The sequence below is a fragment of the Natronomonas sp. EA1 genome (assembly GCF_051195035.1).
Lineage (GTDB): Archaea > Halobacteriota > Halobacteria > Halobacteriales > Haloarculaceae > JBNTJV01.
In genome coordinates this window covers 215,529-270,046 of record NZ_JBNTJV010000001.1, presented here as the reverse complement: position 1 = coordinate 270,046, position 54,518 = coordinate 215,529, and the positions used below count along the sequence as shown (strand labels likewise).

Genomic DNA, 54,518 nt, shown 5'->3' with positions numbered 1-54,518 from the left:
CAGCCACTTGAATATATGTACAGGACAGCCTAGGAGAACTCAAATCAGGCCGCGGAACAGCCCACCTGCGGCCCCGTACGCCACGGCGATGGCGACACTCACGGCGATAATCGGCATCGAGCCGACCGCGGCGACGAGCGCACCGTCACCCCACAGCCCCGCGAGGAAGACACACCAGACGCCGAGGCCCGCGAGCGCGCCCGCACCCACGCCGCGGCGCGTCGTTCGCTGGGGGAGCCCCGCGACGGCCCCACCGACGAAGAGCCCGACCCAGTGGACCCCACCGAGGAGCGTGCCGACGACGATGCCGAGGAGGATACCCCCGAGTCGAACCCGGGCGTCCTTCCGGAGGGCAGCGCTCATTCGTCCGCACCCCCGAAGGTGTACCGCACGTCACCCACGAGCTCCAGCGAGAGGGGTTTGAACTCCCCCGCGGCCCACAGCCGGAGCTGGTCGTGGTAGTGGTCGGAGAGGAACACACCGTCGTTCCCCCCGGGGAGGACGCAGTCCCCTTCCGCACCTGCATCGACGACCATCCGCCAGCTACTCCCCGCGATGCTGCTGTTATCCGGGTCACCTCGCCGGTAGTTGTTCACCGTCGCGGGCGAACCGTCGGTGGGGTAGGCGGGGTAGTTGAGGAACGACTGGTCGAACGGGTGGGTGATGGCCCCGGTCGTGTTGTAGTCGCCGTAGGTCTCGTACCCCTGCTCCTCGATGGTCTCGACGGCGTCTTCGAGTGCGGCGACGAGCACCGCCTCGCGGTCACGCCCCGCGAACACCGGGTGGTCCTCGTCGAGCTGCTGGACGACCCACATCCGTGGGTACAGCGATTCGTCGTCAGGGTCGAGTCCCGCCGATTCGAGGACGGGCGAGGCCACTCGTTTTCGATACGCGTCCACGAAGAAGGCGAACGCCAGCGCGGCCTCGGCGTCCCGACTCATCCGCTGGTCCCAGTCGGCGAGTGCGTCCACCCAGTCGACGAGCTCCTCCCGGTCCGCGGCCGCAGCCACGAGGTCATCGAGGAGGCCGACCGCTCGGAGGTCGACGGTGTCGCGCTGGAGCCCCCGGGCGAACCCGCGGGTGAACGGCTCCCCCGAGCGCGCCCGGGCGTCCATCCGGTCGTAGATGCGAATCCCGCGATAGGGGTCGGAGTAGGCCTCCGCGAGGTAGTAGTCGGGGTCGTCGACCACCCGCTGATTGGCCGTCGCGACGTACGCCGGGTTGTCGAGGTGCGGTTTCTCCTCGAAGGGGACGAACCCTTCCCCTTCCCAGTCGGCCGACTCGAAGGGGACGAAGCCGGCCCACTCACCCTCGCCTGCGGAGCCGTCGAAGACCCGGTCGCCGCGCACCATCTCGCCGTCGGTGCGACGGACCGGAATCGCCCCCGTCGTGTAGTAGAGGAGGTTGCCGTCCTCGTCGCCGTAGACGAGGTTCTGCGTGGGCTCGTCGAACAGTCGGGTGGCCTCGCGCACGTCGTCGATGCCCTCGGAGGCGTTGTACGCGTAGATGGCGTCCGTCGTCCGCGTGGGGCCGTGGCCGGTCCACGCGACGGCGACCTCGTACCCCTCGCGTTCGAGCACGGGGCCGTGGACCGTCCGGCGACGGGTGATGGTCACGTCCTCGCCACCCGCGACGGGGATCGTCTCCTCCGTGGTCTCGTAGTCGCGCCACGCCCCGCGATACCGGTACTGCCCCTCCCGCGTCTCGTACCGATACACGTCCAGCACGTCCGCGCCGACGTTGGTGAACCCCCACGCGCCGTGGGTGTTGCCGCCGATGACGACGAACGGGACGCCCGGGAACGTCACTCCGCGCGCGTCGAAGTTCGGGCCGGCGAGGTGCAACTCGTACCAGACCGGCGGGGCCATCAGCGAGAGGTGCGGGTCGTTGGCGACGAGCGCGCGGCCCGTGTCGGTGTGGTCGCCGCGAACGCCCCAGGAGTTCGAGCCGACCCACGGCTCCGTCTCGAACTGCCCCACCCAGTCGGTGAGCGCGGCGGGCGGGGCATCCACGTCCTCGGCCCGGGATTCGGGCTCCGGGAGTCCACCGTCCCCGTCGCGAATGATGGAGGCGTCGTGGTCGAGTCGGCTCGGATACAGCGTCTCGTAGGTCTCGGCATCGAGCGCCTCCCGCAGCCGGGCGTGGCGCAGGGTCCGGAAGCTCCCCGTGAGGTTCCAGGAGATCTGTTTCTCCATCAGCACCGTGTCCACGGGCGTCCACTCCCGGGGCTCGTAGTCGAGCAGGGCAAATTCTGGAGGAAGGGGGCCGTCCTCGATGGAGGCGTTCACGCCCGCCGCGAAGGCGATAGCAGCCTCACGTGCGGGCCCATCCACCGCGTCCCAGGTCACCTCCGCGGCCTCGGTGAATCCCATCCGGCGGTTGAACTCGTCGGAGTCAATCGTGGCGTCTCCGACGACCTCCGAGAGCCGGCCGCGCATCACGCGTCGCTGGAGGTCGAGCTGGAAGAGGCGGTCGGCGGCCTGCGCGTAGCCCGTCGCGTAGAACAGCGCCCCCTCGTCGTCGGCCTCGATGTGCGGGACGCCCCACTCGTCGTACCGAACGGTGGCGGGGCCGTACGGGCTCTCGAGGTCCCGTCGGCCCGTGTCGGCCGCCCGCCAGACCTCCCCGGAGAGGGGCGCGAAATCCTGGAGGTACCCCCGGACGGGGGCGAGGGTGCCGGCCACGACGCTTCCGCCCGCGATGGCCGCGAGGAGGGCACGACGGGAGAGAGATGTGGTACCGATGTCCATACCGCATCCTCACCGCTCGGTGGCTTAAACGTGTGTCAACTCCGAAAGATATGCGAGCGGTTTACGCGTCGCTCACGGGGGGTGAAAAACGGAAGTGAATCCGGTTAGTGGTCCTCGTCTTCGTAGACCCAGGTGGCCGTCGTCTGTTCCCAGTCGACGAGCTCCTCGTCATCGAAGAAGAGGTCGATCTCGCGTTCGTTCGCGCCCTCGTCGGCGTGGTCCGAGCCGTGGATGACGTTGTGACCGAGGTCCAGGCCGTAGTCACCGCGGATGGTACCCGGAGCGGAGTCGGCGGGGTCGGTCTCGCCCATCATCTTGCGGACCTGACGGGTCGCGTCGGCACCCTCCCAGACCATCGCGAAGACGGGGCCGGAGGTGATGAACTCGACGAGCCCCTCGAAGAAGGGCTTCCCCTCGTGTTCACCGTAGTGCTCGTGCGCGAGCTCCTCGTCGATCTGCATGAACTTCGCGCCGACGAGTTTCAGACCGCGCTCCTCGAACCGGGAGACGATGTCCCCGATGAGGCCGCGCTGGACGCCGTCCGGCTTCACCATCACGAAGGTGCGCTCGTCGTGGTGGCTCATTCCTCGTCCTCCTCGTCGTCAGCGTCGGCCTCGACATCCTCGGCGTCCTCCGAGTCCTCGGAGTCGGCTTCCGCCTCCTCCTCGATGTCCTCGGATTCCGCGTCGGCCTCGTCGGCCTCGGCTTCCGCGTCTACTTCGGCCTCGGTCTCCTCGACCTCGGCGAGCTCCTCCTCGTCCTCGGGCTGGGCCTGCGCCCGGCCACCGACGGCCTGCCCCGCGGCAGTCCACTCGAGGGAACGCGCCTCGCGACCGAGGTCGGCGTTCTTCTCGCACTTGGATGCACAGAAGTGCATCGTCGCGCCGTCGTTGAAGACGAGCATCGTGCCCGTACCGGGCTCGATGTCGCTTCCACAGTAGTCACATTCTCGCGTGCGTGGCATTACTGACCTCCGATGGAGTCTGCTTCGCGGGCGGTCTCGCGGAGCTGCAAGATGTCACCGACGCGGACGGGACCGAGGACGTTGCGGGCGATGATACGGCCCTGGTTCGAGCCCTCCTGGATGCGGCATTTGACCTGCATGGCCTCGCCGTGCATCCCGGTCTTCCCGACGATCTCGATGACCTCGGCGGCCGTCGCGTCGTTGCCGCTGTCTTCAGCGCTCATGGGCCTAGCGGAGCTCCTCGACCTTCGAGGCGATGTCCTCGACCTGCGAGGCGGCCTCGCCGGCGTCGACGATGGCGGCCGCCGCGGAGCCGACGGAGAGACCCGAAGCGTGTCCGATGTCGTCCTGCGTCTCGATGAAGAGGAACGGGATCTCCTTCTCGTCGGCCAGCTCGGGGAGGTGCATCACGACCTCCTCCGGCTGGACGTCCTCCGCGATGAAGACGAGCTCGGCGTTGCCGCGCTCGATGGCCTTCGTCGTCTCGTTCGTCCCTTTCTTTACGGCTCCTGTGTCCCGGGCAACCTCCAGCGCCTCGAGGGCGTCGTCCTGCAGGTCGGCCGGCACGTCGAAATCAACGTACACTGGCATATGATGTTCACCTCCGACACGTGGGCTCGCACTCCCCCGCCTCCGAGCCGCAGTGCGGCTCTCACGCCACAGTTTCCCGGTGGCGCGCAAATCCTTGGCTAGGAGCATCACAACCCCGCGTCGGCTGTACCCTCCCATACAAAGTCGCCCCATAAAAGCCCTTTTGAACGCCGCTGCGACTGTCACAGCGACACATGCCCGGTCGGGTGACTCCGCTACAGCCAGTCCGGTCTCGGTCGGTTCTCCCACTCCTCGATGATGCGAATCTCCTCTGGACGGTCCATCCGCTGGTACACCTGATAGAGGATGGCGAGCCCGTCGTACATCCCGACCTGTTTGAGGAGTTCGATACCGTACTCGGAGACCGCGTAGTACGTCCGCGGGATACGGTTGGGGACCGTTTCGACCTCGGGTTCCAGCTTCTCGACGAGGTCACGGTCCGTCAGTGAGCGAAGGTGGTCACGGACGGTCGATTCGGTGATGTCGTTGTTACGGAACGCTACCTCCTTGGGACTGAGCGCCCCCGTTTCGGAGGCGAGCAACTGCTGGAGAATCCGGAGGGTCCGCGGTTCGAGCACCGCTCGGAGGGCCGCCAGCCGGTCCTCGTCGTACTGGGCCTCGAGTCCGCCATCGTCTCGTACAACGACCGCACCACCGTCCGTCTCGCCGACACGGCGTTTCTGCTCGGGGTGGGGGTTCTGGGCCATGAGTCCCCTAGAACCGTCCGGGTAGTAAGTGTTGCGACGCCGATCGCAACAAAGGCCTCGTGCGGTGATTTATATTTCCCCATCGAGAGGTGAATGATATGGCTGGTGAGCAGTTTCCCGCACATCTGGAGGGGCTTCCGACGCTCGATGACGCCGAGTTCCTCCTCGGAGGGCTGTCGAACGAGGAGTTGGCCCGGATTCCGGTGGCAGTCAACGACCTCCACGCGCAGTTCCAGAACGACGACCCGGCGGGGACCCGCTATCTCGTCCTCGGAAGCTACGACACGCCAAACGCCGAGCGAGAGGGGCCGAAAGACCGGCTGGAAGCCGCGAGAGCGCGGCTCGAAACGGGGAAACCGCAGGCGACCGCAGTCCTGCTGGAGGATATCGACCCGCGGAACGACAACTGGGAGAACTTCTACGTGAAGTTCCGGCTCACGATGGCGACGACCGATTTCAACGTCCTCATCGCGGAGCACAACGACGGGGGCCACGAGCTCGAACTGGGCGCGGCGACGCTCGAAGAGACGTACATCGCGAAACGGGACTACCGCCACGCCTCGCTCGACAAGGACCTGGAGTACGAGAAGTACGACGCGATGATGGCAACGCTGTTCGACCTGATGGACCGGCGCGGCCACCTGTTCGCGTGGCGGACACGCGAGGAGTTCGAGGACGCCATCCACTCCATCAGCACCGAAACGCACGGGAAGACGACGCGTTCGTAGTATCGGAACGACCGCCCGCTACAGCTTCGCGTACTCCGGGTCGGCGACCTTCACGACCTGCTTGCCGATGTTGACCCCCTCGAACAGCCCGAGGAACGCCTCGGGGGCGTTCTCGAACCCCTCGACGACGTGCTCGCGGTACTGGAGCTCACCCGACGCGACCCACTCGCCGAGTCGGGAGAGCGCCTCCCCCCACCGACCCTCGTAGTCCCGCACGAGGATGCCCTCCACTTTCGCTCGCGTCTGGATGAGCTGGGCGAGCTTCCGGGGGCCGGTCGGGACTTCGGTCGCGTTGTAGAGCGCGATCTGCCCGCAGACGACGACGCGCGCCCGGACGTTGAGCAGCGGCCACACCGCGTCCGTCACGGGGCCACCGACGTTGTCGAAGTAGACGTCCACGCCGTCGGGACACGCCGTCGCGAGCCCCTTCTTCACGTCCTCCGTCTTGTAGTTCACCGCCGCGTCGAAGCCGAGCTCCTCGGTGAGCCACTCGGTCTTCTCGTCGGCACCCGCGACGCCGACGACGCGACAGCCGGCCTGCTTGGCGATCTGCCCGACCACGGAGCCGACGGCCCCCGCGGCACCGGAGACGACGACCGTGTCGCCGGGCGTCGGCTCCCCCGCGTCGAGCAGCCCGAAATAGGCGGTGACACCGGGCATCCCGAGCACCCCGAGCGCGGTCGAGACCGGCGCAATCTCGGGGTTCACGGGGTTGAGTTCGGAGCCGTCCGCGACGGTGTACTCCGCCCACTCCAGTTCCCCCTGCACCACGTCACCCTGCTCGTAGCGCGGGTGCCGGGAGTCCACCACCTCGCCGACGACGCCGGCTTTCATCACGTCGCCCACGTCCCACGGCTCCGCGTACGACTCGGCGTCGCGCATCCGCCCGCGCATGTAGGGGTCCACGGACTGATAGAGCGTCCGCACCAGCACCTCGTCGGTGTCCGGGTCGGGGAGCTCCCCCTCTTCGAGTCGGAAGTTCTCCATCGTCGGTTCGCCCACGGGCCGCGACTCCAGAATCCACCGTCGGTTGGTCGGCATACCCGATGGGCGCAGGGCGGGCACAAAAAGCCGCGCGTCAGTGCAGTTCTCCCGGACGTGCGGCGCAATCACAACGTCCTGTTCAGATCTAATACCAATATTCATAGATAGAAAAATTTCTGATACTAACTTGCGGTTTGTTATTGAAGAGAATGGCAATTATTGCCGGATTATACCAAGTAATCGTACAAATATACGCGCATCTGCACATAGATTATAGATTATTTTGGCCATTTAGGGCGAAATATACAGAAATTATGAGGTATTTTGGAGCAGATATCGATAGTATCCAGAACCCATTTAAGGGCCCCATATATGGGCGTAATCGACAATCTGTTGCAGGTCTGGCCCGAAGCGCTCGCCACCAATAAATACCATAATACATATATTATATTGTTCTACTCGGATATCACATATTTTAGAGTCGAGGTTGTGGCACCCTTCGCAGTCTCTCAGACGGCCACCGATACACAGAATCCGTAGACAATGTGCACAAAAAACTTATACAATACTCTCTCGAAGGCCGAGTCGAGAGTTCCACATGTCCAGAGCGGTGTTCGACAGCAGCGAGTACCAACGACGCATCGACCGGACGAAAGAGAAGATGGCGGAGCGGGAGCTGGACGCGCTCTTCGTGAGCGACCCGGCGAACATGAACTACCTCACCGGCTACGACGGCTGGTCCTTCTACGTCCATCAGGGCGTCATCGTCACGCAGGACCGGGACGAGCCGGTGTGGGTGGGTCGGGAGATGGATGCCAACGGGGCGCGAGCGACGACCCGGCTCGACGAGGCGGATATCCGGCCGTACAGCGACGATCACGTGCAGTCGCCGGTCGACCTGCACCCGATGGACTTCGTCGCTGGCGTGCTGGAGGACCTCGGGGTGTCAGACGGCCGGATCGGCCTCGAGATGGACGCCTACTACTTCACGGCGAAGTCCTACACGCGGCTCCGAAAGAACCTCCCCGAAGCCGAGTTCGAGGACACCACCCTGCTGGTGAACTGGGTCCGCATCAAGAAGTCCGAGCAGGAGCTCGACTACATGCGACAGGCCGCCCGCATCTCTGAAAACGCGATGCAGGCCGGCCTCGATACCATCGAGGAGGGCGTCCCCGAGTACGAGGCCGCGGAGGCCATCTACTCCGCGCTCATCGACGGGACGGAGGAGTACGGTGGCGACTACCCGTCCATCGTGCCGCTCATGCCCTCGGGCGACCACACCGGGACGCCACACCTCACGTGGACCGACCGGCCGTTCCGTGACGGCGACCCGGTGATCATCGAACTCTCGGGCTGTCGCCACCGGTACCACTCCCCGCTCGCGCGGACGACGTTCGTCGGCGACCCACCCGAGGAGATCCGGGAGACGGCCGAGATCGTCATCGAGGGGATGGAGGCGGCGATGGACGCCGCGGAGCCGGGCGTCACCGCCGAGACCGTCGAGAAGGCGTGGCGCGACACCATCGCGAAGTACGACGTGGAGAAGGAGGACCGCATCGGCTACTCGATGGGGCTCGGCTACCCGCCGGACTGGGGGGAGCACACTGCGAGCCTCCGACCGGGCGACGAGACCGTCCTCGAGGAGAACATGACGTTCCACACCATCCCCGGTCTCTGGTTCGACGACTTCGGCGTCGAGCTCAGCGAGACGTTCCGGGTCACCTCGTCCGGTGCGGAACCGCTCGCCGACTTCCCGCGGAAACTGTTCACGACCTGATTCATGACACCGAGTAACCCCGTTGCCGAGGAAGCACCGACCGACGGCCAGGAGTCGAGCCCCGATGTCGCGGAGGCGGAGCGGACGACGAACCCGGAGTCCGCGCTCGCGACCGCGCGTCGGCAGTTGGAGCGGGCGGCCGCGCACACCGACGTGGACCCCGGCGTCGTCGAGCGGCTGAAACACCCGACGAAGCTCCAGCAGGTCTCCGTCCCGCTCCGTCGCGACGACGGATCGCTGGACGTGTTCACCGGGTATCGTGCACAGCACGACGACGTCCGCGGGCCGTACAAGGGTGGCCTGCGCTACCATCCGGAGGTGGACGGTACCGAGTGTATCGGCCTCTCGATGTGGATGACCTGGAAGTGCGCCGTGATGGACCTCCCCTTCGGTGGCGGGAAAGGTGGCATCGCGGTCGACCCGAAGGGGCTCTCCGAGGAGGAGACGGAACGGCTCACCCGCCGGTTCGCCGAGGAGCTCCGTGACGTCGTCGGCCCGAAGAAGGACGTGCCCGCACCCGACATGGGGACCGGGCCACAGGAGATGGCGTGGTTCATGGACGCCTACTCGATGCAGCAGGGGGAGACGACCCCCGGTGTCGTCACCGGGAAGCCCCCCGTCGTCGGCGGCTCGTACGGTCGTGAGGAGGCCCCGGGCCGGTCGGTCGCCATCATCACGCGCGAGGCCATCGACTACTACGACTGGGACGTCGAGGAGACGACGGTCGCGGTCCAGGGGTTCGGGAGCGTCGGCGCCAACGCCGCACGGCTCCTCGACGAGTGGGGCGCGACCATCGTCGCCGTCTCCGACGTCGACGGAGCCATCTACGACCCGGACGGCCTGGAGACCAACGACGTGCAGGACCACGACGAACGCCCGGGGATGGTCTCGGGGTACGACGCGCCGGAGACGCTGTCGAACGCGGAACTGCTCGAACTCGACGTCGACGTGCTCATCCCGGCGGCCGTCGGCGAGGTCATCACCGCGGAGAACGTCGACGACGTGCGCGCCGACATGGTCGTCGAGGGCGCGAACGGGCCGACGACGTTCGCGGCGGACGCCATCCTCGAAGAGCGCGGGGTGCCGGTCATCCCGGACATCCTCGCGAACGCGGGCGGCGTCACCGTCTCGTACTTCGAGTGGCTCCAGGACATCAACCGCCGGCAGTGGTCGCTCGAACGCGTCCACGAGGAACTGGAGCGGGAGATGCTGGACGCGTGGGAGGCCGTCCGCACCGAGGTCGACGACCAGGACCTGACGTGGCGTGACGCGGCGCTCGTCGTCGCACTCTCACGCATCGGCGGGGCGAAGGAGACGCGCGGGCTCTGGCCCTGACCGGCCTCGTTCTTCTCTCTTAGTCGTCGAGCGCAGCGGCCAGCTTCTCGACGGGATGCGGCGGTTCGGCAGTCTCCCCGTCCCGGTCGCCGATCTGGGTCCGGCAGGAGGCACCGGGCGCGACGACGGTATCCCCGTCGCTCTCGTCGATCTGGTCGAACAGGATCTCGGCGATGGCCCGGCTCAACGAGTAGTGTTCCGCTTCGTACCCGAAGCTCCCGGCCATCCCACAGCAGCCGGAGTCGAGCGGGTCGACCGCGTAGCCCGCCCGCCGAAGGACGCCGACCGCGTGGTGGTCCTTCCGGGTCGCCTTCTGGTGGCAGTGGCCGTGGTAGGTGAGCGTCTCGTCGGTGGCCGACCACGACAGGTCCGCGACGAGTCGGTGCGCATCGAGATACTCCATCACGCCGTAGGTGTTGGTCGCCACCGCCTCGACGGCCTCGGGAGATATCGAAGGGTCCTCCAGAGCGTTCTCCCCGAGGAGGTCACGGTAGTCCGACTGGAGCATCACCGCGTCGGAGGGCTCGACGAGGACGACGTCCCATCCCCCCGCGATGCGGGGTGCGAGCGCCGCCACGTTCGCCCGGGCGCGCTCGCGCGACCGATCGAGAAAGCCCTTCGAGTGGGCTGGGCGACCGGTCGAGGTGACGTCGTCCGGGATGGCGACGTGGACGCCGGCGGCTTCGAGGACGCGGACCGCGGCCTTCCCGGCCGCGGGGTGGTTGTAGTTCGTGTACGTGTCCGGGAACAGCAGGGCCCGCCGGTCGGCCTCCCGCTCGGGGACCCGAGCGCCGCCCCGGGCCTCGAACCAGTCCTCCAGCGACTCCCGGTGGAACGTCGGCAGCGACCGCTCGCCAGCGATACCGAGGACCCGCTCCGTGAGCATATCGGCCCCCGGAAGAGAGGCCACCCAGTTCGAGAGGGGAGCGAGGGCGGAGCCGACGGCGTTGAGCGTGTCCACCTCGGCGAACAGGCGGTCCCGGAGGCTCGCCCCCTCCTCCTGGTGGTGCGCGTGCTCGACTTCGGCTTTGAGCTTCGCCATGTCCACCTCGCTCGGACAGTCGCGCTTACAGCCCTTACAGCCGATACAGAGGTCCATCACCTCACGCATGAACTCCCCGTCGAGGGCATCGTCCTCGAGGTCACCACTCATCGCCTGCCGGAGCATGTTCGCCCGGCCCCGGGTGGAGAGGCTCTCCTCCTCCGCGGCGCGATACGTCGGACACATCACCCCGCCACGGGTGTCCTGTCCACCCCGACAGCCCCCACAGCCGTGGCAGAGCTCCGCCATCCCCTGCATCCCGTTCTCGGTGTCCCAGTCGAGGGTCGGCTCGAACCCGGCGTCGAACGCGTAGTCGGGGTCGAACCGGAGGTGCTCCGTCATCGAGACGTCCCCGCAGACCTGCCCCGGATTGAGGAGCCAGTCGGGGTCGAACGCCGTCTTCAGTTCTCTAAACGTCGTCCAGAGCCGGTCGCCGTACAGTTTCCGGTTCCACTGGGTCCGGGCGCGGCCGTCGCCGTGCTCGCCCGAGACGGAGCCACCGACGGAGACGACGAAGTCCGTGATCTGCTCGGCGATGGTCTCGAAGGAGTCCAGTCCCTCGGCGGTCTTCGTGTTCACGAGCGGGCGCACGTGGAGCACGCCCGGCCCCGCGTGCGCGTAGAAACTCGTCCGGGCGTCGTGTTCGTCGATGACCGCGCGGAACTCCTCGACGTACTCGGGGAGGTCCGCGGCGGGGACCGCACAGTCCTCGATGAAGGAGATGTGCTTCTCGTCGGTCGTCCGCGAGAGCAGGATGGGCGCGGCCGCCTTCCGCATCTTCCAGAGGCTGGCCCGCTCGTCGGGCGCGTGGGCGACCAGCACGTCGAACGCGGTGGCGTCCGCCGCGGCGTTCTCCTCGCTCCGCACGCGTTCGGCCACGAGGTCGGCCACCTGCTGGCGCCCGTGGTCGTCGGAGTCCGCGTAGAACTCGACGAGCAGCGCGCCGCGGGTCCCGTCGGGGAGCGAGGCGGCCACGTCGTGGAACTCCGCCGTGTCCAGCGCGAGGTCGATGAGCACGTCGTCGATGAGCTCGACCGCGGCAGGCCCGTGTTCGAGGATGGGCGCCACGTCCGCGGCGGCGTCGAGCACGTCCTCGTAGGTCAACAGCGCGACCGCCTTCGTCTCCGGGACGGGCTCTAACGAGACGGTCGCCTCGGTGACGACGGCGAGCGTTCCCTCAGAGCCCGCCAGCAAGCGGGCGAGGTTCACCGTCCCCGGTTCGCTCGCGGGGTCGATACCCGACCCATCGGCGGTGGGCGCCTCCCCGCGCGCCTCGTCGAGCAGGCGGTCGAGGTTGTAGCCGGAGACGTTGCGCTTCAGGTCGGGGTAGCGGGCGTCGATCTCGTCGGCCTCCTCGTCGAGGATGCGGACGACTTCAGCGTAGATTCGGGGGAGGAGGTCACTCGGTGGGCCGTCGGGTCCCCACGCGCCGGCGTCGGGGTCAGCCTTCTCCCGGAGCTCGTCGACCGCGATCTCGCCGAACCGGTGGACCGTGCCGTCGGCGAGCACGACCTCACACGACTCCACGTAGTGGTCCGTCTTCCCGTAGACGAGCGAGTGGGCCCCCGTCGAGTTGTTGCCGATGGCCCCGCCGATGACGCTGCGGTCGCCCGCGGCCGGGTCGGGGCCGAACGTGAGGCCGTGTTCCCCCGCGGCCGCGTTGATGTCGGCGAGCACGGTGCCGGCCTCGGCGGTCACCGTCCTCTTCTCCGGGTCGAGGGACTGGACCTCGTCCATGTATCTGGAGAAATCGAGGACGACGGCCTCGTTGACGGCCTGCCCGGCGAGGCTGGTTCCGCCCCCGCGGGGGAGGACCGGAATCTCCCGCTCCGCACAGTAGTCGACGACGGCGGCCACGTCCTCCGTGGTCTTCGGCATGACGACGCCGATGGGGAGCACCTCGTACGCCGAGGCGTCCGTCGCGTAGAGCTGTCTGGTGTACTCGTCGAAGCGCACGTCCCCCGCCACGAGTCCGTCGAGGTCGGCGACGAGCCCCTCCCGAGCTACCGTGCCGCCGGTGTAGCCGTAGTCAGCGCGAGGGTCGTCGGACGGTTCCGGTGTCGCCATCGGGTATCAGGAGGACTCCGGGGAGATGATCTCGTTTTCGAGCGTCTCGCCGCTGTCGAGCCGGTCGAGATTCGTGGCGACGATGTCCGCCAGTCGGTCCCAGTGTTTGGGGGTGTGGCCGCCCGTGTGGGGCGTGATGAGACAGTTCTCGAGGTCCCACAGCGGGTGGTCCGCGGGGAGTGGTTCGGGGTCGGTCACGTCCAGGGCGGCCCCACGGATCTTGTTCGAGCGCAGCGCGGCGACGAGCGCGTCGGTGTCGACGATCCCCCCGCGAGCGGTGTTGACGAGGACGGCGTCGTGCTGCATGGTGGCGAGCGCGTCCTCGTCGATGAGTCCCGCCGTGAGCTCGTTGAGCGGGCAGGCGAGCACCACGTAGTCGCTCCTGGAGAGCGCGTCGTGGATGGCGTCGTCGTCGAAGCCGACCACCTCGTCGGTCGGGCCACCCTTCGAGGGGGTGTAGCGGACGCCGATGGTCTCGACCTCGAACCCCTGCAGGCGCTGGACGAGCGCCTGCCCGATGGAGCCGAGGCCGACGACGGTGACCGTGCTCCCGGTGAACTCAGTCGACTGGAAGTGGCGCCACTCCGCGCGCTGCTTGCGACGCCAGCCCTCGTGGAGCCGGCGGGCGAAGGTGAGCATGTTGCCGATGGCCTGCTCGGCGATCCCCGGCGCGTGGATGCCACCGGCGTTCGTGACGCCGATACCGCGTTCCTCGAACGCCGCCAGCGGGACGTGATCCGTCCCGGCGAACGTGCAGGCGAACAGCTCGAGACGCTCGGCGCTCGCGAGCAGGTCCTCGTCCACGGTGATACCGGTCACGACCCGGGCCTGCGGGACGAGTTCGCGCTCCTGTTTCGGCGTGCGGGCCAGCGCGACCGTCCGGTCCGGGAGCCGGTCGCGCAGGGCCTCCGCGTACGATTCCATCGAGAGTCCTTCCGTCCCCTCGCGGAGGACGACGATGTCGGGCGTGTCTGACATGGGTGGATGCGACGCGAGCATCGAGAGCGACCTCGCTCTCGCTCGAATCGGCGTATCTCAGCCGACAGCAGGCAGCGTATTAGTCCTTTTGTGTAGCTGGTATCAACGGTAAGTGTTTACTCTTAAGTGCGTGGGGGTTGGTACGATTGCACATGCCGGAGACGATCAATCCACGGCTGCGTGAGCTACGCCGGGAGTTCCACGAGCATCCGGAGCCCGGCTGGTGTGAGTTCCAGACGACGGCACGGCTCGTCCGCGAGCTGGAACGCATCGGCGTCGACGAACTCGCCGTCGGCCCGGAGGCGTACGACCCGGCCGACCGGATGGCGGTTCCCGACGACGAGACCCTCGACGAGTGGCACGAACGGGCCCGCATCAACGGCGTGGACGCCGACCTCCTCGAGTTGATGGAGGGCGGGAACACGGGCGCTATCGCGGTGCTCGAACAGGGAGAGGGACCGACCGTCGGCCTGCGCGTGGACATCGACGGGCTGTACATCGAGGAATCGATCGAAGACGAGCACGAGCCCGCGGCCGAGGGGTTCCGCTCGAACATCGAGGGGACGATGCACGCCTGCGGCCACGACGCCCACATGACGTGGGGGCTCGCGGTCACCGAGGCGATACTGGAGAGCGATTTCTCGGGGCGGCTCGTCGTGTTCTTCCAGCCCGCGGAGGAGGTCTCCGGCGGCGGCGCCCCGATGGCGAAAAGCGAGTACGCCGCGGACCTCGACTACCTCTTTGCCGTCCACATCGGGCTCGACCACCCCACGGGAACGGTCGTCGCCGGCATCGAGAAACCCCTCGCGATGGCCCACGTCGACGTCGATATCCAGGGCACCTCCGCACACGCCGGGAAGGCCCCACAGGACGGCGACAACGCCATGCAGGCGCTCGGCGCGGCCATCCAGAACGTCTACGGCATCCCGCGCCACGCCGATGGGATGACCCGGGTCAACGTCGGCCGAGTGGAGGGGGGGACCGCGAGCAACGTCATCGCCGAGGACGTCCACGCCGTCGCCGAGGTCCGCGGTGAGACGACGGCGCTCATGGAGTACGTTCTGGACGAACTCACCCGGACGTTCGACGGAGCGGCCGCGATGCACGGCTGTGAGGCGACCGTCGACGTGGTGAGCAAGAGCCCGCGTGCGGACAGCGACCCCGAGTTGGTCGACGTGGTCGCGGAAGCCGCACGGGGCGTCACCGGGGTCGAGATGGTGACGCCCACGGCCGACTTCGGCGCGAGCGAGGACGCGACGTTCCTGATGGAGCGCGTCCAGGAGGAGGGCGGACTCGCCTGCTACTGCATCGTCGGCACGGACCACCCGACGAGCCACCACACGCCGACGTTCGACGTGGACGAGCGGAGCCTCCCCATCGGCGTGGATGTGCTCACGAACGCGATTCTCTCCGTCGACGGCACCGACCGATGAGCGGGGAGTCGGTCTCCCAGGGGGACGTCCCCGCCGCGGACGACGTGGTGACCATCGAGGACGTGCGGGCCGCGGCCGACCGCCTCGACGGGGTCGTCCACCGGACGCCACTCGACGGCTCGACGACGTTCGCCGACCGGAGCGGGGCCGAGACGGTGCATCTGAAACTGGAGAACATGCAGCGGACCGGCTCGTTCAAGCTCCGCGGGGCGTACAACGCGATGGCACAGCTCTCCCCCGCAGAGCGCGATCGGGGGGTCGTCGCGGCCAGCGCCGGCAACCACGCGCAGGGGGTCGCACTCGCGGGCGATATCCTGGGAATCGAGACGACCATCGTCGTCCCCGAGATCACGCCCGCGGCGAAGATCGAGGCGACGCGCGGCTACGGCGCGGAGGTCGTCGTCCACGGCGACGTCTACGAGGCGTCCGCCACCCACGCCCACGAGCTCGTCGAGGAGACGGGCCGGACGTTCATCCACCCGTTCGACGACGACCGCATCATCGCCGGCCAGGGGACGGTCGGGCTCGAACTCCGCGACGCGAATCCGGCGTTCGACACCGTCCTCGTCTCCATCGGCGGCGGGGGGCTGATCTCCGGTATCGCGACCGCGATGAACGCTGATTCGGGCGTTCGCGTCGTCGGCGTCCAGCCCGAGGGCGCGGCCCACGCGAAGCCCTCGTTGGAGATGGACGAGATACACCGCCTCTCGGAGATCGACACCGTCGCGGAGGGGATCGCGGACGCCCGACTCCTGGAACGAACGTTCGCCGTCATCCGGGAACGGGTCGACGACGTGGTCGCGGTGAGCGACACGGACCTCGCCGTCGCGACGACCCTGCTGGCCGAACGCGCGAAGACCGTCGTCGAGGCGGCCGGTGCGGCCCCGGTCGCCGCCCTGCTCTCCGGCGCGGTCGACGTCGAGGGGGAGCGGGTCGCCGCCGTCGTCTCCGGCGGGAACACCGACCTCACCGAACACGCGGAGCTGACGCGCGTCGGGCAGGAGGCGCTCGGGCGGTTCACGACCGTCCGGCTCGCGGTGGACGACTGGCCGACCGCGCTCGGTGCCGTGACGGAGACGGTCGAGCGAGAGGGTGGGGGGCTGGAGGGAGTCCAGCGCGTGCCCCGGTCCGCGTCCGGGGAGCCGAACCGGATTCCCGTCGAACTCGAGCTACGGGGAAGCGGGCCCGCGCATCTCGGGGAGCTGGTGGGCCAGCTGGACGCGCTCGACGGGGTCGCGGTCGTGGACCACGGCCTCGGGACGGCCGGAGAGTAGCTGCGAGAACTGACGACGGGGAGGGGACGGGGGCAGACGAACGGGGCAGACGAACGGGGCAGACGACGGGAGCGGTCCCCTCAGGCGAGTGCTTTTCCGGCGACCGCCTGCATCGCCTCACAGAACAGGCCGGTCCCCAGCTCGATCTCGCGTTCCGTCGAGTCGAGCGGTGGGAGCAGGCGGATGGTCTTCTTGCCACAGCCGAGCGTCAGGAGCCCCCGCTCCAGTGCGGCCTCGACGACGGCGTCGCGGCGCTCGGGGGTGTCGAACTCCACCGCGAGCATCAGCCCCTTGCCGCGCACGTCCTCGACGTGGTCGGGGGCGTCGTCACGGAGCAGTTCTCTCGCCTGCCGGCCGCGCTCGGTCGCGTTCGCCAGCAGGTCGTACTCCTCGATCGCCTCCAGGGTGAGCGCCCCCTGCATGGAGGCCAGCAGGTCGCCGCCGCCGAACGTGGAGCCGAGGCGGTTCTTCTCGTCGGGGAACAGCTCTTTTTTTCCCACGGTTGCGCCGACGCGGAGCCCCTTCGCGCTCGCGATGACGTCCGGTTCGATGGGGTAGTGGTCCGCGGCCCACATCTCGCCGGTGCGGCCGACGCCGGACTGGATCTCGTCGACGACCAGCGGGATGTCGTAGGTGTCACAGACGTCGCCGACCTCGGCCATGAACTCCTCGTTGGGGAAGCGGTAGCCGCCGACGCCCTGGATGGGTTCGAGGATGGCGAACGCCACCTCCTCGGGGTTGACGTGGCCGCCCTCCGGCGAGAGCGCGTTCCGGAGCCGCGAGCCGTCGCCGGGGAAGAACCCGCAGGTGCAGTCGGTCATCCCGGGACAGTCACAGAACGGCACCGTCTCCACACCCGCCATCTGGGGGTAATGGCGCGTGTACACTTCCTTCGACTTGGTGAGCGAGAGCGTCCCGACCGTCCGCCCGTGGAAGCTGTTCTCGAAGGCGTAGGCGTACTTCGCCGACTGTTTGTAGTCGTGACAGATCTTCAGGGCGTTCTCCACGGACTCGGCGCCGGAGTTCGAGAGGAACACCGTGTCCATTCCGTAGTGGGACGAGACGTCCGTGAGTTTGTCCATCAGGTGGCTCGCGCCGGGGAACTCCGCGTCCGCGGGGTCGGGGCCCGCACCGAAGTACATGTCCTGTCCCGCGATCTTCATCGGCTCGACGAGGTCGAACTCCCGGAGCTTCGAGAGCACCTTCTCGTTGTTGTAGCCGAGCGGGGCAGCACCGATGTGGCAGGTGAAATCCAAGAGGACGTTGCCGTCGACATCGGTAACGAACGGGCCGTCGGCCTCGGCGGTCACGTCCCAGACGAACTCGTGGGAGTACTCGCTCGGGGCGGCGTGCTCGGAATGGAACTCGATCCACCGCTGTGCGTTGGGGCCGGGATACCCTCCGATATCCGGCTCTGCGACATCCCTGTCCATACACAACAAATGTGTACACCGTCCATTAAAACTTGTTATCCGACAGGTGAATGGACGGGACGCTCCCGGTGTGTCGCGAGGCACCCGCAAAAAAAGAACCGCGCCGCAGTCCGTCAGTCGTCGTCCGTGGCGGCCACGTTGGCCCCCGACTTACCGGAGCTATCCGGGCGACCCCAGAGAGTCGTCTCATCGCGGAGGAGAACCGACCCGAAGTCCTTCTGGAACGTCCGGATCAGGCCGATCATCGTGACCAGACAGATGAGCGCGAACGGGGCGCCGGAGATGATGGCCGCGTACTGGAGCGCCTGCACGCCACCGACGACCATCAGGATGGACGCGACGGCACCCTGCAGGACGGCCCAGAAGACGCGGTTGACCGCCGACGGCTCCGCCTTCCCACCGCTGGTCATCATCGCGACGGCCAGCGTCGAGGAGTCGGCCGACGTGACGAAGAACGTCGTCACGAGCACCAGGAAGGCGAACAGGAGGATCGGCCCGACGATGGGGAGGTTCCCGAACAGCACGTAGCCGGAGACGGCCGTCCCGAACTCGGAGACCGGGCCGAGGATCTGTGCCGTCCCGCTGTGCTGCATGAGGACGCCCGCCCCACCGACGATGGCGAACCACGGGATGGTCGCCAGCGACGTCGCGCCGATACCGGCGAACGCGACCTCACGCACGCTGCGGCCACGCGAGATGCGGGCGATGAACAGCCCCGCGAACGGCGACCACGCGAGGGGCCACAGCCAGTAGAACACCGTCCAGATGTTGACCCACTTCTGGGTCGAACTCTGGGCCGCCTGCGAGTAGAGGCTCATCTCGAAGAAGTTGCCGATGTATCCCCCGAGCGCCTGCGTGCCGAGTTCGAGGATCCGGAACGTCGGCCCGAAGACCAGCGTCGCGACCATCAAAAGCAGGAACAGCACCATGTTGAAGTTCGACAGCCGGCGGATCCCCCGGTCGACACCGAGCACCAGCGAGATGGTGAAGATGACGACCATCCCGGTGATGATGAGAACCGTCCCGAGATCACCCAGCTGGATACCCCACTGGAAGTTCAGCCCGGTGATGAACTGACTGCCGATGAAGCCGAGCGAGGTCGCGACGCCACCGAGGGTCGCGAACACCGCGAGGATGTCGACGATCTTCCCGAGCGGCCCGTCGACGTTCTCCGCACCGAGCACCGGCGTCAGCACCGCCGACACCCGCAGCGGGGCGTCGTAGTTGTAGACGAAGTAGCCGATGCCGAGGCCCATCACCGTGAAACAGGACCACTGGGTGATACTCCAGTGGAAAAGCGAGTACTGGACGGCGATGGGCATCGCCGCGGCGGTCTTCGCCTCCACGCCACCGAACAGGGGTGGAACGGAAGCGTAGTGGAACATCGCCTCGGCGGGGCCCCAGAAGACGATCCCCGCTGCCAGGCCGGCCGAGTACATCATCGCGAAGTACGAGAGGAAGCTGTACTCGGGGTCCTCATCGCCCAGCGTGAGCCGTCCCCACGGCCCGAAGATGACGAACCCGAGGAACAGCACGAACCCGAGCATCACCAAGAGGAAGAACCAGTTGAACGTCGAGAGAATCCAGAGTCGGATCCCGTTGACGATCTCGAGTGACGCGTCCGGGCGAAGACTGAACGCGATGACGAAGATGAGCGTGATGGCCGCACCGAACCCGAAGATGGTCGGCTCGACCTCGTCGAGGAACTCCTGTATCGGACCGGACTCAGCGTTACTCATCCGTTCTCACCCCCGTGACCGCGTCGTGCGTGAGCGTCCGCGACGACCGGTTGCGAAACTGTGCGCCCTGTCCTACCGTGGTCTGTGGGTTCGCTATCGTGCATCATTGTCTCGATGCCAGCCGTGCCACCTTCTGGCATACAGCACGGCAATCTACCATAAAGACCATAAAGGTTACGATTACTGGGGATGTCGGATACGGAATGCGTTTACAGCCGGCCATCCGCCGGAGAGCCGCCACCTCCAGTGAGGAAACCACCTGCCCACAACGGGTCCTGATGCGGAGGTCGCGAACGGGGATCGGTTGCTCACCGAACTCCGGGAGAGTATACACAATCTGTATACCGAACCCTCACGAACCACCCGTTCAGGAGTGTGACCGTGGTATAGACGGGGTTGTCGAAAGGTTTAACGGGATTTGTACACAGTTACTGTATATGGAAGAAGACGACGCCGCCGAGGAGGAACGAACCGGCCTCGCGTACTCCGCGGACCGGGGGAGAGGCATCCTCACGCCGAGCGACCGGGAGTACCTGCTCGAGCGGAAGACCGACTACACGGACCACTCGAAGAAACAGAAGCGGAACCGCATCCGGCGACGGCTTCGCAACGCCATCCTCGATTTCACCATCCTCTTCGAGAGTCTGGAGGACCGCGACCGCGAGACGGTGTTCAACCCCGACGACGACGACCGGGACGCCTACACGCAGGGGATCACCGACATGCTCGCGTTCCTCCATCTGGGAACGATGGGTTACTACACGCCGTTCAAGGACATGCTCTCGGAGGGCGTGAACAAGGGAGAACAGAAGCTCGCCGGCTCCGACTACCGGATGGTGACCGTCGATTTCAACGTCGATCCGGTCGGCCAGATCGACGTCGACGAGGTGATCGACAAACTGGAGAGTGGCGACTTCGAGAAGATCACGGAGGACGAGCTCCAGGCGTTCGTCCGGCTGCTCGCCGAGTCCGACGAGTTCTCCGTCGCCGACCTGCGGACGGATATGAAAGCACAGATGACGGAGTTCATAGAGCACGTCGACGCGGCCAGAGAACAGCGGGACCAGCGCGTCGAAGAGCTCAACGACTGAGTCTATTCGAGATACGCGATCGCGTCCATCTCCACGTCGACCTCACCGGGGAGCTCCGAGACCTCCACGCAGACGCGCGCGGGGTACGGCTCCGAGAACCGCGCGTCGTACGCCTCGTTCACCCGGTCGTAGTCGTCGAGGTCGGTGAGGTAGACCGTCACCTTCGCCACGTCGTCCAGCCCGTCACCGCCGGCCTCGTCGACGACCGCCTCGATGTTGCTGAGCACGCGGTCCGTCTGGGCACCGATACCGCCCTCCACGTCCTCGCCGCTGTCGGGGTCGACGGGGCCGTACCCCGAGACGTACAGCGTGTGGCCGGCGCGGACCGCCTGCGAGTACGGGTTGTCGTTGCGCGGTGCCTCGTCCGTGATGACGCGTCGGAGAGTCATTCGTTCGGATCAGGCCGTCTGGCGTGTGGTCGTGACGGTCTCGATACCCTCGACGATGACGTCCAGTGCCGTCTCCGCGAGCTCGTGGGTGAGCACGAGCGGCGGGAGCAGCCGGAGGACGTTGCCGTGGCGCCCCGCCTTCCAGACGAGGACCCCGTGCTCGAAGCAGTAGTCCTGGAGCCGGTCGGCGGCCTCGTCGTCCGGGTTGCCCGCCTCGTCGACGAACTCCGCGCCGATGAACAGCCCCTTGCCGCGCACGTCGATGAGCCGCGGGTTCCCCTCGGCGGCCTCGCGGAGCCGCGTCCGGATGTACTCGCCGAGCTCGCGGGCGTGCGCCAGCAGGTCGTGTTCCTGGATGTACTCGATGGCACGGGTGCCGGCGCGCATCCCGACGACGTGCCCGCGGTACGTGCCGGCGTGGTCGCCCGACCCCCAGGTGTCGAGGTCCTCGTGGTAGATGGTCGCCGACAGCGGGAAGCCGGTGCCGCCGAGCGCCTTCGCCGAGGTCATCACGTCCGGGGTCACGTCGTACCACTCGCTGGCCCACCACTGCCCGGAGCGGCCGAGCCCGCTTTGAATCTCGTCGAAGACCAGCGGCACGTCGTTGTCGTCCGCGATGTCGCGGAGCCCCTTGAGGAACCCTTTCGGGGGAGTGACGACGCCGCCCTCGCCCTGGATCGGCTCGACGAAGATGCCCGCGGGGTTGGCGAGCCCGCCGTACGGGTCCTCGAAGATGGCCTGGACCTCCTCGAGCGCGTGGTCGACCGCCTCCTGGGGACCCTTCTCCATCTCGATGGGGTTCGGGTACGGCGCGTGGACCGTATCCGGGAGCAGCGGGGTGTACGCCTCCTTGAACTTCTTGTTGCCCGTGAGGCTCATCGCCCCGCTGGTCGCGCCGTGGTACGCGCCCCGGAACGCGACGAGGCCGCTCCCCTCGGTGTTGTACTTCGCGAGCTTGATCGAGGCCTCGATGGCGTCGCTCCCGGTCGGGCCGCCGAAGACGACCTTGTTGTTCCCCTGCAGACTGCCGGGGGCGATCTCGTCGAGCTTCTCGATGAGGTCGAGCCGGGCCTCCGTCGGGAAGTCGACGGTGTGGACGAACTTGTCCGTCTGTTCGTGGACCGCCTCGAGCACGTAGGGGTTCGCGTGCCCGACGTTCATCACGCCGATGCCGGCGAACATGTCGATGAACGTGTTGCCGTCGGCGTCGCGGACGGTCGCCCCCTTGCTGTCCTCGAAGGCGATGGGGATGTCCTCGGGATACGCGACGGCACTGCTGTCGATCTCCTGCTGCCGCTGGATGAGCTTGCGGGATTTCGGTCCCGGAACCGTGTCCACGTTCGGTGCGTCCTCGAAGTGTAACTCGTGAATCGGCGGCCCTGCGACCATACCCGATGTCATGTGGAACGATTATAAAAAATTTGTCCACGCTTCCTATGGAAGACGTACACAGTATCTGGTTTCGATGCGAGCAGATGACCGACTCTCGCTGACGCCATACACAGATACCGTAACCGATTTCCCCCTCGCGGGAGAGTGTCGTGACAATGCTACACACGAGTGGCCCACTGCTCACGGTCGACCTCGACGCTCGCGAGGCGACCAGCGAGGAGATCGACGACGTGCTGGAGGCCTACATCGGTGGTCGCGGGGTCGCGACGAAGCTCGCACACGACCGCGTCCCGTTCGACGCCGACCCGTTCGGTCCGGAGAACCGCGTCTACTTCGCCACGGGGCCGATGCAGGCGTCGAACATGAGTTTCACCGGACGGATGAACTGCACCGCCGTGTCGCCGCTCACCGACGGCCTCTGCTCGTCGAACGCCGGCGGGTTCATGTCCCGACACTTCGCCGACACCGGGAACGCCGTCGTCGAACTCACCGGGCAGAGCGACGAGCTCGTCGTCGTGCACGTGACGGACGAGGGCGTGGAGTTCGAAGCGGTGCCGAACCTCGAAGGCGCCACGGTTCCCGAGACCGTCGAATTCCTCGACGAGGAGCACGACATCGGCGCCGACCAGACCGCGATTATCGGCCCCGCGGGTGAGAACCAGGTTCGCTTCGCCTCGGTCATGACGAGCGAGGAGCGGGCGTTCGGCCGCGGCGGGCTCGGTGCGGTGCTCGGCTCGAAGAACGTGAAGGCGCTCACCTTCGCCGGTGACTCGGCCCCCGAAATCGAGATCCCCGCCACGCAGATGGAGATCCACCGCGAGGCCGCCACGGACGACCACATCATGAAACGCCAGGGCACCGTCGCCGTGATGGACCTCGCGAACGAGCTGGACGGGCTCCCCTCCTACTACTTCTCCGAACAGCAGTTCGAGGGCGTCGAGGGGATCAACGGCGACGCCGTCGAGGAGAAGAAGTACAAGAAAGGCACCTGCTCGGCCTGTGCGTTCGCCTGTAAGCTCCCGACGAAGGACGAGGAGGCTGGCGTGGAGACGGAAGGCCCCGAGTTCGAGGTGGCGATGGCGTTCGGGTCGAACTCCGGCGTCGACGACATCGTCGACGTGATGAAGTCCAACGAGCTGTGTGACCGCTACGGCCTCGACGCCATCTCCTGTGGGAACACCGTCGCGGCGTATCTGGCGAGCCAGGACGAGTTCGGCAACGTGGAGCTCATCCACGAGCTCGTCGAGCGCATCGCGCACCGTGAGGGCGTGGGTGACGACCTCGCGGAGGGCATCGACCGCGTCCACGACGAGCTGGGCGTCGAGAACTGGACGGTGAAGGGGATGGACTTCGCGGCACACGAGGGGCGGGTGCTCCACGGGCAGGGGCTCTCCTACGCCGTCGCGAACCGCGGTGCCGACCACATGTACGCCGTGTTCTACTCCCAGGAGTACCCCCTCGTCGACTCGGACGACGCCTACCCGCCGGAGGGGTTCGACGGCAAACCCAAACGGCTCGTCGAGAAGGAGAACCAGATGGCGCTGAACGACAGCGGCGTCGTCTGTAAGTTCTCCCGCGACTACATGACCCCCGAGCGCTACGAGGCGCTGTTCGGGGCCGACTTCGAGACCCTCCTCGCGGTCGGTGAGCGCGTCGTCACTCTGGAGCGCCACTTCAACAATCAGCGCGGGTTCGACCGCGCGGACGACACGCTTCCCTACGACATCGACGGGCTGGAGGCAGCCATCGACGAGTACTACGACATCCGGGGCTGGACGGACGACGGGACCGTTCCCGAGGACGCGTTACCCGCGTAGTAGCGCCCGGGATTCTGCCCGTCGCTACAGCTCCGCGACCTTCCGTTCGAACTGCTCGACGGCGCGCTCTAACAGCTCGACCTGCTGGGCCTTCGTGTCGTCGTCGACGATGTACTCCGGACCGCTGAGGTTCAGCGAGCCGTACACCTCGCCACGGGGGGATTTCACGGCCTTGGCGACGGCCCAGAACCCCTCGATGGACTCACCGCGGCTCTCACCGTACCCCTGTTCGCGGACCTGTTCGAGCTCCGCGAAGAACTCCTCCTTCGACGTTATCGACCGGTCAGTGACGGCCGGGAGCCCCTCCTTGTCGAGGATCTCCCGAACCCGGGATTCGGGGTACTCCGCGGTGATGGCCTTCCCGGAGGCGGTCGTGTGGACGTGGAACGGACTCCCCTCGATGAGGAATCGCGGCGAGTTCGAGAACTCGAGGTCGCCGTAGAGCGTGACGATGCGGCCGTGTTCCTCCACGGTGAAGTCGGGGTCCATCGTCGAGACGGTGTCGAGCCACTCGACGGTCTCCTCCGCGACCCGGTGGTACGCCTTCCGCGTGCGGACGTAGTCGCCGAGATAACAGAACTTCGCCCCGAGGTGATACCGGTTGTCCGTGTTGATCACGTAGCCGTACGCCGCGAGCGTCTGGAGGTGGTTGTGGACCGTGCTCTTCGCGAGCCCGGTCGCCGACGCGAGCTCCGCCAGACTCGCCCCTCTGAGCTCGAGGATCGTATCCACCAACCGCAGGGAGATGGCGGTCGTTTTGAGCCCGGGAGGCGAGTCGTGTTCGCTCATACACCGACTTGCGTGTCCGGTGGTAAAAATCACCCCCCTGAGAGGTGTCACCATAGTAGTACGTGGGAGCGTTTGGCCACCATGGACGTTTATTACAGTTCCACGGGTGTGTCAGTCTCTATCGTGGCCACTGGTCGCAATCAGGCGTAAATGTCGGGGAGAAACGGACGAATAGAAGGGTGGACCCCCCTACTCTCGGCAATTTCATCCGTATTTCGGGAACGTTCTTCCGAGAGAGTTCTGAAAACCGACTCATCAGACCCTCTACCCGGTAGATAAGTTGTCAATGTACGATACGTTCCTGAGAGACGAATGTATATATGCCAACTGGAGACGACGGCTCGCGGGACGTGTGTGATGAGAATAACAGCATTAGTTTTGTTAGAAATGGGTGGTTCTCAGCACACCCGCCCCGATCACCGATTCGGCAGTCTACGCGATACCGAAGAATTATAAAATATCTTTACTAAGACATACTAATACACAATAGTGTTGTACCACAGAGGCATTGAAGATAGTATTACCCGTTTAGAACGGCTTTCACTCCTATTATCTGGATTTGAAGCCCAGTTTGGAGAGTCACGCTCACCCGACAGAGATAGCGCCTCAACAAAAAACGAAGACATCTATTCTCAACCCTATACAGACCATTTTGGGCAGTTTCAGAGTTTTCGTTCCTATATTATCTAACCAATTTACATAATTTATCTTAAGCATGATTTATCAGTTTTAAGTAATACTCTTCGAGCGTCACCGTCCCGCTCATCACATCACTATTGTGTCAGATATAGCCGTACGGAGAGCGATCGGTCTATCGACGGGCGTGCTGATACCGCCCTGGTGGTACGCCCGGGCAGATCCGAGAGGGCACCAACCGTCAGCGGTTTGGGGTCGCCGGGTGGAGCGAAAACATGGAGTTCGTCCGCTCGCTCGTCGCCGAGGCCGAATCGGTCAACGAGCGCCGCGTGCTCGTCTGTGCGGGCGGACGCGAACGGACGTACGACGCGGCCGAGCGTGCGCTCGAACCGTTCGAGGACCGGGACGTGTCGGTGCTCTCGGAGGCGACGCTCGAAACCCCGGCGGAGCATCTCACGCTCAGGCAGTCCGGGGAGCTGCTCGGCACCACGCGCGACGCCATCGTCGTGGACTGCCACGACGCGCTCTCGCCGAACGCCGTGGGGCGAGCCGTCGGTGCGGTGGACGGCGGTGGGCTGCTCGTCCTCCTCACACCCCCGCTCGCGACGTGGCCCGACCGCCGGGACCGCTTCGACGAACGGCTCGTCGTCCCCCCCTACACGATCGAGGACGTGAGCGGTCAGTTCAAACACCGGTTCGCGGAGACGCTCCGCGTCCATCGGGGGATCGCCATCTACGACGCGGACGCGGGGACGCTGGAGCGCGACGGGCGCACCTATCCGGCCCCGCGTCGCCCGGAGCCGGCCCCCGAACCGCCCACGGAGAGTCGCTTCCCGGACGCGGCCTACGCGGCCTGTCTCACGGCCGACCAGCAAGCGGCCGTGGAGGCGCTCGAATCCCTCCTGGAGACTGAGACGGCCGTCGTCGTGGAGGCCAACCGCGGACGGGGAAAATCCAGCGCCGCGGGAATCGCGGCCGGTGCACTCGCACTCGACGGACGGGACGTGCTCGTCACGGCCCCGCAGTACCGGAGCGCCGAGGCCGTCTTCGTCCGCGCGCGGGCGCTGCTGGAATCGCTGGGCGCGTTCGCCGAGGAAGGTGACCGGGCGGTCCACGCGACATCGGGTGGCCGGGTCCGGTATCGTGCCCCGACCGACGCCGCGGATGCGGACGCGGACGCACTCATCGTCGACGAGGCCGCGGCGCTCCCCGTCCGCCTCTTAGAGGAGTTCACCGAGGGGGACCGACCCGTGGCGTTCACGACCACCGTCCACGGCTACGAGGGGGCCGGGCGGGGCTTCTCCGTCCGGTTCCGGGGACACCTCGACGACTCCGAGCGGGACGTGACGCAGGTGACGATGCGCGAGCCCATCCGTCACGCCGCCGGCGACCCGGTGGAGGTGTGGGCGTTCCGCGCGCTGCTGCTCGACGCGCGGCCCCCCGTCGACCCCCTCGTCGAGGGGGTGACGCCCGCGGACACCACCTACGAGCGGCTGCCTCCCGACGCGCTGGTGGCCGACGAGAACCGCCTGCGGGAGGCGTTCGGCCTGCTCGTCTACGCCCACTACCGGACCGAACCCGACGACCTGGCGCGACTGCTCGACGCCCCGAACCTCACGGCCCGGGCACTCACCCACGACGGGCACGTCGTCGCCGTCGCCCTGCTCGCGCGGGAGGGCGGACTCTCCGAGGGGACGCGCACGGAGATGTACGAGGGCGCACGGGTCCGGGGGCATATGCTCCCCGACGTGCTCACCTCACAGCTCCGGGATATCGACGCGGCCGCCCCCGAGGGCGTTCGGGTGATGCGCATCGCCACCCACCACGCCGTGCGCTCGCGGGGGCTCGGCTCGGCGCTCCTCGACAGCGTGCGCGAGGAGTTCGACGGCGAGGTGGACTACCTCGGCGTCGGCTACGGCGCGACGCCCGAGCTGTGTCGCTTCTGGGGGCACAACGGGTATCGGACCGTCCACCTCTCGACGACGCGCAACGACACCTCCGGGGAGTACTCCGCGCTGATGATACACCCGCTCTCGGACGCAGGTCGGGACCTCCACGAGCGCTCAGTCGACTGGTTTCACCGGCGAATCCCGGGCGTGTTCACCGACGCGCTCACGGATATGGACCCGGCCGTGGCGCGCGCGGCACTCGCCGCGAGCGACCCCGCACCCGTCCCCGACCTCTCCGACCGCGAGTGGCGGTTCGTCGCCGCGGCGGCGTTCGGGCCGGGGCTCTACGACGCCCATCCGAGCGCCTTCCGGGGGCTGGCGCTCCGCGCGCTCACGACGGGGGAGGTCGAGGGACGGACGGCGGAACTGCTCGCCGCCAAAGTTCTGCAGGCCCGTGAGTGGGAGGCCGTCGCCGACGCCGTGGGCTACGTCTCGAAACGCGCCGCGATGCGGGCGCTCGGGGAGGCCTACCAGCCGCTCGTGGAGACCTACGGCAGCGAGGCAGCCCACGAGGAGGCCGCGCGCTACTCGTGAATCAGGTCCGCGTCTGCCTCGTGGAACTCGAACCGGGCCCCACCCGCCTCGCTGTCGGTGAGCGAGACCGTCCAGCCGTGGCCTTCAGCGATCTCCCGGACGATGGCGAGGCCGAACCCCGTCCCCTGCTCGCTCGTGGTGTAGCCGCCCTCGAACACCTTCTCGCGGGCGTCCTCGGGGATACCGGGGCCGTCGTCCGCGACGTAGAACCCGTCGGCGAGCGGGCCGACGCGGACCGTGACACCATCTCCACCGTGGTCCACGGAATTCCGAAAGAGGTTCTCGAACAGCCGGAGGAGCCGTTTCCCGTCCCCCTCGATGGTGCCCTCCTCGGTGACGAGCGTCGCACCGGCCGTCTCGACGCCGTCCCACGCCTCCTCGGCGAGCTGGGCGAGATCGATGGGGACGGGGTTCTCGACGTGCCCACCGAGCCGGGCCAGCGCGAGCACGTCCTCGATGATGGTGTTCATCCGGTCGAGGGCGTGCTCGACGCGCTCGAAGTGGCGGTCGTCGCCGACCTCCTGCGCGAGGCCGAGATACCCCTGTGCGACCGACAGCGGGGAGCGCAGGTCGTGGCTCACGAGCGAGGCGAACTCCGCTAACCGCTCGTTCTGGCGTTCGAGCGCCGCGGCCGCGCGCCGCTGGGTGAGTTCGTAGCCGAGCCACTCCGCGAGCAGCCCGATGTAAGTCCGCTCGAACTCGGAGAACCGCTCCTCTCGAGGCTCGGTCCCGGCGAAACAGATCGTCCCGTGTATTTCGCCATCGACCTCGACGGGAGCCCCGATGTAACAGGCGAGCCCGAACGTCTCGTACGCCGGGTCACCGGCCATCTCGGTTTCTGCGTCGATGACGGTCGTCACCGTCTCGTTCTCGAGCGTGTGGCGGCAATAAGAGACATCGAGCGGCCCGGAGTCGCCGGCGACGATGGTCTCGATATCGCCCTCCGCCGCGACGATGTCCTGAATATCGTCGTGGATATGGGTGAAGAAGCCGGCATCCATCCCGAGCAGTCGGCGGACGACATCGAGTATTCTCTCCAACCGCTCTGCGAACGGTATCTCGTGGTCCGTCGCGATCGCGTGGAACTCCCGTAACGCCGCGACGTTACCCCTGAGCTCCTCCTCCAGCTGTTTTCGGGGCGTCACGTCGAAGAAGTGCATGATTCGCCCCCCGGGGAAGGGGCCGGCGTCGAGCGACTGGCTCCAGTGCTGGAGCCACCGTTCTTCCCGGTCCTCGTCGGGGAGGACGTGACACTCGAACACCCCGGAGTCGGGGTCGGCACTCGCGAATGCCTGGTCCCGGAACGCCGCCGGCGCCTCTATCATGTCGACGATAGTCGACTCGACGAGCGCTTGGCCGTCCCGGCCCACCAGCCCCTCACGGTCGAGCCCGAAGAACCGCGCGACGGTGGCGTTCGCCCAGACGACCTGTCCCGTTTCGTCGAGCAGGAGCGTTCCGACAGGGGACCGATCCAGGGTGTCGGCCGCGATGTCGGCGACCGCCGCGCGGGTCTCGTCGGAGGCGGGAGTGTCGAGGGAGCCAGGGAGCGCGGGGGTCAGCGTCGTCTCGGCCCGGGAGCGGGCGACGGCGTTCTCGATGCGGTTCGCGAGCACCGTGAACTGCTCGGGGGCGACGGACTTCCGGAGGTAGTCGGTGACGCCCGCGGAGATAGCCTCGCTCGCCACCTCCTCGGACCCCTTCCCCGTAAAGAGGATGAACGGCAGGTCGGGGTCCCGCTCGCGGACGGCGCGGAGGAGCTCGAGCCCGCTGGTGTCGGGCATCTCGTAGTCGGAGACCACACAGTCGATCTCGTCGGTTTCGAGCCGGGTGAGCGCGCGCTCGGCGTCGTGTACGGAGACGACCTCGAACGCGGGGCGCTCCTGCTGGAGGAACTCCGCGGTGACGGTCGTGAACTCGGGCTCGTCGTCGACGTGAAGAACCCGTATGCGTGCCATGGACGACAGTCATCCCCCCGATTGATTAGCCTTCGCCTCGGCCAGCGAGTCGATGGCCGCCGGCGTGAACGTGAGCGTGGCGTCCGTCGCGGCCACCGTGTAGCCGTGGGCGGTCGCGATCGCGCGGACGGGCCACAGCGCCGGTTCGGCGTCGAACGCGAACCCCGATTCGAAGAACGCGGGCGTGTCCGTCCGGAGGCGGAACCCGGTCGGGATCCGTTCGATCGTGACCGTACTCTCGGGGTCCGTCGTGGTGACGGCCGCGAACGCCACCTCGAACAGCGTCCGCAGGCGGTCGGCGTCCCCCCGTAGTTCGACCGCCTCGACGGTGAGCCGGTCGGCGGGCGCGTCGACCCGCTCCCACGCCTCCCGCGCGACGCGGTCGAGGGCGACCGGCTCCGGCGTCTCCACGGGCTGGCTGTACCGGGCGAGCGCTTCGAGCGCATCCCCGAGTGCGACCAGTCGGTCGAGCGTCTCCCCGACCGGCGACGAGGGGTCGCCGTCGAGCGTCAACGCACCTTCGAGGACCGTGAACGCGTCGTCCAGGTGCTCGTCGAGCGCCCACGCGATAGTGTCGAGCGCGGCGGTCTGTCCCGCGGCGGCGGCCGACGCGCTCGCGCCCTCGAGATCGCGGCTCACGAACTGCGAGAGACACCTGACGAACGAGCGCTCGATCGGCGTGAACCGGTCCTCCCGCGGGTCGCGGTCGGCGAAGCAGATCGTCCCGTAGGTGTCACCGGCCACGACGACCTCCTCGCCGACGTAACAGCCGAGCCCGAACACCTCGTAGGCGTGGTCCTCGACCCAGCCGGCGGCGACGGCGTCGTGGACCGCGAGCAGCTCGCCCCTGGAGAGCACCTTCCGACAGTAGCTCTCCGTGACCGGGCCGTACTGCCCCGGCTGGAGCAGGTCGTGGTCGCCGGCGGCCGCCAGCACCGTCTGGGTCTCCTCGTCGAGGTGGGTGAAGAAGCCGAACCGGACGCCGAGATACGAACACCCCAGATCGAGCGCGGCGGCGAGCCGGTCGGCGAAGGGCTCGGGAGCCGTCATCGTCTCGACGAGCTCGACGAGGGCGTCGAGGTCCGTCTCCTCGACGTAGACCGGCTCGCGGGTGGTACGCGCGATGAGCGCCGTCGCCAGGAGGTCGGCCACGCTCCGAAGGAAGAACACGTCCTCCGGGGTGAACGACCGGTGGGCGTGTGAGCCGGCCAAAAGGACTCCCCACGGCTCGTCCGGGTCGCCGACGATAACGGAGACGCGGGAGAGAACGTCCGCGAGCGCCTCGTCGGTGAACCGTGACTCGTCCGGCTCGGCGACCACCGGTTCGCAGGCGATGAGCGTGTAGCCCGCCTGCGAGCGTTTCCCGGTCGGAAGCCGGTCGCCGACAGCGAGGAACGGCTCGCCGCCGACCGCCGACACCCGCATGCTCGCCCCCGCCGAGAGCGAACAACAGAGGGCGCCGTCGACCCCGAGCGCGTGGACGACCTCCTCGCAGGTGGTATCGAGGAGCTGGTCGGGAGGGACGCCCGTGATTGCGAGGCGGGCCAGCGTGGCGAGCGCCGCCTGCTGGCGGGCCCGCTGTTCGAGCGTCGCCTCCGCGCGGTACTTCGAGACCGCGTTGACGATGCGGTTCGCGAGGACGGTGAACTGGTCGACGCCGCGGCTCTTCTGGAGGTAGTCGGTGACACCCGCCCGAATCGCCTTGCTCGCGATCTCCTCCGAGCCCTTCCCCGTAAAGAGGATGAAGGGGATGTCGCCGTCCCGCTCGCGAACCCCCTCCAGGAGGTCGAGACCGGTCATATCCGGCATGTCGTAATCGGAGACTACGCAGTCGAACGTCCGTTCGTCGAGGGCGTCGAACGCCGCCTCCACCGACGTGACCGGCGTGACGCGAAGGACCGGTTCGACCTCCTGGAGGAACACCGCCGCGAGCTCACAGAGACTCGGGTCGTCGTCCACGTGGAGCACCGCTATCGGCCGGATATTCCGCTCGCTCGCCACCCCGAGTTGCATGAGAGAGCTACGGGGTCACTGACAATAACGTGTTGGGGGTCAGATGCGGGTCTCTCGCGAGCCGTCCACGTCGATGGCGTCGACGGGGCAGACGTCCACACAGAGCATACAGTCGATGCAGTTCGCCTCGTTCGCCGGGTCGGCCTTCCGTTCGCTCTCGGGGTGGCCGGGCGTGTCGACCCACTCGAACACGTCGACGGGGCAGTCCTCCAGACACGCGCCGTCGGCCAGACAGATGTCGAAATCGACGGCGACGTGCGTGCCGTGGATACCGAGGGTCTCCGGCTCGTCGACCGGGCCCCAGACGCGGTGGCCCTCGTGCTCGTCGACCACCTCACGATTCTCTTCGAACTGCGGATCGATCGCCATACGGCGACTGGATACCCGACCGGCATAAAGCGTCCGTGCTGGCGCCGTCTGGTGATTCGGTGCCACGCGAGAGAGTAACACACTTGGTGCCGCGCCGGCAAGCCTGCCCATGGAGTGCGAGAAGGAGGGGTGTCGAGCCGAGGCGGCCGTCCGGCTCCATATCCCGTGGGCCGGCGTCGAGACGGTGTGCACCGCTCACGGGCGGGCGCTGGTCCAGCAGGACGGGGTGGTCGCGGAGCCCATCGAGGGGGCGGAGTGGCCCTAACTCGGGTCGGTCAGGTCCGGACCGCCATCATCACCTCGTCGACGTAGTCGTCGCCGATGCGGTAGTGGTCCTCGCGGACGGCCTCCGTCTCCCAGCCGTGGTCCTCGAGGAAGGCGATGGCCCGCTCGTTCGTCGCCGGCACGGAGTTGTACACCTTCTCGATGTCGTTCTCGTCGGCCCAGCGGACCGCACGGTCGAGCAGCTGTTCGCCGATGCCCTTTCCACGGTAGTCGGGGAGGACCCCGACGGTGAGTTCGGCGGTGTGGGCGAGCGCCTCGGTCTCCGGGTGGTCGAGGTGGACCCAGCCGACCACCTCGCCGCGGGCCGTGGCGACGAAGACGTTCCGGGAGGAGACCTCGTTGTGCCGGAGCAGCACCTTCTCGTGTTCGAGCGTCTCGGCGATGTTCTCGCCGACGATGTACGTCTTCTCCGCGAGCGCCTCGTGCATCGCGTCGACGAGCCCGTCGAGGTCGTCCTCGTGGGCCTGTCGGATGGTGACGTCGACGCCGTCGCAGTCGAACGTCTCGATATCGATCCCCTCGAACGCGATACGGAGCTCGTCCTCGTCGCGCTCGATGACCCCGTCACGCTTCAGGACGGTGACGTGGGCACCGAACGCCTCCGGGTCCATCCCCAGCGCCTTCCGAGCCTGCTCGTAGTCGACCGTGCCGTAGCGCTCGATGTACTCGTAGATGTCACGGCGGTCGCGGTGCGAGAACTGGAGTTCGTCGGAGAACTTCATGGTATATGTTACCACAAGACGGTACTTAACAGTTTTTGCCGGAACCGGGTGAAACGGGGGGATCGGCTACTCGCGAGCGTCTCGGGCGGGGGCACCCGGCTCGCGCGCGGGCACCTTCGTGAGCAGGCGCGCCACGTCCCCGATGTGGTGGGTGTCGATGAGCAACTGCGCGGCCTCCCGGACGGTGAACTCCGGCTCCGTCCGCACGCCGTGGCAGGCGGTGTACAGCGCCAGCCAGTCGTTCATCGCCCGCTCCAGGCGGTCGAACTCCCGGTGGCTGAACCGGACCGTCTCGTTTCCCGTCCGCGCGTCGATGTAGAGCGCGACGGCCGGCCCCACCCCCTCTCGGAGATACGTCAACGCCTGTGCCGGAGTGGCCGGCACCTCACCGCGTTCGAACGCCTGCCGGTCCCGCTCGGCACGGCGCGCGAGCGCGTCGATCCGGTCGGCGTAGCGGGTCATCCCTGCGTGAACTCCACGCCCTTCCCGCCGCGGGGGTGGTCCCACTCGGTGTCGGCGACGACCGCACAGGTCCCGCACTCGACGCAGGGCTGGGTGTCGAGGCTGACGACGCGCTCCGTGGAGCCGTTCACCTTCACCTCCTCCTCGCGGTAGCAGCCGCCACCGAACCCGCGGGCGCTCACCGGGCAGGCCGACACCGCGGCCCCGCTCGCCCCCCAGGAGTTGTCGAGGAGTTCGATGTGGGGGTTCCCGACGTCCGTGTCGTAGGTGAGCTCGCCGATGCGGTCGGCGAGCGACGGCACCTCGATGCGGCTCTCCCCGTCGACGGGGTCACCCAGCTCCTCCGCGATGACCGTCGGGAGCGTGACGTACGGCGTCTTCGTGTCGGGGATCATCCCCGCGAGGAACGGTGAGCCGTAGAGCCGGCCGAGCCGGTCGCCGAGCAACCGAATCCCGAGCCGCCCGACGGCCGACGAGACGAGCGCATCCGTGACCCCGGCGATGGTCCCCTGCTCGCCCACCGTCCCGGCGAGCTGGTAGCGGCTCGGCCGGAGCTTCGCCATCGTGCCGGTCTCACGGAGTTTGGACTCGTAGCGCTCGCCCGCCGAGTCGGGGTCGCGCCGCCCCTGCGCCTCCACGAACGCCTCCGCGGCGAGCGCGCCCGCGGTGACGGCGTGGTTCATCCCCTTGATGATGGGCCCCTGCGCCTGCATCTGGCCGGCGGCGTCGCCGACGAGCATCAGCCGCCCCTGATGCGGTGACGGGTGGGCCACCTTCTTCGAGTCGGGGACGAGCTTCGCCGCGTACTCCCGTTCGCGGTAGTCGTCGCCCAGCCAGTCGGCGAGCAGGGGATGGGTGAGCATCGCGTCGAGCAGCTGGTGGGGTTCGGCCCCCTCCGCGACGAGGCTATCGAGGTGGAACACCGTGCCGATGGAGAGGGTGTCCTCGTTCGTGTAGAGGAACCCCCCACCCCGCACGTCCTCGAACAGGTCACCGGAGACGAGATGCGCCGCGCCCTCCCCCTCGTCGATACCGAACCGGTCGTTCACGTCCGGGCAGTCGACGACGGCCTTCACCCCCTGGAACCACTGCTCCGGTTCGTCCCAGTTCATCAGCCCCGCGTCGCGCGCGAGCCGGCTGTTCACGCCGTCCGCGGCGATGACCACGTCGGCCTCGATGGGGTCGAGCTCCTCCGTCTCGACGCCGATGATCTCACCACCCTCCCGCAAGAGCCCCGAGACGCGGACCTCGGTGAGCAGCCCACCACCCGTCTCGCGGGTGCGCTCGTGGACCTGCGTCGCGAGCCAGCCGTCCATCCTTCGCCGGAGGACGGCGTCCGACCACTCCGTGTCGTGGTCGTGGAGTCGGGTGATGTCGAACGACTTCACCCGGGTGCCGGAGACGTTGTGGATGTGGTACTCGGTGATGGGTCGCTCCGTGGCCGCCTCGCGGAAGCCGGGGAACAGGTCGTCGATGGTGTACGGCGACGACTCCTCCGCGTAGAGCAGGCCGCCGGAGACGTTCTTCGACCCGGCGTCGACCCCGCGTTCGAGCACGAGCGTCTCGACGCCCGCGTCGGCGAGCCGGGCGGCCGCGGCCGCCCCGCCGGGGCCACAGCCGACCACGATCGCCTCGTAGTGCTCACGCTCGGTCATGCGTCATCACCCCCGGTCTCCGCGACGCTCCCACCGTCGGCCGCCACCGGAAGTTTCAGCTCGCCCGCCTCCAGCGAGTCGATGAGTGCGGGTAGCACCTCGAACAGGTCGCCCTCGATGAAGTAGTCCGAGAAGTCCCGGATGTCGGCATCGGGATCCGTGTTGATGGCGACGATGGTGTCCGACTCGTCCATCCCGACCTTGTGCTGGATGGCGCCGGAGACCCCCGCGGCGATGTAGAGGGTGGGGGCGACGACCTGTCCCGTCTCGCCGATCTGGCGTTCCTCCTTCGCGTACTGCTCGACGTGCCCGTCGAACTCGTAGGAGGAGGTGACGATGCCACGAGTGATACCGAGGTCGGCGTCTGCGAACTGGTTCGTGAGTTCGAGCCCGAGTTCCATCCCTCTCGTCGGGTCGTCGCCGATCCCCCGGCCGAGACAGACGATGACCTCGTGGTCCGTGAGGTCGACACCCCCCTCCACGACGTCGTGGTCGACCACCTCGACACGGAACCACTCGTCGTCGAGGTCGGTCGTGTGCTCCGTGGTCTCGCCCGCCCGCTCGGGGTCGGGGTCTGGAACCTCGAAGCTCCCGGGGATCACCGACCCGCCCTGCGGGTGGAACTCCCGCGTGGGGTTGTCCAGACAGAGGATGGTGGAGTACTCGAACCCGGAGAAGTCGGGGCGTTTCATGTGTAATACGCGCTCGAACTCCTTCTTCTCGCCCGCCGCGCCGACCTTGACGGGGTTGGAGATGACCGTGTTCTCGATGTAGAGCCCCGAGCAGTCCGAGGCGAGCCCCGAGTCCAGCTCCGCCTGCACCTGCGCGGAGAGGTCCCTCCCGTTGTTCGTCGCCGGGAACAGCACGTACCGTGGCTCGTCGTACGCCTTCCAGTCGTAGTCGGCCCGCGCCATGTCGCAGAACACCTCCGTGTAGGGCTTGTGCCGGAAGCGGTCGAGCTTCGGGTCCTCCTGGTAGACGACGCGGTCCGCACCGTAGGCGATACATTCGTCCGCGAGCCGGGCCACGTCGTCGCCGATGAGGACGGCCACGACGGCCTCCTCGTCACCGTACTCCTCGACGTACCCGTCCATCAGCTCCCGCGCTTTCCCGAGCATCTCGCGCGACACGTCGATGAGCTCCCCCTGCTGGGTCTCACAGTAGACCCACATGTCGCCGTAGGTGCCGTCCTCGAGCGCGCGCACGTGGCGTTTGTCCGCGGTCGGATGGTTCAACTCGGGGTGTTTCTCCTCGGGCGAGCGCGTGTCGATCTCGACCTCCTCCTCGTCACTGCCCGACACCGAGTCGAGCCGCTGGTTGATGAGCCGCTTCGCCGCATCGCGGTCCTCGCCGGCTTCCTCCTCTTCGAGAAGGGCCTCAAGCCGTTCCGGGTCGTCGATCTCCTTCACCGCGTTGCCGATCTCCGCGAGCGACAGCTCGCTCGGGTCGAGCTCGCCCGGCTCCTCCGCGTCGTCCCCGGAGAACTTCTCGATGCGGCTCTCGATGAGCGCGATCGCACCCGCGCGGGCCTCCCCCGCCTGCTCGGCTTCGAGGAGCGCCTCCAGTTCCTCGAGGTCCTCGATGTCCTTGATCTTCGGGCCGAGCTCGGAGATGGGGAACTCCCCCGGGTCGAACGCTGGGGCCGCCATGGTCACTCACCCCCCGCGAGCGCGGCCAGCTCGTCGTACACCTCGGCCATCCCGTCCTCGTCGTCGGGCGTGACCATCGTCGCCTCCCGTTCGGCCGGAGCCTTCGGGATGGGGTCGACGCTGGAGACGATGGTCGGCGAGCCGTCGAGCCCGATGAAATCCGGGTCGAGGTTCAGGTCGACGTGGTCCCAGACCGTGAGGTGGTCCTCGTAGTCCGCCGCGCGCGCCTGTGTGTCGGCCCGGAGGTCCTTCCAGGTGAGCCGTTCGCCCGCGCGCCGATAGGAGGGCTCGAACTCCGGGTCCGCGACGATGAACGCGGGCATCGGCGCCTCGACGGTCTCGATCTCCTCGACGTCACCCTCGACGAGGCGTTTCGCGCGCACTGTTCCGTGCTCCTCGTCCACGTCCAGCGCGATGACGTGGGTGATGACCGGCGCGTCCACACACCAGCAGGTCTGCAGGCCGGTGTGGCCCGTCTCTCCGTCAGCGGTCTTGAACCCCGCGAAGACGAGGTCGGGGGTGTACGGGAGCTTCTCGAGGCCCGCCGAGAGCGTGATCGCCGTCGCCCACGTGTCGGCCGCCGCCATCTCCCGGTCCGAGAGGAGATAGAGGTCGTCGGCGTAGACGGTTCGCATGGCCTCCTCAAGCACCTCCTTGTACCCCGGTGGCCCCATGCTCATCACGTCCAGCGAGCCGCCGTGGCGGACCCGGCTCTGGAACGCCGCGCGAAGCGCGTGCTTGTCGTTCGGGTTCATCACCGTCGGCGTCTTCCCGCGTTCGAGATGTCCCTCCTCGTTGAACGATACCTGTCCCTCCCGGAAGTCCGGGACCCCCTTGGTGAGTGCTACCATACGTAGTCCCATGGGGTGGGGAATATTGCCGGAATACCTTAGTGTTACTGCTGAATCGGGCGGGAACGGCCTCGAAACAGGGGAACGCGGTGGCTACCAGAGAGGGCGAGCGGTGGCTCCGACGACGCGCGCGACGTTACGTCCGGCCCGTCCGGCTCGGGTCCACGTCGATGGCGTCGACCGGGCAGACATCCACACAGAGCATGCAGTCGATGCAGTTCGCCTCGTTCGCCGGGTCGGCTTTGATCTCGCTCTCCGGATGGCCGGGGGAGTCCACCCACTCGAACACGTCGACGGGGCAGTCCTCGAGGCAGGCACCGTCGGCCAGACAGATGTCGAAATCGACGGCGACGTGGGTCCCGTGGATGCCGAGCGTCTCCGGCTCGTCGACCGGCCCCCACACGTCGTGGCCCTCGTGCTCGTCGACCACTTCCCGATTCTCCTCGAACTGCGGATCGATCGCCATGCGTGTCAATATTTACCACAGAATATAAAAGTACGCAGTCGGGTGAACCTCCCGTGAGTGGTTCCGACGGGCACATCTACCGCGCGTGCGTATGTCTGCCATGCTCAAGGAGATCCGCTGTGCGGACGCCGGCTTCGACTGTGGCTTCCTCGTGCGCTCACACGACACGAACGAGGTCGTCTACACGCTCAGACAGCACGCGCGGCGCGTCCACGAGACGGAGATCGAGCGCGGCGTCATCGAGGAGAAGATCCTGGTGTTGCCGGCGACCCGCTCGGCCGGCACGTAGCGGGCGACGGCCGGCTCAGGGGTGGGCGTAGTAGCAGACCGTCTCGCGGTCGCCCTGCTCGTCGACGCGGGCGAAGCCGACGCGCTCGAACTGGAGGACCGAATCCGCGTCGTAGTCGGCGAGCCCCGGCTCCGCGAAGCAGGCCACGTCGCCGTCCATCGTCCGGAGCCGCACAGAGACCGAGCCCTCGACGGGGACCCAGTGAACCACGTCGACGCCCTCCTCCCGGACGATATCGATGGACTGGTCGGTGTACTCGAGAGTGTCACCCGCACGGCCGAACGGGCCGAACCCCTTCAGCCAGACGCGCTCGCCGGGCGCCGGCACGTCCTCGGCCTCGAGGAAGACCGCGTCGCCGACGGGGATGTCGCGCGTGCCCCGGTCCTCGTGGTCGGGGTGGACCGGCGGGTGGGCCTCCCCGGGGCCACCCTCGATGTCGAACCGAACGCCCTCGCGGACGAGGAACGCGCGGTCGGCCTCGTCGTCGACGATGTCGCGGTTCTTCGAGTAGACGGTGCTCATCGCCAGATCGACGTTCGACGTGGAGGTGCCGAGTTCCACCATCGCGTCGACGATAGCCTCCCCACGGATGCCCCGGCGACGGACGGACTGGATGGTCGGCGCGCGGGGGTCGTCCCACCCATCCAGTTCTCCCGATTCGATCTTCGCCTTGATGGTCGAGGTGGACATCTTCACGTCGTAGGCGTCGATCTGGACGTGCCCCCAGTGGACGACCTCGGGGTACTCCCAGTCGAAGTAGTCGTAGACGAACCCCTGGCGCTTCGCGGAGTCCTGGAGGTCGATCCCGCGGATGATGTGGGTGATCCCCTTCAGATGGTCGTCGATACCGGACTGGAAGTCGAGCATGGGCCAGAGCCGATACTCGGACGCTTCCTCGCGCGGGTGGGGCGTGTCGATGACACGGAACGCCACCCAGTCGCGGAGCGCGGGGTTCTTGTGCTCGATGTCGGTCTTCACGCGGAGCACCATCTCACCCGACGAGTACTCCCCGTCGACGAGCGCCTCGAACTCCTCCTCGACCGTCTCGATGTCCTTGTCGCGGTGCGGGCAGGCCTCGGCGTCGTTCTTCAGCTCGGAGAACGCCTCGCCCGAGCAGGAGCAGGTGTACGCGCCACCCAGCTCGATGAGCTCGCGGGCGTGATCGTAGTACGTTTCGAGGCGGTCGGAGGCCTTGATGACCTCGTCCGGCTCGAAGCCCAGGTAGTCGATGCTGTCGAGGATGACGTCGTAGGCCTCCAGATCTGGGCGTTTCGTCTCCGGGTCCGTGTCGTCGAACCGGCAGAGCATCCAGCCGTCGTACATCTCTTTATAGGTGCCGATGACGGAGGGCATCCGGGCGTTGCCGAGATGCCACGGCCCGTTCGGGTTGGGCGCGAGCCGCATCCGCACCTCGTCGTACGCGTCGACGTTCGGGAGGTCCGGGAGGGGCTGGTCGTCTTCCTCCTCTCCGGCCTCCAGTTCCTCGACCAGCTCGGGGGCGAGTTCGGCGAGCCGCTCGCGTTTCTCGTCGCTCGAGAGCCCGTTGACCCGCTCGATGACGGGCGCGATGATGCTCGGGATGTCGCCGCCGTGGGGACGGAACTCGGGGTTCTCGCCCATCATCGGGCCCATGATGGCGTCCACCTGAGCGTCGCTGTCGTGTTTGAGCGCGTTGAACAGCGCGGCCGTCTCGGCCTCGCGCTCGATGCGCTCGCGTAGATCGTCGTCCATACCCCCGCTACTTGAGGCGAGATGAAAAACACGGGGATTCACCGCCGGTCTTCTCACGACGAGAGAACGCACCCCGCGAGTTATGTGTTCTGAACGGATAGTCAGTGTATGTCCGGACAGGACGAGCGCGCCATCTCCCCGGTCGTCGGTGGCGTGCTCATGGTCGTCATCGTCATCCTCCTGGGTGCCGTCACCGCGACGATGGCGCTCGGGTTCACAGACCTGCTCGCGGACTCGAAGCCGGTCGTCGCCAACGCGCAGTCAGTCGAAGTCGCCCTGGAGAACAACGAGACGACCCACACCCTCGAGTTCGTTCACCAGTCCGGTGACGCCATCCCCGCGGGCACCCTCCGGGTCCAAGTCGGGGCGGGCGACGACAGCGTCACCTACTCGCTGTCCGCCGCGGACGGGGGTGCCCTCGCAGACGGGTCGTGGACCGCGGGTGAACACCTCCGGATCGACCTCGACGAGTCGCAGGTGTGCGGTGGCCGTGCACCGACCGTCGACGTAACGCTCGTTCACAGCCCCTCGCCGGAGCGCTCGTACGTGATGAGTTCCCGGTCGGTCCCCATCGAGCGCGGGCAGTTCGTCATCACGGGCCAGCGCGTCGAGACGACCGCGAATTACACGGCCACCGTGACGTTCCTCGGGACGGGCTGGTCCGCTCCCGGACTCGACTTCCCGGTGAACGTCTCCGTCGAGGTGGACGGGAAGACAGAACACCGCTGGACGAGCGTCACCGACACGAACGCGACGGTCGGCACCTACGAGATCTCCTCACAGGCGGCCGGAACCGACTTGAGCGTCTCCGCACGTGGGCTCGACACCATCAGTCGGTACTCCGCGTCGAACGCAGAGCCGTACTTCCGTTTCGACTCCAACGGCGACGGGACGCTGGAGCGCTATCACCTCGTCAGCGGCACGTGGGTCGAGACGAGCGGATCGGCCAACAGCGACTACATGACCGTTCTCCGGAACGGCGACCCCGTCCCGAACTTCGATGCAGCTGAGGGGCAACAATCCGCTGCCGCGTACGCCGACCCGTACATCGACGACAACGGGACCATCTCGCTCGCGGACAACCAGGCCATCTTCCTGTTCGATTTCAACCACGACGATGCGCCGAGCGACGTGGACTACCAGGACGCCGTCGTTCTCGTCTCCTTCTTCTCGCAGGACCAGACGGTCTCCGTCCACCAGGACGGCACGGGTCGGGACGTCGTCGTCTGTCCCGCAGAGACGACCGGGGGGAACTGAGCCACGACCCGCCGCACTGCCGCGGGTGCGTCTCCGCCGAACGCGTCGCGCGCGGAACCGACTTCAGTACTCCCGCTCGATGAGGAAGTCCGCGATATCGTCGAGCCGGTCGCGGGCCTCGCTCTCGGGGAGACACTCCAGTCGCTGTTTCCCGGAGGCGACGAGGTCGTCGGCCATCTCGCGGGCGTACTCGATGCTGCCCGCGTCTTCGAGGGTGGCGACCGCCTCGTCGATGTCGGCCTCGGAGACCTCGTCGTGGGAGTCGGGGACGAGGTCGTCCACGTCCACGCCCGCGTCGCGCGCGTGGAGCGTGATAACCGTCCGCTTCCCCTCGATGAGGTCCGAGCCGCGCTGTTTCCCGAGCTTCTCGGAGGGCGTCGTCAGATCGAGGAGGTCGTCCTGGATCTGGAACGCTCGGCCGATGTCGAGCCCGTAGCCGTGGAGCGCCTCGACGACCTCGTCGTCCGCACCGACGAGGATGGCGGGGATGGCCGCGGCCGCCGCGTACAGCACAGCGGTCTTGAGTTCGACCATCTCCAGATACTCGTCGGTGACCACGTCGCCGCGGCCCTCGAACTCCACGTCGAGCGCCTGCCCCTCGCAGATCTCGGTGCAGGTCGTCGCGAGTTCGTCGAGCGCGCGCACCGCGCGGTCTGCGGGTGCGTCCGTCTCGATCATGTACTCGAACGCCTTCGAGTAGAGCGTGTCACCCGCGAGGATGGCGGTCTCGAGGTCGTACTCCTTGTGGACGGCCGGGACCCCCCGTCGCAAATCGTCGTCGTCCATGATGTCGTCGTGGATCAGCGTGAACGACTGGATGACCTCGATGGCGACGGCGGCGCTCATCACGTCGATGCGCTCCCCCTCGATGTCGGGGAACGCCCGGTAGTCCTCCGAGAGCGGGTCGGTGCCCGTCACCGCCTCAGCGGCGAGCAAAAGCACCGTCGGGCGCAGCCGCTTGCCGCCGGCATCGAGCAGGTACCGGGAGGCCTCGTACAGACGCTCGGGCTTGCGCACGGGGAGCTGGTCGCGGATGGCCGCGTTCACCAGTTCCCGGCGGTCCGTTAGCGCCGAGTCGACACGCTCGTGGAGGCTCATTCCACCAGCGTGATGACGTTCCCGTTGGACGTGACGTGGATGTCACGACCCAGCTCGTAGCCCTCGTTCTCCGCGAGCGCGACGTACGGCGCGAACCCCTTCATGTCCTGGTGAGCCGGGATGATGTGCTTGGGCTGGAGCGCCTGCAGCATCGTGTAGTGGCCCTCCTGGTTCAGGTGGCCCGAGACGTGGATGTCGTCGTAGATGCGGGCGCCCTGCATACCGAGCAGCTTCTCGGCCTGGTAGCGCTGGCCCTCGTTCGTCGGCTCCGGGATGACGCGCGCGGAGAAGACGACCTTGTCACCCTTATCGAGTTCGTAGGGCGTCTCGCCGCGGGCCATCCGCGTGAGCATCGCACGGGGCTCACCCTGGTGGCCGGTGACGATGGGGAGGAAGTTCTCCTTCCCCTCGTTCATGATCCGCTTGAAGGTGCGGTCGACGCTCTTGCGGTGGCCGTACATCCCGAGGTCGTCCGGGAAGTCGACGAAGCCGAGGCGCTCTGCGGTGCCGGAGTACTTCTCCATCGAGCGACCCAGAAGGACGGGCTGGCGCCCGATGTCGTCCGCGAACTCGACGAGCGATTTCACGCGGGCGATGTGGCTCGAGAACGTGGTCGCGACGATGCCGCCGTCGTAGTCCTGCATCGAATAGAGAACGTCCTTGAGGTGACGGCGCGCGACGGACTCGGAGGGCGTGCGGCCCTTCTTGCCGGCGTTCGTGCAGTCCTCGATGTAACAGAGGACACCCTCACCCTCGCGTCCGATCTCGCGGAAGCGCTTCATGTCGATGGGGTCGCCGAGCACCGGCGTGTGGTCCATCCGCTTGTCGAGGCCGTAGACGACCGCGCCCTCCGGCGTGTGGAGGACGGGGTTGATGGCGTCGATGATGGAGTGGGTGACGTTGACGAACTCGAGTTCGACCTGTCCGGAGTCGCCGATGGACATGGTCTCACCCGCGCTCATCTTGACGAGGTCGTTTTTGACCCCGAACTTCTCCTCACCCTCGATCTGCTGTTTGACGAGCTCGATGGTGAACGGCGTCGCGACGACGGGGGCGTCGTAGCGGTGGGCGAGCTTCGAGATGGCACCGATGTGGTCGAGGTGCCCGTGCGTGGGCACGATGGCCTGCACGTCGCCCTCGATCTCGGACATGACCCGGTCGTCCGGGATGGCGCCCATGTCGATGAGATCGAGGCTGTGCATCCGTTCCGTCTCGACGTTGTCGTGAATGAGGACCTTCGACAGGTTCAGGCCCATGTCGAAGATAACGACGTCGTCGCCCGCGCGGACGGCAGTCATCTGCCGACCGACTTCCTCGTAGCCGCCGATAGTGGCAATTTCGATTTCCATGGTTGTGACAGCCGAGTAGCAAGTCGCCCCCACGGGTGAGTGCACACAGGGGACCGGCGAAAGGTCCGTCGACTGGGAACCACCGACTGGTGGTCGTCAGCCGTCGGAACCGCACAGGCCCACGGCGAGCCCGAACGGCCGTCTCCGGCCGACATCGCCGGTCGCCCGCACCTCGTCCCAGGGGCGACCGTATGCTCGGTTACCTGCCGTTTCGAGGTCCACCGTTAAAAATCGCGTGGGTTACGTATCGGGCTGTGAACACGACCCACGATACCTGCGCCGCGGTGGTCACCGGACGATCATCAGCTCGCGGTCGCAGTCGCGCCGGACCCGGCGGGTGACGCTTCCGAGGTGGTGGCGGTGGGTCTCACCCTGATACCCCATGACGATGAGGTCGGCGTCCACCTCGTCCGCGAACGAGATGATCTCCGCCGCGGGCTCGCCGTGACAGCAGCAGCTCTTGATAGGGATGCCGCGCTCGTCGGCCCGCTGCTGGATATCGGAGAGGAGCGCCTGACACTGGTCTTCCACCTGGTCGACGAGGAGCTCCATCGTGGAGAGCGCGGGCTCGCCGGTCCGTGTCGTCTCGACGACCGCCAGCGCGTAGACGTCGGCGTCGTAGTCCTCGGCGATATCCAGCCCACGCTCTGCGGCCCGGGCCGCGTTCTGGCTCCCGTCCGTCGGAATGAGGATGCGACGATACATGTCCCATGTTAGCGACCAACAGGGATAAGCCGTCGGTGGCGAAAGGTTGCCACTTGGGGGATGAACAGGCACCACGGTAGCTCCGACGACGGCGTGGTACACACCCGCCTCGACCGTCGCCGGCGACTCGTCACATAGGGGGTGTGGCCCCCTTCTCCTACAAAAAGTTCAGTCGATACGGGTGCCCACGTCATCGCCCTCGAGGAACGCCCGCGTCGAAGCCACGTCGAAGACGAACGCCGGGGCGTCGAGCGCGAGCAGTTCGCGCACCTTCGCAGCCATTCCACCCGTCACGTCGGTCGCCTCGCTCCCGCCGAGGTATCGCGCGACCGCGTCGAACGAGTCGATCGTGGGGATGGCCTCGCCGTCGTCGTCCAGCACACCGGGAACGGCCGAGCAGAGCCCCACGCGGTCGGCGTCGATGGCCTCCGCGACGGCGACGACCAGCTCGTCCCCGGAGACGATGGTGACCCCCTCACCGCGGTGGGCGATGACGTCGCCGTGGAGCACGGGGACGAACCCCTCCGCGAGCATCGTCTCGACCTGCGCGGTCTGGAGGGAGAGCCCGCCTGCCACGCTTCTGGCACCGGCGGAGAGCGGGTGGACGGGCAGTGCTGGAACGTCCCGCTCGTGGAGCGCGTCGAGCACCGCGTCGTTGAGTCGCTTCATCGCGTCGTGGATGGCGCGCGCGCCGCGAGCGTCGTGGGTGCCCGCCTCCGTGGAGACGCCGTGGGCGCTCGCGTGCGGGTGCCCGAACGACCCGCCACCGTGGACGATGACCAGGTCGTCGTGTTCCGCGACGGCATCCGCGAGTGTCGCGAGGTTCCCGGTGTCGACGGTCTCCTCGGTGTCCTTCTCGGTGATAACGCTCCCACCGAGTTTGAGCACGTGGGTCATTCGACCCTGACGCCCTCCGTGTCGAGCTCCGCGCGGAACGCCTGCTCACACCCGGGGGTGTAGTCGAGCGCCGTGCGGGCGCCGTCGGACTCGTCGAGCGCGACGATACAGCCCCCGCCGCCGGCCCCGGTGAGCTTCGCGCCACGGGCGCCCGCGTCGCGGGCGGCCCACACCATCGTATCGAGCGAGCGCGAGGAGACGCCCAGCGCGGAGAGGAGGCCGTGGTTGAAGTTCATGAGCCGCCCCAGCTCGTCGAGGTCCCCCTTCGCGAGGATGCGCTCGCCGTGGCGGACGATGTCGCCGATGGCCTCGACGGTGTCCGCGGCGAAGCCGTACTGCTCGCGGATCTCACGGACCCCGGCGACGAGTTTCCCGGTGTCGCCCGCGCCACCGTCGTACCCCACGACGAAGGGGAGTTCCGGCGCCTCGATGCGCCGGCAGTCGTCGCCCTCGACGCGGACCGCCCCGCCCATCGCGGAGCAGAAGGTGTCCGCACGGGAGGCCTGCCCGTCCTGCACGTCGCGTTCGACCTGGTAGGCCCGGTCGGCCAGCTCTTCGGGGGGGAGTTCGACGCCGAGTTCGCGCGTCGCGGCGTCGATGCCGGCGACGACGACCGCGGCGGAGGAGCCGAGCCCGGCACCAAGCGGAATCTCCGACTCGATGGTAACGTTGAACCCCGCGTCGGGCGCGTCCGCGGCGTCACGCGCCTGTGCGACCGCCTCGTCGACGTACCCCGTCGCGGCTTCGACGAGCGACTGGGGGACGTTCACCTCGGTCCCCGCCGCCTCGCCGTAGGTGACGGTGAACCCGTCGAGCGTCAGGTCCTTCGAGTCGACTCGCAGGCGGGCGTCGTCGCGGGCCTCCACGGTCACGCGGGCCCGTCGGCCGATGGCACACGGGACGGCGGGCTCGCCGTAGACGACCGCGTGTTCCCCGAACAGGTACACCTTGCCGGGGGCGCTGGAAGTGGTCATACCCGACTCTCCGTCCGGGGGATAACAGGTGTTGCGACTCACGACCCCCGACCCACAGGGATTTGCCGGTGCCCGTCGGGAGGGGCGTATGGACCTCACCATCGACCACGCCGTCTTCGGCTGGAGCGACCACCGCGCCATCACCGACCTCACCCGCGAGGTGGGGCTGGACCCGACCTACGGCGGCGAACACGCCGACGGCGCGACGGAGATGTCCGTCGTCCCGTTCCCCGACGGCTCGTATCTGGAGTTCATCGCCCCGACGGGGGAGGGTACGCCGGGCTACTGGCCCGAAGCACTCCAGAACGACGCCGGCCCCTGCGCGTGGGCCGTCCGGAGCGACGACCTCGTCGACGACCTGACCGACGCGCTACACGCGGGCTTCCCCGTAGAGGGCCCACACGACGGCGGGCGCCAGCGCCCGGACGGCACCCTCGTCGAGTGGTCACAGGGGTTCGTCGGCGAGCCACCCATCCCGTTCGCCATCCAGGACCGCACACCCCGACAGTATCGGGTGCCGTCCACGGAGCGCTCGCTCGTCGCGAGCGTCGGGACGGTGGTGCTGGGCGTCGCCGACGTCGAGGCCGCGACCGAGCGGTTCCGGCGGCTCGTCTCGCTGCCGACTCCCCGAATAGAAGAGACCCCGCTCGGCGAGGTGTCGTGGTTCCCCGGCCAGCCGTTCGCGCTCGTCGAGGCCCCGGACCGGGTCGTGACGTTCGGCCCGATGCCGGTCGCCCACCTCCTGCGCGTCCGGGACTTCGGCACGGCACAGGCGCAGTTCGCACTCACGGCCGAGGAGACGTGGTTCGGGAACTCGGTCGCCTGGTTCGACGCCGACCCCTTCGAGAAACGGCTGGGCGTGGTTGGCTGAGATATATCTAGAGAACCGAGGGGAAAACGCGAGAAACGAGCTACAGGCTGGTCTCGAAGTCTTCCAGCGCGTACGCGGGCTCCGCGCCGCGGTTGTCCAGCGTCTCGTTGGCCAGGAGCCAGTAGACGACGGACAGCGCCTTGCGCCCCTTGTTGTTCGTCGGGACGACGAGGTCCACGTTGGACGTGGTGTTGTTGGAGTCACACATCGCGATGACGGGGATGCCGACCGTGATGGCCTCCTTCACCGCCTGCGCGTCACCGATGGGGTCGGTGACGACCACGACGTCCGGCTCGATGTAGCCGTCGTAGTCGGGGTTCGTCAGCGTCCCGGGGATGAAGCGGCCGGTGCGGGCACGCGCGCCCACGGCGTCGGCGAACTTCTCGGCGGGGAACCGACCGTACTGGCGGCTCGACGCGACGAGGATCTGTTCGGGGTTGTAGTTCGCGAGGAAGCGGGCGGCCGTGCGGATGCGGTCGTCAGTCTGACTGACGTCCAGCACGTACAGCCCGTCCGTGCGGACCCGATGGATGAACCGCTCCATCGACTTCGTCTTCTGCTGGGTACCGATGTGGACACCAGCAGCGAGGTAGTCCTCGACCGGGATGAGGAGGTCAGCCTCGTCGTCGGGCATGACGTCCTCATCGAGCACGGGAGTCTCCTCCTGGGGTTCGGCCTCGGCCTCCGGGGCCTCGGCGTCCGATACGTCGTCGGTGGTCTCGTCGGCGGGGACGGCCTCCGCAGCCGTCTCGTCGACAGCCTCGGACTCCGTGGCCTCCGCTTCGAGACCTTCTTCGTTATCGCTCATGCGTTTGCCTCGATTCGAATGAGTTCGTTGAGTTTGGCAGTTCGCTCACCGCCGACCGCGCCCGTCTTGATGAACGGGGCGTCCGTAGCGACGGCGAGGTGTGCGATCGTCGTGTCCTCCGTCTCACCGCTCCGGTGGGAGACGACCGGCTCGTACCCGTTCTTGTACGCCAACTCGATGGCGTCGAACGCGTCCGAGAGGGTGCCGATCTGGTTCGGCTTGATGAGGATGCTGTTCGCGGCACCGACGGCGATGCCCTCCGAGAGCCGCGCCGTGTTCGTGACGAACAGGTCGTCACCGCACACGAGCGTGCGCTCGCCGACCTGTTCCGTGAGGTCGGCGAAGCCCTCGTAGTCGTTCTCCTCTAAGGGGTCCTCCACGTAGACGAGGTCGTACTCGGCGACGAGGTCGGCGATGTAGTCCACCTGTTCGTCGGGCGATTTCTCGCCGTCGGCGTACTGGTACGCGCCGTCCTCGTACAGCTCCGAGGCGGCCACGTCGAGCCCGAACGACACGTCGAAGCCGAGTTCGTCCGCGACCTGGTCGGTGGCCACCTCCATCAGCTCGAACGCCTCCGCGTCCGAGATGGAGGGTGCCCACGCCCCCTCGTCCCCCTTGCCGGCAGGGATGTCGCGCTCGTGGAGCAGTTCCTGGACCGCCCCGTGGACCTTCGCGTTCGCGAACACCGCGTCCGCGACGCTCGGGGCACCGACCGGGGCCGCGAGGAACTCCTGGATGTCCGTCGCGTCGGCGGCGTGTTCACCGCCACCGATGACGTTCCCGAGCGGGACCGGGAAGTCGTTCCCGCGGAACGCCCCACCGAGGTGCTGGTACAGCGGGAGGCCGGCCATATCCGCGCCGGCCTTCGCCGCCGCCATCGAGATGGCGACGGCGCTGTTCGCACCGATCTCGGAGAAGTCGTCCGTCCCGTCGGCGGCACGCAGTGTCCGGTCGACCGTCCGCTGGTCGCCGGCGTACACCTGCCCCTCCAGTCGAGGGATGGCGTGTTCCCGCGTGTTCGCGATGGACTCCTGCGGGGGGAGTTCGATCGCTTCGAACTCACCCGTCGACGCACCCGAGGGCGCGGCCGCGCGGCCGAAGCCGCCGGACTCCGTGTGGACGTCCGCCTCGACCGTGGGGTTGCCACGGGAGTCGAGGATGCGGCGCAGTCGGACCTCGGTGATGAGCGTCATGCTTTCCCCCGTCGGACGGTGAAGGGCAGGACGCCCGCGTCGTACTCCTCAGCTGCGATGAGGATGGGCTCGGTCTGCCCCGTCTCGATGAGGACCGGTGCCCCGTAGGACACCTGCAGCGCTCGGGCACCGATGATGCGAGCCTTCTCGTAGCGGTTCTCGCTCATTGGTAGGGTGCCACCACGTCGACGAGGTCCTGATGCGAGACGAGCATTCGGCGACAGCACGCCCGTTCGATACCTAGGTCGTCGAGCACCTCGGCAGGGTTCTCATCGTCCTCGCGCGTGCGAGCTTTGAACTCCTCCCAGTGTTCAGCGACCACTTTCCCGCACGTGAAACACCGGACCGGGACCATCATGCTTGAATCACCTCAGCGGTAGGACTTCTGATAGCGGGCGCGGGCACCGGGCCCACCCCACTTCTTGGATTCGGTCTGGCGCACGTCGTTGACCAGAAGCGAGCGGTCGAACGCCATGAAGGCGTCGCGGAGTTCAGCGTCATTGGTGTGCTGAACAAGGCCGCGCGCAATAGCCGTTCGGGCGGCGTCAGCCTGCCCGGCGTACCCGCCACCGGAGACGGTCAACTCGACATCGACGGACTCCCGAAGCTCGGGGTCGGCGATGCGGAACGGTTCGAGCATCTTGAGACGGGCCTGCTCGGGCTCGACGAGCTCGACGGGCTGGCTGTTCACGCGAACCTTGCCAGTCCCCTCGCGCACGGTGGCGCGAGCGATGGCCGTCTTCTTCTTGCCTGACGTGTTCGTTACCATGTGACGTTCGCCCCCAGTTTACTGGAGATCTCACCAAGCGTGGTGAATTTGATGTTCGAGAGTCGGTCGAGCGACGTGCCCTCGAGCACCTCGCCGTCCTCGTCGTACGGGTTGCCGACGTAGACGCGGACGCTCTCGAGCGCCTCGCGGCCACGCGGGGTCTTGTACGGCAGCATGCCACGGATGGCACGCTTGAAGATGCCGTCCGGGCGCTTCGGGTAGTACGGGCCCTGGTCGGAGCCGATGCGAAGGCGGTCGTTGTAGACCTCCATCGTGGACTCCTCGTTGCCGGTGATGACCGCCTGCTCGGCGTTCACCACGGCGACCTTCTTGCCGTCGAGCGCGTGCTCGGCGACGTTGGACGCGACGCGACCCATGATGCAGTCACGGGCGTCGACGACGATGTCGGCGTCGAACTCCGCGAAGCTCATCGGATCACCCGCACGTTGCTACCCTCGGGATTCTGTTCAAGTGCCTCTTCGAGTGTCAGCACGTTGCCCACAGCCTCGATCTTCGTCCGTGCCGTCGAGGAGAAGTCAACTGCGGCGACGGTGACGTCCTTGCGGAGCGCACCGGAGCCGAGCACTTTCCCAGGCACGATGACGGTTTCCTCCTCTCGTGCGTATCGCTCGATACGACCGAGATTGACCTCGGCGTGCGACCGACGCGGCTTCTCGAGCCGCTCGGCGACATCGCCCCAGACCGCGCCGCCATCGTTGCGGGCAGTCTGTTTGAGGTCGGCGATGAGACTGGTGAGCCTCGGATTCGTCTTGCTACTCATGGTTGTGACTCCGATTCTGGATTTCGAAGAATGGATGCAGGGAGCAGGATTTGAACCTGCGGACCTCTACAGGACAGCGCCCTGAACGCTGCGCCGTTGGCCAGACTTGGCTATCCCTGCGCGCATGTCGTGATACCACGCACCCACTTTTACCCGTTTCGGTGTGACCGGCCGACGGCACGGTGACGGAGCCACCGCTGTCGGAGGTCCACGGCGTGTCGCCGCGGAAACGAGCGTCGTTGGTGTGGATGCGTGTGATCATTCTTCTTACAGCTGAACTGCTGCTTCGAGTTCGTCCGCGCGGTCGTGGATGGTGTCGACGGCCGCGAGGAACAGCTCCTCGACGGACATCGAGCCGTCCGTCTCCACGTGGAAGACGAACGCGTTCGGCACGTCGTGGATCTCGATCTCCTTGCCGGGGTACCGGTTGGAGAGGTCGTTGTCGAACTCCTCGGTCTTGACGAGCTCGCCGTCCTCCTCGATGACGCCGCGGAGCACGTTCGGCTCCTCCTCGGCGTACTCCTCTTTGTCCCCGAGCACCTCGACCGTCTGGAGGTGCCGGTAGCCCACGGCGACGCCACCCTGGAACTTGGCGTGGGACTTGCCGGAGTCGAGCACCGCGTCGGCCTCGAACTCCAGTCGCTGCCCCTCCTTCAGGTCGATGATGGGGATGTTCTCGTCGGCGGGCTGGACCAGGTCGTCCGAGGAGACGATATCCCCGGAGTACGCGGTGTCCGGCCCCTGGACGTCGAGCGCGAGCGTGACGACGTCGTCCTCGTCGAACTCACCCGGCGGGGTCGTAAGCGGGACCAGCCCGAGGCGGAGGCCGATCTGCTCGTCGAACATCACCGACGAGTTCTCGATCATCCGAACCGTGTCGATCGAGAGCGTCGGGACGTCCGCGATCATGGCTCGGCGGATGCCGTTCGCGAACGCGGGCGTGACGCCCCGCACGACGAACAGCGCCTTGCGTTCATCGCGGTCGATGAACTCCACCTCGAATTCCTCGCTCATGTTAGAACCCGCTGTTCTTGGGTGCCCGCGTACCGTCGTGCGGGATGGGGGTTACGTCCTCGATGCGACCGATCTCCAGCCCGGCACGGGCCAGCGCGCGGATCGTCGCCTGCGCGCCGGGACCGGGGTTCTTCTGGAGGTTGCCACCGGGGCCGCGCACGCGGACGTGCAGGCCCTCGATGCCGGCGGCCTTGATCTCGTCCGCGACGGCCTCGGCCATCTGCATGGCGGCGTACGGCGACGCTTCGTCGCGGTTCTGCTTGACCACGGTCCCACCGGAGGACTTGACGATGGTCTCCGCCCCCGTCAGGTCCGTGACCGTGATGATGGTGTTGTTGAACGATGCGTGAACGTGGGCGATGCCCCACTTGCCTTCGTCACTCATTCTTGGGTACCCTCCGCGCGCTCGGGGTGCAGGTCATCCGCGAGCGGGCTGTTTTCGTCGAACGCGATGCGGTCCTCCTCGGCCACTGGCACCTTGTACGACGGCGTCGTGACGCGCGCGCCGTCGATGGTGATGTGACCGTGGCCGATGAACTGACGGGCCTGCTGGGGCGTGTTCGCGAGCCCCTTGCGGTAGGCGACCGTCTGGAAGCGCCGTTCGAGCACGTCCGTCACGTCGAGCGACAGGACGTCGTCGAGGCCGTCCTCGTCCGCGAGGATGCCGTAGCGCTTGAGCCGGGTGAGGAACTCCTCACCGGCGAGCTCGGCCTCCTCGGCGTCACCCTGGGCGTCACCGAGCAGGATGCGGGCCTCGCGGCGGTAGCCACGAAGCTCCGACTGGGCGCGCCAGAGCTCCTCCTTGTTCTTCAGGCCGTAGCGCCCGAGGAGGTCGGCCTCCTCGGAGATGCGCTCGCCCTGGAAGGGGTGGTTCGGCGTCTCGTAGAACTTGGTGTTGGATCCGAGCGGCATTATTCGTCAGCCTCCTGTTCTTCCTTGATCGCCTCGATGTTGACCCCGATGGTCCCCTCCGTCCGGCCGGTGGACTTGGTGCGCTGCCCGCGGACCTTCTGGCCGCGCTGGTGGCGAACGCCCTTGTACGAGTCGATCATCTTCATGCGGTTGATGTCACGACGACGCGTCATGTTGAGATCGTTGCCGGTCTCGTGCGTCGTCTCGCCGGTGTAGAAGGCACGCTGGTGGTTCGTGAGCCACTCCGGCACCTCGTCGGCGTACTGCTCGACGAGCTCGACGATGGAGTCGATCTCGTCTTCGTCGAGTTTGCCGAAGACCGCGCGGCGGTCGATCCCCGCCTTCTCGGCGATGATGCGGGCCGTTCGTCGGCCGATTCCGTTCATCTCCGTGAGCGACCGCTCGAGCGACTTCGTGCCGTCGAGGTCGGTCTGCCCGATGCGGACGAAGTAGCGAATGTCCTCGTCTTCGCCCTCGGGCTCGGGTTCTTCTGCACTCATGATTTGGATTGGGTGTTAGCGTCGTGGCGGGGATTCGAACCCCGGAGGCATTACGCCACTGAGTTAGCAACCCAGCGCCTTGGGCCACTTGGCTACCACGACATGCTGTCTGGGTGTATCTCCGCCCGCGGATGCGGACTCGGGACCCGGCGTCCCTACACGTATCGTACTCATAGCGACTCGCCTGCCATACTTAAAGACAACGTTCCGGCCCCGGTGTGCGAACGCGGGGCAGGACACGGCGTACCGGACCCCCGTCGTGCGGTTCCGCGCTTCCCGGCGGACCGACCCTGCGGCTGTCGCACGGTTTCGCGTTTATTTTCCAGCGCGTGCGAGCGGTCACGCGTGCGCGGGACAGGATAATACCTCGTTGACTGAAGCGCGCGAGGAGGTGAACCGGCTGGGCGATAGACTGAGGTGTCCCCTGTGAGAGAGCTACACCAGCCAGCCGATGTCAGATTCCACCTCCACTCCGGACCTCGTGGACGCGACCGTCGCCGAGCTCCACGCCGCGATGGACGCCGGCCACGTCACCGCCGAATCG

54 protein-coding genes and 2 tRNA genes (1 of these 56 only partly in view) are annotated in these 54,518 nt (G+C 67.2%); 13 read left to right on the top strand and 43 right to left on the bottom strand.

The genetic code is table 11. From position 1 onward, the window contains the following. Positions 1-39 precede the first annotated feature (39 nt). The 7 genes from ACQUQR_RS01445 to ACQUQR_RS01415 form a co-directional block, all read right to left on the bottom strand. Positions 40-363 carry a hypothetical protein gene (locus tag ACQUQR_RS01445; RefSeq protein ID WP_435194161.1) on the bottom strand — a complete coding sequence of 108 codons (324 nt, stop codon included), beginning with the start codon at positions 361-363 and terminating at the stop codon, positions 40-42. Beyond that, positions 360-2,750, bottom strand: a complete 2,391-nt coding sequence (locus ACQUQR_RS01440; protein ID WP_435194159.1) for a penicillin acylase family protein — start codon at positions 2,748-2,750, stop codon at positions 360-362. The genes ACQUQR_RS01445 and ACQUQR_RS01440 overlap by 4 nt, the downstream gene beginning before the upstream one ends. A 104-nt stretch (positions 2,751-2,854) precedes the next feature. Beyond that, positions 2,855-3,334, bottom strand: coding sequence for a nucleoside-diphosphate kinase (gene ndk, locus ACQUQR_RS01435; protein WP_435194157.1), 480 nt, complete (start codon positions 3,332-3,334; stop codon positions 2,855-2,857). Then, a complete protein-coding gene (locus ACQUQR_RS01430; protein WP_435194156.1) occupies positions 3,331-3,714 on the bottom strand; it encodes a 50S ribosomal protein L24e in 384 nt (127 codons plus the stop codon). The genes ndk and ACQUQR_RS01430 overlap by 4 nt, the downstream gene beginning before the upstream one ends. Further along, complete coding sequence (locus tag ACQUQR_RS01425) at positions 3,714-3,938, bottom strand: 30S ribosomal protein S28e (RefSeq protein WP_435194154.1); 225 nt, start codon at positions 3,936-3,938, stop codon at positions 3,714-3,716. The genes ACQUQR_RS01430 and ACQUQR_RS01425 overlap by 1 nt, the downstream gene beginning before the upstream one ends. Positions 3,939-3,942: 4 nt before the next feature. Continuing rightward, positions 3,943-4,305 (bottom strand): 50S ribosomal protein L7Ae, encoded by a 363-nt coding sequence (gene rpl7ae, locus ACQUQR_RS01420; protein ID WP_435194153.1) that lies wholly within the window; start codon positions 4,303-4,305, stop codon positions 3,943-3,945. Between the two features lie 215 nt (positions 4,306-4,520). Beyond that, complete coding sequence (locus tag ACQUQR_RS01415; RefSeq protein ID WP_435194152.1) at positions 4,521-5,012, bottom strand: winged helix-turn-helix domain-containing protein; 492 nt, start codon at positions 5,010-5,012, stop codon at positions 4,521-4,523. A gap of 98 nt (positions 5,013-5,110) precedes the next feature. On the opposite strand from ACQUQR_RS01415, the gene ACQUQR_RS01410 reads away from it, so the two are divergent. Continuing rightward, entirely contained in the window at positions 5,111-5,740 is a 630-nt protein-coding gene (locus ACQUQR_RS01410) for a hypothetical protein (RefSeq protein ID WP_435194151.1), read from the top strand. 18 nt (positions 5,741-5,758) lie between these two features. Here the strand turns inward: ACQUQR_RS01410 and ACQUQR_RS01405 are convergent, their stop codons facing one another. Further along, positions 5,759-6,781, bottom strand: a complete 1,023-nt coding sequence (locus ACQUQR_RS01405) for an NADP-dependent oxidoreductase (RefSeq protein WP_435194149.1) — start codon at positions 6,779-6,781, stop codon at positions 5,759-5,761. A gap of 541 nt (positions 6,782-7,322) precedes the next feature. Between ACQUQR_RS01405 and ACQUQR_RS01400 the strand changes: the two genes are divergently transcribed. Then, positions 7,323-8,501 carry a M24 family metallopeptidase gene (locus tag ACQUQR_RS01400; RefSeq protein ID WP_435194148.1) on the top strand — a complete coding sequence of 393 codons (1,179 nt, stop codon included), beginning with the start codon at positions 7,323-7,325 and terminating at the stop codon, positions 8,499-8,501. A 3-nt stretch (positions 8,502-8,504) separates the two neighbouring features. Next, positions 8,505-9,836, top strand: coding sequence for a glutamate dehydrogenase GdhB (gene gdhB, locus ACQUQR_RS01395; protein WP_435194146.1), 1,332 nt, complete (start codon positions 8,505-8,507; stop codon positions 9,834-9,836). Positions 9,837-9,855: 19 nt separating this feature from the next. On the opposite strand, the gene ACQUQR_RS01390 is transcribed toward gdhB, so the two are convergent. Together ACQUQR_RS01390 and ACQUQR_RS01385 are read right to left on the bottom strand one after the other, a co-directional pair. Further along, a complete protein-coding gene (locus tag ACQUQR_RS01390) occupies positions 9,856-12,945 on the bottom strand; it encodes an FAD-binding and (Fe-S)-binding domain-containing protein (protein WP_435194145.1) in 3,090 nt (1,029 codons plus the stop codon). 6 nt (positions 12,946-12,951) lie between these two features. Further along, complete coding sequence (locus tag ACQUQR_RS01385; protein WP_435194143.1) at positions 12,952-13,923, bottom strand: D-2-hydroxyacid dehydrogenase; 972 nt, start codon at positions 13,921-13,923, stop codon at positions 12,952-12,954. 152 nt (positions 13,924-14,075) lie between these two features. On the opposite strand from ACQUQR_RS01385, the gene ACQUQR_RS01380 reads away from it, so the two are divergent. Both ACQUQR_RS01380 and ilvA read left to right on the top strand, forming a co-directional pair. Next, complete coding sequence (locus tag ACQUQR_RS01380; protein WP_435194142.1) at positions 14,076-15,356, top strand: amidohydrolase; 1,281 nt, start codon at positions 14,076-14,078, stop codon at positions 15,354-15,356. Beyond that, complete coding sequence (gene ilvA, locus ACQUQR_RS01375) at positions 15,353-16,630, top strand: threonine ammonia-lyase (protein ID WP_435194140.1); 1,278 nt, start codon at positions 15,353-15,355, stop codon at positions 16,628-16,630. Before ACQUQR_RS01380 ends, ilvA begins: the two co-directional genes overlap by 4 nt. Positions 16,631-16,710: 80 nt before the next feature. Here the strand turns inward: ilvA and ACQUQR_RS01370 are convergent, their stop codons facing one another. Next, positions 16,711-18,063, bottom strand: a complete 1,353-nt coding sequence (locus tag ACQUQR_RS01370; RefSeq protein WP_435194139.1) for an aminotransferase class III-fold pyridoxal phosphate-dependent enzyme — start codon at positions 18,061-18,063, stop codon at positions 16,711-16,713. A 113-nt stretch (positions 18,064-18,176) separates the two neighbouring features. After that, positions 18,177-19,802: a BCCT family transporter gene (locus ACQUQR_RS01365; RefSeq protein ID WP_435194137.1), complete on the bottom strand. Its 1,626-nt coding sequence runs from the start codon at positions 19,800-19,802 to the stop codon at positions 18,177-18,179. Between the two features lie 437 nt (positions 19,803-20,239). Between ACQUQR_RS01365 and ACQUQR_RS01360 the strand changes: the two genes are divergently transcribed. Further along, positions 20,240-20,893 carry a hypothetical protein gene (locus ACQUQR_RS01360; protein WP_435194135.1) on the top strand — a complete coding sequence of 218 codons (654 nt, stop codon included), beginning with the start codon at positions 20,240-20,242 and terminating at the stop codon, positions 20,891-20,893. A 2-nt stretch (positions 20,894-20,895) separates the two neighbouring features. On the opposite strand, the gene ACQUQR_RS01355 is transcribed toward ACQUQR_RS01360, so the two are convergent. Then, entirely contained in the window at positions 20,896-21,282 is a 387-nt protein-coding gene (locus ACQUQR_RS01355; protein WP_435194134.1) for a RidA family protein, read from the bottom strand. Positions 21,283-21,291: 9 nt separating this feature from the next. Then, positions 21,292-22,671, bottom strand: coding sequence for an aspartate aminotransferase family protein (locus ACQUQR_RS01350; protein ID WP_435194133.1), 1,380 nt, complete (start codon positions 22,669-22,671; stop codon positions 21,292-21,294). Positions 22,672-22,829: 158 nt separating this feature from the next. Here ACQUQR_RS01350 and ACQUQR_RS01345 point away from each other — a divergent pair, with 158 nt between their 5' ends. Next, a complete protein-coding gene (locus ACQUQR_RS01345; protein WP_435194132.1) occupies positions 22,830-24,491 on the top strand; it encodes an aldehyde ferredoxin oxidoreductase family protein in 1,662 nt (553 codons plus the stop codon). 24 nt (positions 24,492-24,515) lie between these two features. Here ACQUQR_RS01345 and ACQUQR_RS01340 read toward each other — a convergent pair whose 3' ends face one another. Next, positions 24,516-25,280, bottom strand: coding sequence for an IclR family transcriptional regulator (locus tag ACQUQR_RS01340; protein ID WP_435194131.1), 765 nt, complete (start codon positions 25,278-25,280; stop codon positions 24,516-24,518). Between the two features lie 911 nt (positions 25,281-26,191). Between ACQUQR_RS01340 and tmcA the strand changes: the two genes are divergently transcribed. Beyond that, complete coding sequence (gene tmcA / locus ACQUQR_RS01335; RefSeq protein ID WP_435194130.1) at positions 26,192-28,399, top strand: tRNA(Met) cytidine acetyltransferase TmcA; 2,208 nt, start codon at positions 26,192-26,194, stop codon at positions 28,397-28,399. Here the strand turns inward: tmcA and ACQUQR_RS01330 are convergent. Genes ACQUQR_RS01330 through ACQUQR_RS01320 form a run of 3 tightly spaced genes read right to left on the bottom strand, consistent with a single transcriptional unit; the run spans position 28,390 to position 32,736 of the window. Further along, complete coding sequence (locus tag ACQUQR_RS01330; protein WP_435194129.1) at positions 28,390-30,354, bottom strand: response regulator; 1,965 nt, start codon at positions 30,352-30,354, stop codon at positions 28,390-28,392. The two genes, tmcA and ACQUQR_RS01330, sit on opposite strands and share 10 nt — an antisense overlap. A 9-nt stretch (positions 30,355-30,363) precedes the next feature. Next, the gene (locus ACQUQR_RS01325; protein WP_435194128.1) at positions 30,364-32,367 is read right to left on the bottom strand and encodes a response regulator; all 2,004 of its coding nucleotides are present in this window, start codon (positions 32,365-32,367) and stop codon (positions 30,364-30,366) included. A gap of 39 nt (positions 32,368-32,406) precedes the next feature. Further along, entirely contained in the window at positions 32,407-32,736 is a 330-nt protein-coding gene (locus tag ACQUQR_RS01320) for a 4Fe-4S dicluster domain-containing protein (protein WP_435194126.1), read from the bottom strand. A gap of 109 nt (positions 32,737-32,845) precedes the next feature. On the opposite strand from ACQUQR_RS01320, the gene ACQUQR_RS01315 reads away from it, so the two are divergent. Further along, entirely contained in the window at positions 32,846-33,001 is a 156-nt protein-coding gene (locus ACQUQR_RS01315) for a hypothetical protein (protein WP_435194125.1), read from the top strand. Positions 33,002-33,011: 10 nt separating this feature from the next. Here ACQUQR_RS01315 and ACQUQR_RS01310 read toward each other — a convergent pair whose 3' ends face one another. The 6 genes from ACQUQR_RS01310 to ACQUQR_RS01285 all read right to left on the bottom strand — a co-directional run bounded on the left by ACQUQR_RS01310 (position 33,012) and on the right by ACQUQR_RS01285 (position 38,826). Next, positions 33,012-33,743 (bottom strand): GNAT family N-acetyltransferase, encoded by a 732-nt coding sequence (locus ACQUQR_RS01310; protein WP_435194123.1) that lies wholly within the window; start codon positions 33,741-33,743, stop codon positions 33,012-33,014. Positions 33,744-33,809: 66 nt separating this feature from the next. Beyond that, a complete protein-coding gene (locus ACQUQR_RS01305; RefSeq protein ID WP_435194121.1) occupies positions 33,810-34,205 on the bottom strand; it encodes a hypothetical protein in 396 nt (131 codons plus the stop codon). Beyond that, positions 34,202-35,860: a flavoprotein gene (locus ACQUQR_RS01300; RefSeq protein ID WP_435194119.1), complete on the bottom strand. Its 1,659-nt coding sequence runs from the start codon at positions 35,858-35,860 to the stop codon at positions 34,202-34,204. The genes ACQUQR_RS01305 and ACQUQR_RS01300 overlap by 4 nt, the downstream gene beginning before the upstream one ends. Further along, positions 35,857-37,509: an electron transfer flavoprotein subunit alpha/FixB family protein gene (locus ACQUQR_RS01295; protein ID WP_435194118.1), complete on the bottom strand. Its 1,653-nt coding sequence runs from the start codon at positions 37,507-37,509 to the stop codon at positions 35,857-35,859. Before ACQUQR_RS01295 ends, ACQUQR_RS01300 begins: the two co-directional genes overlap by 4 nt. 2 nt (positions 37,510-37,511) lie before the next feature. Continuing rightward, positions 37,512-38,360, bottom strand: coding sequence for an electron transfer flavoprotein subunit beta/FixA family protein (locus tag ACQUQR_RS01290; protein ID WP_435194116.1), 849 nt, complete (start codon positions 38,358-38,360; stop codon positions 37,512-37,514). 136 nt (positions 38,361-38,496) lie between these two features. Further along, complete coding sequence (locus tag ACQUQR_RS01285) at positions 38,497-38,826, bottom strand: 4Fe-4S dicluster domain-containing protein (protein WP_435194114.1); 330 nt, start codon at positions 38,824-38,826, stop codon at positions 38,497-38,499. Between the two features lie 91 nt (positions 38,827-38,917). On the opposite strand from ACQUQR_RS01285, the gene ACQUQR_RS01280 reads away from it, so the two are divergent. Beyond that, the gene (locus ACQUQR_RS01280; protein ID WP_435194113.1) at positions 38,918-39,115 is read left to right on the top strand and encodes a DUF1059 domain-containing protein; all 198 of its coding nucleotides are present in this window, start codon (positions 38,918-38,920) and stop codon (positions 39,113-39,115) included. A 15-nt stretch (positions 39,116-39,130) separates the two neighbouring features. Here the strand turns inward: ACQUQR_RS01280 and ACQUQR_RS01275 are convergent, their stop codons facing one another. Next, positions 39,131-40,846 (bottom strand): glutamate--tRNA ligase, encoded by a 1,716-nt coding sequence (locus ACQUQR_RS01275; RefSeq protein ID WP_435194111.1) that lies wholly within the window; start codon positions 40,844-40,846, stop codon positions 39,131-39,133. A 108-nt stretch (positions 40,847-40,954) separates the two neighbouring features. Here ACQUQR_RS01275 and ACQUQR_RS01270 point away from each other — a divergent pair, with 108 nt between their 5' ends. After that, complete coding sequence (locus ACQUQR_RS01270) at positions 40,955-42,103, top strand: type IV pilin (RefSeq protein WP_435194109.1); 1,149 nt, start codon at positions 40,955-40,957, stop codon at positions 42,101-42,103. 63 nt (positions 42,104-42,166) lie between these two features. Here the strand turns inward: ACQUQR_RS01270 and idsA3 are convergent, their stop codons facing one another. The 5 genes from idsA3 to mvk form a co-directional block, all read right to left on the bottom strand. Beyond that, positions 42,167-43,201, bottom strand: coding sequence for a geranylfarnesyl diphosphate synthase (idsA3, locus tag ACQUQR_RS01265; protein ID WP_435194108.1), 1,035 nt, complete (start codon positions 43,199-43,201; stop codon positions 42,167-42,169). Continuing rightward, positions 43,198-44,550, bottom strand: coding sequence for an RNase J family beta-CASP ribonuclease (locus tag ACQUQR_RS01260; protein ID WP_435194106.1), 1,353 nt, complete (start codon positions 44,548-44,550; stop codon positions 43,198-43,200). The genes idsA3 and ACQUQR_RS01260 overlap by 4 nt, the downstream gene beginning before the upstream one ends. A 288-nt stretch (positions 44,551-44,838) precedes the next feature. Beyond that, on the bottom strand, positions 44,839-45,255 hold the full coding sequence (locus ACQUQR_RS01255; RefSeq protein WP_435194105.1) for a universal stress protein: 417 nt from the start codon (positions 45,253-45,255) through the stop codon (positions 44,839-44,841). Positions 45,256-45,423: 168 nt separating this feature from the next. Next, on the bottom strand, positions 45,424-46,152 hold the full coding sequence (locus ACQUQR_RS01250) for an isopentenyl phosphate kinase (RefSeq protein ID WP_435194104.1): 729 nt from the start codon (positions 46,150-46,152) through the stop codon (positions 45,424-45,426). Beyond that, positions 46,149-47,126: a mevalonate kinase gene (mvk, locus tag ACQUQR_RS01245; RefSeq protein ID WP_435194102.1), complete on the bottom strand. Its 978-nt coding sequence runs from the start codon at positions 47,124-47,126 to the stop codon at positions 46,149-46,151. Before mvk ends, ACQUQR_RS01250 begins: the two co-directional genes overlap by 4 nt. An 88-nt stretch (positions 47,127-47,214) precedes the next feature. Here mvk and ACQUQR_RS01240 point away from each other — a divergent pair, with 88 nt between their 5' ends. Then, positions 47,215-47,997, top strand: coding sequence for a VOC family protein (locus ACQUQR_RS01240; RefSeq protein WP_435194100.1), 783 nt, complete (start codon positions 47,215-47,217; stop codon positions 47,995-47,997). Positions 47,998-48,037: 40 nt separating this feature from the next. Here the strand turns inward: ACQUQR_RS01240 and rpsB are convergent, their stop codons facing one another. The 13 genes from rpsB to ACQUQR_RS01175 all read right to left on the bottom strand — a co-directional run bounded on the left by rpsB (position 48,038) and on the right by ACQUQR_RS01175 (position 54,076). Continuing rightward, positions 48,038-48,805, bottom strand: a complete 768-nt coding sequence (gene rpsB, locus ACQUQR_RS01235; protein WP_435194099.1) for a 30S ribosomal protein S2 — start codon at positions 48,803-48,805, stop codon at positions 48,038-48,040. Continuing rightward, the gene (gene eno, locus ACQUQR_RS01230) at positions 48,802-49,998 is read right to left on the bottom strand and encodes a phosphopyruvate hydratase (protein WP_435194097.1); all 1,197 of its coding nucleotides are present in this window, start codon (positions 49,996-49,998) and stop codon (positions 48,802-48,804) included. The genes rpsB and eno overlap by 4 nt, the downstream gene beginning before the upstream one ends. Then, on the bottom strand, positions 49,995-50,165 hold the full coding sequence (locus tag ACQUQR_RS01225) for a DNA-directed RNA polymerase subunit K (RefSeq protein ID WP_435194095.1): 171 nt from the start codon (positions 50,163-50,165) through the stop codon (positions 49,995-49,997). Before ACQUQR_RS01225 ends, eno begins: the two co-directional genes overlap by 4 nt. Then, positions 50,162-50,356: a DNA-directed RNA polymerase subunit N gene (locus tag ACQUQR_RS01220; RefSeq protein WP_435194094.1), complete on the bottom strand. Its 195-nt coding sequence runs from the start codon at positions 50,354-50,356 to the stop codon at positions 50,162-50,164. Before ACQUQR_RS01220 ends, ACQUQR_RS01225 begins: the two co-directional genes overlap by 4 nt. 12 nt (positions 50,357-50,368) lie before the next feature. Further along, the gene (locus ACQUQR_RS01215) at positions 50,369-50,767 is read right to left on the bottom strand and encodes a 30S ribosomal protein S9 (RefSeq protein WP_435194092.1); all 399 of its coding nucleotides are present in this window, start codon (positions 50,765-50,767) and stop codon (positions 50,369-50,371) included. Further along, on the bottom strand, positions 50,761-51,198 hold the full coding sequence (locus tag ACQUQR_RS01210) for a 50S ribosomal protein L13 (protein ID WP_435194090.1): 438 nt from the start codon (positions 51,196-51,198) through the stop codon (positions 50,761-50,763). Before ACQUQR_RS01210 ends, ACQUQR_RS01215 begins: the two co-directional genes overlap by 7 nt. Beyond that, a complete protein-coding gene (locus tag ACQUQR_RS01205; protein WP_435194089.1) occupies positions 51,195-51,548 on the bottom strand; it encodes a 50S ribosomal protein L18e in 354 nt (117 codons plus the stop codon). Before ACQUQR_RS01205 ends, ACQUQR_RS01210 begins: the two co-directional genes overlap by 4 nt. A 35-nt stretch (positions 51,549-51,583) precedes the next feature. Beyond that, positions 51,584-51,668, bottom strand: a tRNA-Leu gene (locus ACQUQR_RS01200). Between the two features lie 147 nt (positions 51,669-51,815). Beyond that, positions 51,816-52,562, bottom strand: coding sequence for a DNA-directed RNA polymerase subunit D (locus tag ACQUQR_RS01195; RefSeq protein WP_435194087.1), 747 nt, complete (start codon positions 52,560-52,562; stop codon positions 51,816-51,818). 1 nt (position 52,563) lies between these two features. Beyond that, positions 52,564-52,947 carry a 30S ribosomal protein S11 gene (locus ACQUQR_RS01190; RefSeq protein ID WP_435194086.1) on the bottom strand — a complete coding sequence of 128 codons (384 nt, stop codon included), beginning with the start codon at positions 52,945-52,947 and terminating at the stop codon, positions 52,564-52,566. Then, positions 52,944-53,474: a 30S ribosomal protein S4 gene (locus ACQUQR_RS01185; RefSeq protein ID WP_435194084.1), complete on the bottom strand. Its 531-nt coding sequence runs from the start codon at positions 53,472-53,474 to the stop codon at positions 52,944-52,946. The genes ACQUQR_RS01190 and ACQUQR_RS01185 overlap by 4 nt, the downstream gene beginning before the upstream one ends. Further along, the gene (locus ACQUQR_RS01180) at positions 53,474-53,974 is read right to left on the bottom strand and encodes a 30S ribosomal protein S13 (protein WP_435194082.1); all 501 of its coding nucleotides are present in this window, start codon (positions 53,972-53,974) and stop codon (positions 53,474-53,476) included. Before ACQUQR_RS01180 ends, ACQUQR_RS01185 begins: the two co-directional genes overlap by 1 nt. A gap of 19 nt (positions 53,975-53,993) precedes the next feature. Then, positions 53,994-54,076 (bottom strand) — tRNA-Ser (locus tag ACQUQR_RS01175). 349 nt (positions 54,077-54,425) lie between these two features. Here ACQUQR_RS01175 and ACQUQR_RS01170 point away from each other — a divergent pair. Continuing rightward, positions 54,426-54,518: the beginning of an amidase gene (locus ACQUQR_RS01170; protein WP_435194081.1), read on the top strand. Its footprint extends 1,419 nt past the window's final position; only the first 93 of its 1,512 coding nucleotides appear in the window; the start codon lies at positions 54,426-54,428; its stop codon lies off the right edge, out of view.

Excerpts from the sequence above, each read along its gene's own strand:
- ACQUQR_RS01445 (WP_435194161.1), bottom strand. The coding sequence starts at position 363 with ATGAGCGCTGCCCTCCGGAAGGACGCCCGGGTTCGACTCGGGGGTATC.
- ACQUQR_RS01440 (WP_435194159.1), bottom strand. The coding sequence starts at position 2,750 with ATGGACATCGGTACCACATCTCTCTCCCGTCGTGCCCTCCTCGCGGCC.
- ndk (WP_435194157.1), bottom strand. The coding sequence starts at position 3,334 with ATGAGCCACCACGACGAGCGCACCTTCGTGATGGTGAAGCCGGACGGC.
- ACQUQR_RS01430 (WP_435194156.1), bottom strand. The coding sequence starts at position 3,714 with ATGCCACGCACGCGAGAATGTGACTACTGTGGAAGCGACATCGAGCCC.
- ACQUQR_RS01425 (WP_435194154.1), bottom strand. The coding sequence starts at position 3,938 with ATGAGCGCTGAAGACAGCGGCAACGACGCGACGGCCGCCGAGGTCATC.
- rpl7ae (WP_435194153.1), bottom strand. The coding sequence starts at position 4,305 with ATGCCAGTGTACGTTGATTTCGACGTGCCGGCCGACCTGCAGGACGAC.
- ACQUQR_RS01415 (WP_435194152.1), bottom strand. The coding sequence starts at position 5,012 with ATGGCCCAGAACCCCCACCCCGAGCAGAAACGCCGTGTCGGCGAGACG.
- ACQUQR_RS01410 (WP_435194151.1), top strand. The coding sequence starts at position 5,111 with ATGGCTGGTGAGCAGTTTCCCGCACATCTGGAGGGGCTTCCGACGCTC.
- ACQUQR_RS01405 (WP_435194149.1), bottom strand. The coding sequence starts at position 6,781 with ATGCCGACCAACCGACGGTGGATTCTGGAGTCGCGGCCCGTGGGCGAA.
- ACQUQR_RS01400 (WP_435194148.1), top strand. The coding sequence starts at position 7,323 with ATGTCCAGAGCGGTGTTCGACAGCAGCGAGTACCAACGACGCATCGAC.
- gdhB (WP_435194146.1), top strand. The coding sequence starts at position 8,505 with ATGACACCGAGTAACCCCGTTGCCGAGGAAGCACCGACCGACGGCCAG.
- ACQUQR_RS01390 (WP_435194145.1), bottom strand. The coding sequence starts at position 12,945 with ATGGCGACACCGGAACCGTCCGACGACCCTCGCGCTGACTACGGCTAC.
- ACQUQR_RS01385 (WP_435194143.1), bottom strand. The coding sequence starts at position 13,923 with ATGTCAGACACGCCCGACATCGTCGTCCTCCGCGAGGGGACGGAAGGA.
- ACQUQR_RS01380 (WP_435194142.1), top strand. The coding sequence starts at position 14,076 with ATGCCGGAGACGATCAATCCACGGCTGCGTGAGCTACGCCGGGAGTTC.
- ilvA (WP_435194140.1), top strand. The coding sequence starts at position 15,353 with ATGAGCGGGGAGTCGGTCTCCCAGGGGGACGTCCCCGCCGCGGACGAC.
- ACQUQR_RS01370 (WP_435194139.1), bottom strand. The coding sequence starts at position 18,063 with ATGGACAGGGATGTCGCAGAGCCGGATATCGGAGGGTATCCCGGCCCC.
- ACQUQR_RS01365 (WP_435194137.1), bottom strand. The coding sequence starts at position 19,802 with ATGAGTAACGCTGAGTCCGGTCCGATACAGGAGTTCCTCGACGAGGTC.
- ACQUQR_RS01360 (WP_435194135.1), top strand. The coding sequence starts at position 20,240 with ATGGAAGAAGACGACGCCGCCGAGGAGGAACGAACCGGCCTCGCGTAC.
- ACQUQR_RS01355 (WP_435194134.1), bottom strand. The coding sequence starts at position 21,282 with ATGACTCTCCGACGCGTCATCACGGACGAGGCACCGCGCAACGACAAC.
- ACQUQR_RS01350 (WP_435194133.1), bottom strand. The coding sequence starts at position 22,671 with ATGGTCGCAGGGCCGCCGATTCACGAGTTACACTTCGAGGACGCACCG.
- ACQUQR_RS01345 (WP_435194132.1), top strand. The coding sequence starts at position 22,830 with ATGCTACACACGAGTGGCCCACTGCTCACGGTCGACCTCGACGCTCGC.
- ACQUQR_RS01340 (WP_435194131.1), bottom strand. The coding sequence starts at position 25,280 with ATGAGCGAACACGACTCGCCTCCCGGGCTCAAAACGACCGCCATCTCC.
- tmcA (WP_435194130.1), top strand. The coding sequence starts at position 26,192 with ATGGAGTTCGTCCGCTCGCTCGTCGCCGAGGCCGAATCGGTCAACGAG.
- ACQUQR_RS01330 (WP_435194129.1), bottom strand. The coding sequence starts at position 30,354 with ATGGCACGCATACGGGTTCTTCACGTCGACGACGAGCCCGAGTTCACG.
- ACQUQR_RS01325 (WP_435194128.1), bottom strand. The coding sequence starts at position 32,367 with ATGCAACTCGGGGTGGCGAGCGAGCGGAATATCCGGCCGATAGCGGTG.
- ACQUQR_RS01320 (WP_435194126.1), bottom strand. The coding sequence starts at position 32,736 with ATGGCGATCGATCCGCAGTTCGAAGAGAATCGTGAGGTGGTCGACGAG.
- ACQUQR_RS01315 (WP_435194125.1), top strand. The coding sequence starts at position 32,846 with ATGGAGTGCGAGAAGGAGGGGTGTCGAGCCGAGGCGGCCGTCCGGCTC.
- ACQUQR_RS01310 (WP_435194123.1), bottom strand. The coding sequence starts at position 33,743 with ATGAAGTTCTCCGACGAACTCCAGTTCTCGCACCGCGACCGCCGTGAC.
- ACQUQR_RS01305 (WP_435194121.1), bottom strand. The coding sequence starts at position 34,205 with ATGACCCGCTACGCCGACCGGATCGACGCGCTCGCGCGCCGTGCCGAG.
- ACQUQR_RS01300 (WP_435194119.1), bottom strand. The coding sequence starts at position 35,860 with ATGACCGAGCGTGAGCACTACGAGGCGATCGTGGTCGGCTGTGGCCCC.
- ACQUQR_RS01295 (WP_435194118.1), bottom strand. The coding sequence starts at position 37,509 with ATGGCGGCCCCAGCGTTCGACCCGGGGGAGTTCCCCATCTCCGAGCTC.
- ACQUQR_RS01290 (WP_435194116.1), bottom strand. The coding sequence starts at position 38,360 with ATGGTAGCACTCACCAAGGGGGTCCCGGACTTCCGGGAGGGACAGGTA.
- ACQUQR_RS01285 (WP_435194114.1), bottom strand. The coding sequence starts at position 38,826 with ATGGCGATCGATCCGCAGTTCGAGGAGAATCGGGAAGTGGTCGACGAG.
- ACQUQR_RS01280 (WP_435194113.1), top strand. The coding sequence starts at position 38,918 with ATGTCTGCCATGCTCAAGGAGATCCGCTGTGCGGACGCCGGCTTCGAC.
- ACQUQR_RS01275 (WP_435194111.1), bottom strand. The coding sequence starts at position 40,846 with ATGGACGACGATCTACGCGAGCGCATCGAGCGCGAGGCCGAGACGGCC.
- ACQUQR_RS01270 (WP_435194109.1), top strand. The coding sequence starts at position 40,955 with ATGTCCGGACAGGACGAGCGCGCCATCTCCCCGGTCGTCGGTGGCGTG.
- idsA3 (WP_435194108.1), bottom strand. The coding sequence starts at position 43,201 with ATGAGCCTCCACGAGCGTGTCGACTCGGCGCTAACGGACCGCCGGGAA.
- ACQUQR_RS01260 (WP_435194106.1), bottom strand. The coding sequence starts at position 44,550 with ATGGAAATCGAAATTGCCACTATCGGCGGCTACGAGGAAGTCGGTCGG.
- ACQUQR_RS01255 (WP_435194105.1), bottom strand. The coding sequence starts at position 45,255 with ATGTATCGTCGCATCCTCATTCCGACGGACGGGAGCCAGAACGCGGCC.
- ACQUQR_RS01250 (WP_435194104.1), bottom strand. The coding sequence starts at position 46,152 with ATGACCCACGTGCTCAAACTCGGTGGGAGCGTTATCACCGAGAAGGAC.
- mvk (WP_435194102.1), bottom strand. The coding sequence starts at position 47,126 with ATGACCACTTCCAGCGCCCCCGGCAAGGTGTACCTGTTCGGGGAACAC.
- ACQUQR_RS01240 (WP_435194100.1), top strand. The coding sequence starts at position 47,215 with ATGGACCTCACCATCGACCACGCCGTCTTCGGCTGGAGCGACCACCGC.
- rpsB (WP_435194099.1), bottom strand. The coding sequence starts at position 48,805 with ATGAGCGATAACGAAGAAGGTCTCGAAGCGGAGGCCACGGAGTCCGAG.
- eno (WP_435194097.1), bottom strand. The coding sequence starts at position 49,998 with ATGACGCTCATCACCGAGGTCCGACTGCGCCGCATCCTCGACTCCCGT.
- ACQUQR_RS01225 (WP_435194095.1), bottom strand. The coding sequence starts at position 50,165 with ATGAGCGAGAACCGCTACGAGAAGGCTCGCATCATCGGTGCCCGAGCG.
- ACQUQR_RS01220 (WP_435194094.1), bottom strand. The coding sequence starts at position 50,356 with ATGATGGTCCCGGTCCGGTGTTTCACGTGCGGGAAAGTGGTCGCTGAA.
- ACQUQR_RS01215 (WP_435194092.1), bottom strand. The coding sequence starts at position 50,767 with ATGGTAACGAACACGTCAGGCAAGAAGAAGACGGCCATCGCTCGCGCC.
- ACQUQR_RS01210 (WP_435194090.1), bottom strand. The coding sequence starts at position 51,198 with ATGAGCTTCGCGGAGTTCGACGCCGACATCGTCGTCGACGCCCGTGAC.
- ACQUQR_RS01205 (WP_435194089.1), bottom strand. The coding sequence starts at position 51,548 with ATGAGTAGCAAGACGAATCCGAGGCTCACCAGTCTCATCGCCGACCTC.
- ACQUQR_RS01195 (WP_435194087.1), bottom strand. The coding sequence starts at position 52,562 with ATGAGCGAGGAATTCGAGGTGGAGTTCATCGACCGCGATGAACGCAAG.
- ACQUQR_RS01190 (WP_435194086.1), bottom strand. The coding sequence starts at position 52,947 with ATGAGTGACGAAGGCAAGTGGGGCATCGCCCACGTTCACGCATCGTTC.
- ACQUQR_RS01185 (WP_435194084.1), bottom strand. The coding sequence starts at position 53,474 with ATGCCGCTCGGATCCAACACCAAGTTCTACGAGACGCCGAACCACCCC.
- ACQUQR_RS01180 (WP_435194082.1), bottom strand. The coding sequence starts at position 53,974 with ATGAGTGCAGAAGAACCCGAGCCCGAGGGCGAAGACGAGGACATTCGC.